This is a genomic window from uncultured Mucilaginibacter sp. (assembly GCF_913773635.1).
GTDB lineage: Bacteria > Bacteroidota > Bacteroidia > Sphingobacteriales > Sphingobacteriaceae > Mucilaginibacter.
Genome location: NZ_CAJYGQ010000011.1, coordinates 115,344 through 173,014 on the forward strand (window position 1 = coordinate 115,344; position 57,671 = coordinate 173,014).

The window sequence follows — 57,671 nt, forward strand, 5'->3', positions numbered from 1 at the left end:
TTTACCGTTAAATTCAATGCCGTTACGTGATATAAGGGCGGCATCTTTGCCGGTATAGCCCAGCGCACGATAACCATCTATCTTCATTTCGTACAGCCAGTTCTTGTCATCGAATATCTTTGGCTCAAGCTTAGCAAGCATGGGTTTATACCTGCGGGCAGTTACGTCCTTTTCTTCAGCATTATTGCCAGCCTCTTTAACCTCCTTTTTTTTAGCTGCAGGTTTTGCTTTGGGTAAGTTAATATCCAGCAATTTGTGCTTAGGCAGTTTTTTTATTTTACCATCCTTATTGTTTTTAAGTTCTTTAATGTTTTCGGGAATAAAATCTTCACTGCTGAATTTTTTTGTTACGGCATATTCATCCTTATGCTTTATAAGCAGCCATGAATTGTCATCGTCCTTATCGGCATTGTGTAACTTTACCAATGCAAATTCACCGTTTAACACTTTGCCTTTAAGCCTGAATTTTAAGTTACCCGCCTTCAATCCCTTATGTAACTCCTTCACATCATCGCTACGGTTTTCGGCTAATGACTCATATGTACCCTGGTCAAATGTTATTACTATACCCGCGCCGTACTCACCGTTAGGTATAATGCCTTCAAAATACTGATAGTCGTACGGATGATCTTCAACCATCATAGCCAGACGCTTATCACCGGGGTTTAGAGAAGGGCCTTTAGGCACTGCCCAGCTTTTGAGCACACCATCTAACTCAAGCCTGAAATCATAATGCAAGTGCGAGGCATGATGCCGCTGCACTACAAAACGCAGTTCTTTATTATCGCTTTTACCACCCTTAGGCTCTGATGTTTTTTTGAAGTTACGCTTGGCTTCATACTTTTCTAAACTCATGGCTTAGGCTCCTTTTTTGTTAAGACTTTGCATTAGCTGTTCGTATAAATCATCGCCTTTGGTTTTGGCAACTTTAAGCTTTTTGATGGTTGGCCGTTTGCCTTTAGCTTTGGCTTTAATAATTTTCAACAGTTCGTCGGTGTAATCATCTTTAAACTTCGATACGTTAAAATCTTCGGTATACTGTTTTATGAGGGCAAGGCCCATATCAAGTTCTTTTTTACTTACGTTAGCATCGGGCAGTTTAAGGTCGTCAGTTTTACGCAACTCCTGGGCAAAACGTATTTTACTTACTACCAAAGCATTTTCTACGGGGTGTATAATGCATAAGCTTTCAGTATTACGCAGCACAAAACGGCCAAAACCGGCTTTACCTGTTTTTTTTAAGGCTTGTAACAATAAATTGTAAGCTTTGCTGTTTTTTGCATCGGGTTCGGCGTAGTACGACGTTTCGTAATACATAGGGTTAATATCCTGCGCCTCTACAAAGCTTTCTATTTCAATAAGCTTTGTTTTTTCAGGACTGGCATCTTCAAAATCGCGCTGCTCAAGCACCACGTAATCATCATTTAATTTGTAAGCGCGTACAATTTTATCATAAGGCACCTCTTTGTGTGTATTTTCATTAACACGCAGGAAACGGATTTTGGCGTGGTCGCGCCCGTCGAGCATATCCAGGTCAAGCGAGCTGCTTTGCACGGCGGAGTACAGTTTTACCGGAATATTTACCAAACCGAAACCGATTGAACCTTTCCATATAGACCTCATCATAACAACAGCGTTTAGGTATATATAACCGTTAAACTGCTCAATGAGTTTTGGCATCAACAAACGAATGTTTAAGTTGATATACAACAATATATCGTTTCAACTGTAGTTATACTACTCTTTGCCTTTACCTGTATGAATGCTCAGTTACAACAAATACAAAGCGCATTGAAAGAGATGGTACTCACCTACATTGAAGCACAAAAGGTGAATATTGAATCATCATACGATGCCAGGGTTAACGCTGCCGAAACCAACATTAGGGTTATTGCCAATAAACGCCTGCCTTTTTCTGTATACGATTTAATGAAGCATTTGCACGTACTGGATGAAATTGAGTTTGAAAGCTCAGAGGCGTCGGTACAGTATGTGGTGCAAATAATTGCCAGTATAACCAACTTTACAACTATTTGGGAACGTTGCCTAAGCCGTTGGGGCACGCAGGCAGCAGCGCAGGTTGCCCTGCAAAACATATTTGAGCTTTGTGATAGCATGAAGAGCAACTATCAAACTGTTGCAGCCTTTGCTGCCGATTCATAGCTCACACCTACCCCTTCATTTTTACTTTTGCCTTACGGGTTAAGCCTGAGGTAACTGCATAATTAATGAACTGCTTTTTGTACCTTTGTAAACTTTTTTGCATTGGTTTAACAGTTACACTAAAGGCTAACGTATAACGCCTTGGTAAATATTAATCCTTCGCTTAAACAAGCAATCATTTGCAGCTTAAGGGCAAGCTATGCTACCCTGCAGTTGCAATAATGGCTTCTAAAAATGAGATAATACATCATGTTAGATAAATTAGAACTGATACGTGACCGCTGGCAAACAGTAGAGAACGAACTAAGCAGCCCGGATGCAATGGCTGATATGAAACGCTTTGCTCAGCTTAACAAGGAATACAAAGATCTTACCGCCGTTGTTGAGCAGTACAAAATTTACAAAAACATACTGAGCAACATTGATACAAACAAAGAAATTTTAGCTACCGAAAAAGACGAGGAGTTTCGTGAGATGGCTAAAATGGAGTTGGACGAGTTAATTACACAGCGCGAGGAAAAGGAAGAAGAAATACGCTTGATGCTGATTCCGAAAGATCCGGAAGATGCGCGCCCTGCTATTGTTGAGATACGTGGCGGCACCGGCGGTGATGAAGCGGCCCTTTTTGCCGGCGACCTTTACCGCATGTACATGCGTTATTGCGAACGCATGGGCTGGAGAACTGAGCTGGTTGACTGTACCGAAGGAACATCAGGCGGCTATAAGGAGATTGTGTTTAATGTAAACGCAGAGGATGCTTACGGTACGCTGAAGTATGAATCGGGCGTGCACCGTGTACAGCGTGTGCCCGATACTGAAACGCAGGGCCGTGTACATACATCGGCTGCAACAGTAGTTGTGCTACCAGAGGCTGACGAGTTTGATATTGACCTTAAGGTAAGCGATATACGTAAAGATTTATTCTGCGCGTCTGGTCCGGGTGGGCAATCGGTAAATACCACTTACTCGGCGGTACGTTTAACCCACATACCTACCGGTATTGTGGCGCAGTGCCAGGATCAGAAGTCGCAATTGAAAAACTACGATAAAGCTTTACAGGTACTTCGCTCACGTATTTACGAGGTTGAACTTCAAAAACACCTGGAAGAAACGTCGAAAAAACGCAAAACCATGGTATCAACCGGCGACCGCTCAGCCAAGGTTCGCACCTATAATTACCCACAGGGCCGTGTTACCGAGCACCGTATTGGATTAACTATTTACAACCTTCCAAACGTTATGAACGGTGATTTACAAGAGATTATGGAATCATTACAGTTTGCTGAAAACGCTGAAAAACTGAAAGAAGGAACGGTAGCATAATTTTTAAAAAAAGTTCTTGCACAAAGCAAATGTGATTTCTATATTTGCAGTCCCAAACGGGAGGAGTGGTAGTTCAGCTGGTTAGAATACATGCCTGTCACGCATGGGGTCGCGGGTTCGAGTCCCGTCCATTCCGCTAAAAGGGTGTCAAAGCCCACCGAAAGCGCTTAAATCAATGATTTAGGCGCTTTTTTTGTGCGACTAGGTATCGGCTACTCATCCTTTGTTATGCTTATGTATGACTTCTGGTTTTACTTAATAGATTGAATTCACGATGACCTTCTTTTTCTTATTGCTGATATTTAGAATCGGCGTCACTGCGCAGTGTATTTACGCAGGGAGAGAATATTTATAAAAAGGTTTAGGTAAAACTTGAGATAATCCCATTATCATTATTGTGCAGTCTGGAGAAATTAGGCCTACTAATTATTAAGTTTCATATTTTATTTTTTGGAAATTCTCAGAACCGTGTGAATTGTCGCTAAATAATAATAGAACATCCAACTATACCATATCGGTTTATCATAGTCAGTTTGTTGATCTTTGTTGTGATGGCGAATACCAAAGTTATTAGCTATTTTAAAAATATCATTTTCATCTTTTCTATTAAGATGATTTTTTATTGCTGGCCTTAAAAACTCTAAAACATCAGCCAATTCTCTTATGGCCTCTTTTCTATCTTCAAGTGTAGATCTGTGCCTTCTAAATTTCAGAATGGATAAGTTTATTTTGTCCTTAATATTTTCACTATCACTTGTAGGTATATCTGCTTCAAATAAGGTTGATAAACCATTGTCTGATAACATTAGTATTTCCCCGCTATCAGATACTTCAAAGCCGTTTAAATATTCTCTTAATATAGGATTCAAAAGTTCTCGAAAGTGTTTTTGCCCTTCTTGATCGTTAAATTTTTCGTAGTGGTAACCGCACTGATTCCAACTATGATAATAGCCATCTATACCCTTCGAGCAATGGTCGTGCAAAAATTCAATTACATCAAAAAGGTCATCTTCGTTATAATTAGAAAGGTTCTCATGTATTGGATACAGATTTTCTTTTCTTAAATTTATATAAATCATTGAATCAACATCTTCTCCCAATTCTCCCTCTATAAAGCCATCCATGCAGTCTATTCCAAAATATTTTTGAAAGTATCCGTCTTTTGACAATTTATTGTAGGTAATTAAAAAAAGCTTTTTTAAAACCTCAAGGTTCATCTTTTCGTTAGGTGCAATCTTTCCTGTCCTAACTGAATAATACTCTCTTTTTATCATACGTTTATTAATTAAATATGCGATTTAGCTCTAAACACATTGCATAGTGGGTATATAAAAACCCAAGGCTAATCCTCCGGCTTCTCCCTCGCATCCGCCATCCTTACAATTCTTGGTTCAAATTTGGCCAGTACCTCCACCAAATTTTCCTGCGCGGCCATTACGGTGTGGATGTCTTTGTAAGCCATGGGGGCTTCGTCCATATCGCTACCCATGAGGGTAATGCGCTTGTCAACCAGGTTGTCGGCTATCAAAGCTTTGTCCAGCCTTTTAAAGGCCGCGCTACGGCTCATGGCTCTTCCGGCACCGTGGCTGGCCGAATTAATACTCTCGGTATTACCTTTACCGCGTACTAAGAATCCGGGCGTACTCATGCTACCGGGGATAATACCCAACACACCCTCGCCGGCCGGCGTTGCGCCTTTACGGTGTACCATCACTTCGGTACCATCGGCCAGTTGCTCTTTCCAGGCAAAGTTGTGGTGGTTCTCTACCATAGCCATGGGTTTAACGCCTAAAGCACGGGCGATTTTATTGTGGATTTCGTGGTGGTTGGCGCTGGCATATTCGCCGGCCAGGTTCATGGCTATCCAGTACTCTTGTCCTTCATCTTTATCCAGGTCTAACCAGGCCAAATGCTTGGCTTCGGCAGGCAGCTTGGTTTTGGTCATGGCTATCTTGCTGTAATGGTCGGCCACGCTGCCACCAAAACCACGCGAGCCGGAGTGTGACAATAAAGCAAGGTATTTACCTGCCGGTATATCATCCATTGCGCCTTCGGCAATAGTCAGTTCGCCCCATTCCACAAAGTGGTTGCCGGTACCGCTGGTGCCTAACTGTGCATAAGCCTTATCTTTCAAGGAGCGAATAACCTTGGTTTCGTTCCAGGTTTTGCTATCAAACAATGAGCTGTCAAAGTAAGATTTGGTAGTACAGCCCATCCCGAAGTAAGTATTGTCCACCAATATGTTTTTCAGCTTGTCGGTTTCAGTATCAACCGCTTCGGCAGGTAAATCAAAAATGCTCAAACACATCCGGCAGGCAATATCAACACCCACCGCAAAGGGTATAATGGTATTGGCTGTGGTAGCCAAAACGCCGCCAATAGGCAAGCCGTAGCCCTGGTGTGCATCGGGCATCAGTGCGCCGGCAACTGCAATAGGCAATTGTACCGCAGTTTTCATCTGCGCCAGCGCACCTACTTCAATATGTTCTAATCCCCATACCGGGAAATCGGCAATCTCTTCTTTCAGCTTAAAGTTGGTGCGCTCCTGCTTTACAAATTTCCCTTCTTTACGCAGGGCTATTACGTCTTCGGCCAGGTTTTTAAACTTACCGCCTTTTTTTAGGGCATACGGCATAGGGTCATTAATCAGGGCTTCTAAATTGGCCAGTATTTCGGGCTTGGCCATTACGCCGTGTTTTAGCAAACCGTTAGCCACACGGCTAAAGTTTACCAGTATTTCTACATCATCAATGCCTAATGCTTTTAATTCGTTGTTGCTTATCTTATCCTTTTCCATATCTGTAGCAATGAGTGAATTTATAACTTGACGTCTCCGGGTCTAAAACCCTCTCCAAATTAAGAGAGGGGGCGTTTTAAATGCTTCTAACCTTTCAACAATACAAAGAGAAACAACAACTGCGCAGCGTATTTGCGCAGTAAAAATTAATTTATAATTTCATAAAAAATAATTCCAAAATCGAATCGCTAACATCCAAAATTAACAATGCCTGTTAACCGCAATGCCCTTATCCGTTATCGTACCATTGACCAGTGCCTTCAAAACCGAAAAAGAAGGTGGACGCTGGACGATTTAATTGAAGCATGCAGCGACGCCATTTATGAGTATCAGGGTATTGATACCGGCGTAAGCCGCCGTACCGTGCAGGCTGATATTGAAATGATGCGCAGCAACAAACTGGGTTACGAAGCGCCCATAGCGGTAATTGATAAGAAGTATTACACTTATACGGATAAAATCTACAGCATTACCAACAGCCCGCTAAATCAACAGGATATGCAGGTACTGAGCGAGGTTTCGGGTCTGTTAAAGCAGTTTAAAGGTTTTGGTCACTTTGCGGACGTTAACGAAATGGTGAGCAAACTGGAAGACAAAATTTACACCCAGAAAACGCACAGTGCCCCGGTTATTGATTTTGAAAAGAACGATAATTTAAAAGGCCTGGAGTGGATAGAGGTAATTAGAAAAGCCATTGTTACCAAACGAACGCTGTGTATTACCTATCAATCGTTCAAGGCTCGTGGTCCTAGTACTTTTTGCTTCAGCGGCTATTTGCTTAAAGAGTATCGTAACCGGTGGTTTGTGCTGGGCCAATCACATCAGCGCAATGCGCCTTTGCTTACCCTGGCTTTAGACCGTATTCAAACTATTGAAGAACACGCAGACGATTACCGCGAGAACACACAGTTAGATTTGAGCACTTATTACAACGATGTTATAGGCGTAACTAAAAGCCCTAATCAGCGTGATTGTGAGGTGGTTTTTTGGATAGATAAAGACAATGCCCTCTATATTATAACCAAGCCACTGCACCATACGCAAAAGCTGCTGAGCGAAGACCAAACCGGCAAAATATTCAGTATACGTGTCATCTTAAACTTTGAACTGGAGCGCGAACTGCTAGGCTTTGGTTCTAAGATACGGGTGTTAGGTCCGCGTATACTGGTTAAACAAATAAAGGAGCAGTTTTGGAAAGCTTTGGAAGGATATAAGCAGAATCAGCGTGACGAGGAGGCGGAAGGAACGGCAACTGAAATGCAACGGTAGCTCTCTTGTAAGCACTCACATTCTTATATATCAGTTTTTTAATACATTTTTAAATCATGTGTTACGTTTTATAACAAGTCTGCGTAGTGGTTTAAGTAACCTTTAATAAACTTAAAGCAAATATCATGCGGCATAATTTCATTTTTACCCTTGCTATAATTGCAGGCATTTTAGTTTCAGTTTCTTCATGTATTAAAGAAGTCGATGAGCCGGTAATAGGCTGCGAACCAAGCCCACAATTGGTTTTACCCTTAAACATAGTGGATGCTACAACATCAGAAGATCTGTTTTTTTCTGCTACGCCTCGGTATCAGGTTAAAGACCTTTACTTTTTCCGTAAAGCCGATGCTAATAGAAAGGATACCATCCGCCCCAACGTATATGGCAACGCGAATGTGAAAGCATTTTTAGTTCCACTAAAACTACAGACCACCGGCGATACGCTGATTATGAAAATTGGGACACAGGCAGACGATACCATCATTTACTCGGTAAAGAATGTAAGTGGTGACTGCCCTTATACCACCATAAACGGAGTGTTATATAATGGGTCGGAATTAGTAGCTAATGAGTCGCGATACTTCATTAAAAGGTAAATCGTATTCCGTGTAGGTGTAAAACATGTTTAACCATCAATTTCCCGACACAATGAGCATTTTTTAAAGTTAAGGTATGGTTGCTGTTAAAAAAAAGCAACATATCTACCAATTGACACGTCATACACCTCATTTAAAAATAGCAATACTGGGCGGCGGACCGAGTGCATTGTTCATTTACAAGCGACTAGTCGAATCAGGCAGAAGCAATATAGAAATTGACATTTTTGAAAAAGGCGGCCGCCTAGGTGCCGGCATGCCCTATAGTGCCGATGGCGCTAATGATGAACACATAACAAACGTATCAGGCAATGAAATACCTGATATTGTTACACCCGTTGCCGAATGGATATGCACTTTACCTAAAGACACGCTCGACAAATTCCGTATTGACCCAAAGCAGTTTAACGAGTACAAAACCTTACCTCGGTTATTGTTCGGGCAGTATCTGGGCGATCAGTTTAAGCTGCTGCAAAAACAAGCTAAAGAAGCTGGCATTGTTACCAACGTTCACTTTAACTGCACCGTAACCGACGTTGTGGATAACGCTGCGAATGAGAAAGTAACAGTTACCTTAAATGGCGAAAGTAGTGCCGAGTTTGATAGAGTAATTATTTGCACAGGGCATTTGTGGCCTAAAAAATATGAAGGTAAAATTGAGGGCTATTACGATTCGCCCTATCCCCCATCAAAATTGACCTTTAAGGCTAATCATCCGGTAGCGGTTCGCGGCTCATCATTAACTGCAATTGATGCCATACGCACATTAGGCCGATATAACGGAACCTTTGATAAAGATGAACGTGGCAAAGTTGTGTATAAGGTGAAAGCAAGCTCGCCCGATTTTAAAATTCAAATGCACTCGCGTAACGGTTTACTACCCGCATTACGCTTTCACCTGGAAGATTCTCACCTGGGTAAAGACACCATACTTACTGCAGATGAAATTGCGGCTGTAAGAGCAAAAAACGAGGGCTTCCTGCCGCTAGACTATGTTTTTGACAAAAACTTTAAAGCCGGCGTACAACAAAATGACCCGGCCTATTATGAAGAAATTAAAGACCTGTCTATTGAAGGGTTCGTAGCCAAGGTTATGGAGCTTCGGGAACGGGTTGATGCCTTTAAGTTGCTTGCAGCCGAATACACCGAAGCAGATAGGTCAATTAAACGTCGCGAATCTATTTACTGGAAAGAGATGCTCGGCGTTTTAAGCTTTGCAATGAACTATCCGGCCAAATACTTCGCGGCCGAAGATATGCTTCGCCTTAAACGTGAATTAATGCCTTTGATATCTGTTGTAATTGCCTATGTACCGCAAAGCTCCGCTGCAGAAATGCTTGCTATGCACCAGGCCGGGCACCTCGATATAGTGTCGGTTGGTGATGACAGTAAAGTTGAAGCTTTGGATACAGGTGGCATCATCTACCATTACACTGATGAACATGGAGAACATCATGAACAGTATCAAACATTTGTTGACTGTATAGGTCAGCCCCATTTGTCGTTTGATGAATTGCCGTTTAAAGGACTGGTAGATGGCAAAACCGTTAGCAGAGCCAAATTATACTTTAGAGATCAGCAGCAAGGAAAGCAAGAGCAGGAAAAACAAGGTGACCAGGTTGGCGTGGACAGGGATGGGCGGTATTACCTTACCGTTCCGGGTGTTACCATCAATGATAGCTTTCAGGCTGTTGACGAATACAACGCACTCAACGAGCGTATATACATAATGGCAGTGCCATTTATTGGCGGTTACAACCCTGATTATTCAGGTTTAGACTTTGGCGAGGCCGCATCGGTCGCAATTGTAAAAACACTATTGGCATAATTAATGTTAATGTTAACTAATAAAAAAACATACCTATGGAATCTACAGAAAAAACAATTGACGTATTACAAGATCTTATCGAAATTAATAATGACCGCGTAGCTGGTTTTGAAAAAGCTATTGCAGATATTAACGATGAGAACATTGATTTAAAAGCCATTTTTCAAGAGTACTCTGCACAAAGCCGTAAGTTTAGCCAGGAGCTGACTGCACTAACAGCAGCACGTGGTGGCGATGCAGAAACCGGTAACAGTGTAAGCGGTACATTACACCGTGCATGGATTGACGTAAAATCATTATTTGGCGGCAGCGACCGTGCAAGCATTCTTTCAGAAGCTGAACGTGGCGAAGACGCAATTAAAAAAGCGTACCAAACCGCGTTAACTGAAGGTCAGCTTTCGGGCGAAGCGTTACAAACAGTAACTGCACAATCGCAAGATATTAATGCTGCACATGATACCATCAGAGGATTAAGAGACGCCTCTAAATAATAATTGAATACTTAAAAAGCTGCGGTAAAACGCAGCTTTTTTTATATGGAAGAACCACTTAAACTTTTCATGGTGCTTTTAGGCTCCAAACCCTTAAAACGTACAGTTGAGCAGCACGACTATTTTTTCGGAATTGCCAGATCACTTCAGGAACTGGTGCCTCAAATGATTGAATTTTGGCCAGAGGCGGGAAGCAGCTTACACATTGATGGCTGGCGTGAAATTAATCATGTAGATGGCTACTCTGTTACAGTAAACGCCAAGTCTGACTTAAAAGCCCCCGAAAGTGGCAAGCGCCTCTTCTTTGTTAATTTAGGCGGCTATCAAAGCGGTAAGCTTGAAGAGCAGCACTACACACTGCTTACTGTACAGGAAGACCGCAAAGGCGCTATTAAAACATCAACCATGACCCCCTTTTTTAAAGAGGCCAGCATTGCAAGTGTAAAAAGTGCCAGTGCTCATATTGATGAAAAATATGGCATTGATGTAGATGATATTTATCGTGTAGATGATGTGCTTTCTGACGAAACCCGATCAAAATATGATATAGTACTCAGCAAGTGTGCAGATGGCCAACATGATCAAATACACTTAGGTTACTTTAAACTGGATAAATTATAAGCTACGATAACATACTTTACCGGTTTAAAGCATTGAATGCAGTAATACCTTACAAGTACACTGTTAGTGTATCAAAGACTTATCTAACATAAAACGTCGGGAAGCAGTATTCCACTTAATAAGTAAAGGAGCCTGATCGTTACCTACATTTCGCGATAGTCCTACTATTTGCTTTTTTGCATCTACAACCTCTAAATTATCATAAATAACAGTAATCACATTTCCTATAGCATCATCAATCTTCGATAAATCTATAACCTGGAAGATTTTGCCATTGCTCTTTTGGATAATTTTCAACTCACTCAGTACAGCCTTGTCAGCACTGTTGACCTTGTCATAACATGCTATAAAGTAAAACCGTGTAAGTGACTGCGCTTGTAGTATATCGACGCTAGAAAATGCTTGCTTGCGTTCTAAATCCAAAAGCTTAGATACGAACATTAAACTCACAGGCAATTTATTAAGGGTTGCCTTATTTTGCCATATTCCGGCGCACTGCTTTTCTGAAAATCCAAATTGTAACACGGCCGAATAGTTTTTGCCTGTTACCTCATAAAGCGTTACCTGCTTATTATGCTCATCAAAAATACCCTCCAGCTTAATTGGAGAATTGTATTTGTTATACTTGTAAATGCCAATAACGTTAAATTTCTTTTTAGCAGGCTTGCCAAAGTAACCTTTGCGCACCTGCATAGATAGCGTTACTGGAAATTTGCCAATGGTGCCTTCAAAATTATAGCACTCGTACCAACCGGCATAAGCATTTGTAGTGGCACAAAATGAAACTAAAATAGGATTGCTATACATTAAACCAAAAAACTCTTTTATAAGATTTACTAAACGGTAAAAGTTCAAGTTGAGGTTAATAATATACAATAGCTGATAAATTGATATTAAACTGCGATACTATAACTACCTTGTTAAACATAAAGTAAGAACACATGAGCGAGAAAAACATACTTGGATTTTCATATAAAGTGACAGGAGTTACGCTTGAAGCAATTGACGAAAACCTACAGATAACCCAAAGTTTTGCAACAAAAGCAGTAATAGATATTATTAACGAGAAACTAAAACTTCAGAACTTTAAGGTAGACGAGAATACTCTACGCGTGAAATATGTAAATGACCAGCTTTTTTTAGAAGGCTTTGCCACGGAAATAAAGGAACATAAATCAGTTGGCTTCCTTTCCGGCAGGTAAAATTACGCAGCTTTTACTTGGCGTAGTTATCAAACTTCTTTAATCTCCTTACACTCATTAACTTTTGTATATAAATTATTAATTCTAAAATCATCATTTTTCTTGCTTGCATGAGCATAATATATTTCTATATTTGCAATCCCAAACGGGAGGAGTGGTAGTTCAGCTGGTTAGAATACATGCCTGTCACGCATGGGGTCGCGGGTTCGAGTCCCGTCCATTCCGCAAAAGGGTGTCAAAGCCCACCGAAAGCGCTTAAATCAATGATTTAGGCGCTTTTTTTATTCCGTAAGCGCCCGTCTCATACCACAGATAATGAATTCTTTGATTACCTGTCTTGATCCTGTACTTTAGGTAAACGAAAACTCATAATCATTTGATTTAAATGTATTGTGCCAAGGAGGCTGTTTTCGACCTGCCAAAGCGATGGCTTCCATTATTGTTTCATACCTAGCCACAATTTTGGAAATCAAAGGATTGCCAAAAACAATAATACGTGACTATTTCAATCTTTAGCAGCACTAAATCATCTTTAAGCCTGAAGCTATAGCGATGGTTAACGAATACAATATAATTAACGGATGGGGTCTATCGGTAAATCAAGTATAAAGGTGGTGCCTTGCCCCTCCTGACTAATGGCCTTAATGGTTCCGCCATGCATAGATAATAATTGTTGCACCAGGTATAAGCCTACGCCGGTACCTTCTACCTGCTCATGAAAGCGCTTGTATTTATGAAACAAATCCGACATCCCTTTTTCCGGTATTCCCAGGCCATTATCAGAAACGCGTATTTCAATATCTTTTTCTTTTGAAGCGGCCATTATCTCAACCAGCGGTGCCCTGTCCGGGTGACGGAATTTCAATGCATTGGTGAGCAGATTTTGCATGATGCTGTGCAGGTGCATACGTTTATAACGGATCCAGCAATTATCCATATTCACGGTTATGCGGGCACCGGTATCGCGGATTGTATTCTGTAGTTCTGCCTCAATTTCCTTGACCAGTGCGCAAAGGTCAATGTCTTCCTCATAATTATCGGCCAGCTTTTGTGATTTTATAACCTCGCTCAGATGTTTGATGGTTTCGGACAGACGTTTGGCCGATTTGCGGGGAATGGCAAACAGGTGCTTTTCTTTCTCGTCAATTTTTGCCGCTAACTTACGCTCTAAAATTTCAATAGACCCCTGTAATGACATAATAGGTGTTTTAAGGTCGTGGCTGATAATGTGAATCAAGTTATCCAGTTCTTTGTTTTTGCGGGCCAATTCTTCATTGCTGTAGCGAAGCTGCTGGCTGCTGGCTTGAAGTTCCGCAGTTAGAAAGGTTGATTTTTCGTCAGATCGGTTAAGTTTTCTCAATATAAAAAAGGCAATTGGTAGGAGAGCGCTGCAAACCCAGTTACGAGTACTACAATGGCGAAGCCGGGAGAGACATCGGTTTTGGCCAACATCAGCGAAAGCAAGCCTGCAAAAACTGGTAAGATCAGGAAGAAGCTGAGAACTGCATAACGAGCTGTTACAGCTGCCGAATATTCAGAAAAGATTTCACGCAACCAGCCCTGATGTGCGGTACAGGATAAACAGCCTAAGGTTGCACTGAGCAGTCCAATGCTCGTGGGTAAAGCAATAGATGAATATTGCCCGAAGGTAAAGAGGCCATTAATGTTAAACAAAATACCTACGAAGGCAGCGTAGATGGCCAGCAAAGCAACGGTTAGTATCAATTGGCCCCAAACATATTTCTTAAACAGCGCAAACTCAAACCCCATTGTAGTAAGGAAGAACGCAAAAGCTGTGAACGCCGACATACGCCCGGGGTGTTCCTCCTTAGCATCGGTGAACGTATCTATAACCAGCAACTGGTCTATTTTAAAATCAATATTAAGAAGATGCTCAGCTAACGTTAATGTACTGAACAAAAGGACGAGTGAACACAGCACGCTGGCGGCTGTCCGCTTTTCTTCTGTCGCTAAAAAGAGCGACAGTCCAAGTATGGTAATGAACAGTGCTGTATTGAACTTCATAGAAGCTCCGTGAGATAGAAATGTATATAGGGCAGGCATCTGCAAATACCAGCCGACTAAACCGGAAAAGCCTGCCAAAATAGTAAGCAAGGCAAGCAAGAATGGTATTTTACGACGAGGTATCAAAGCGAAGTTACGTTTCAAGATAAATAGGGGCCAATATAAGCTTAACGTCAAAATACAACGTTTGATTCGATTAAACCTAATTAGCCTTTCAGATAACCATTTTATTTATCATTGAATGATCCGGCATAATCAATAATTACATTTCATAGTATAGCTATCAATCCACTCCCGATAGATACAATACTAACCCAATTTGATTACTCTCGCTATTATATCCTAAAATGCCAATTTTTGAGTAAGTATTCTGTTAAACCAGATTCAATCCATATTAGCTTTTGTCAATGGCAATAAATTAATACCATTTCGCTAGAAGACAAAAGGCCTGAACATTTTGTTAACAGGCATTTTGTTAATTCCCTCTAACAGACGTTTTACGTAAAATAGCACCGATTTTAGGTAGACTAATATGCTGAAGCCCCTTGTATAGATATATATATATATTTGCTACCTAGCACCTTAATGCATTAACATTACACTAATTATAAGGCGCTTAGTAAATCAGTTTCACGTGAAACTATAATGTGGCCAGACGGAAATTTATTTTATCCCTTCTGTAGTCATCACAACCCGCTTAATGGAACCGTCTTTGTTGTAGCGCAGCTGATCAATACAAACCGAACGGCTAAAGCTGTTACCATTACGCTCAAGTGTGCCGTTGTGATAGATAAAATACCATTTACCTTTAAACTTCACTATCGCCTGATGATTGGTACCGCTATTACCTGCCACCTCGTTTAATATTCCCTTGTACACATATGGACCGTTGACGTTCTTAGCCATGGCATAGGCTGTCTTTTCGGGTAAACCAGAGGCATATGACAGGTAATAGTTGTCCTTATATTTATGAACCCACGGGGCTTCTTCGAATTTGAATCCGGCAAAGTCTATCTTATTCACTTTACCATCAATTTCAACCATGTTGCTTTTGACCTTTGCATAATAGCAAACCCCATTTCCCCAAAAAAGCCATGCTTGTCCGTTATTATCAATAAACACGGCAGGGTCAATACAAGTCCAGTTGTGGGTTGAGGCAAAGCAATCGGCGTTTGTAAGTAAAGGTTTCCCTATAGCGTCTCTATATGGCCCTTGAGGCTTGTCGGCCACAGCCACGCCTATTCCCGATCCATCTGTACTTATATACCAATAATATTTTCCGTTACGCTTAACGGCCTGGCCGGCATAAGCTTTACCGGTTATATCCCAGGTAAAATCTGAAACCTTCAATGGTGTAGGATACTCCGTCCAATTTTTTAAATCGGTTGTTGAAAACACACACCAGTCCTTCATTTTGTAGCCCTTTTGATCACCATCATAATCATGACCAGTAAACAGCCATAAAGTATCGCCCTCAACAAATGCAGCTGGGTCGGCCGTAAACTTATGCTTTATAATGGGGTTACCTCCAGACTTGAACTTAAACACACTATCCTTACTTACCTGTGCTTGAAGGTTCAAAGTACAGCAAAAGCATAAAGTAAAAACGCACGTAAAAGCTGCAATGGTGCTGCGGTAATTCATATCATTATTCTTTATGAAGAAGCTGTGCCGGTACACCTGTCCATTTTTTACTAATGCGCTGTGCCTCCTGCGTTGTTATGCTCATTACCGTACCATGCCGCGGGTAAAAGTTTTTTGTAAACGTTTCGGGCGTTCTAGTAAAGTTGAATAAATCGGTACTGCGTTGGAATTCATAACGCAGGCGGCCATAAAGGTCATACATCAGTACGTAAGTATCTTGATTGTTTAGCTTAAAAATGCCCGATCCCTCTACCGAAGTACCTGTACCAGAGTAGGCATCAATATATTTAAAGTCTTCTACCCACGGACCGCGCAAGCTTTTGGCTGTAGCCTGCTGTATGCCATTTCTTGTTTCCTTGCCCTCGTTGTTTTTTGTATTTCCTTTATAAAAAAAGTGATATAAGCCATCTTTATAAATGATATCGCCGTCAATGGCGCCATACTTGGCTTTAAACATTAATCGCGGCTCATTTTCAAAGGCGGTGAAGTTTTTGTTGGCATAGGCACAGTAAAAATCAAGTGCAGGCTTGTCTTTAAGCTTAACCGTAAAGTAAATCAAATATTTATCCTCATCAGGATCATATATAGTTTGCGGCGCCCAAACCCATTGTACATTTGGAAACAGTTGCGGATAACTTTTTTCAAGGTTAATAATGCCGTGCGACCAATCAATCAAGTTCTTCGAGCGCAGCAATACAATACCTGGGTTATATCCCCAACCGTTTTTTACGGTAAACATGTCTGTTGCTACCATAAAAAAAGTCTTATTGTCTTCACCACGCAATATATGCGGGTCGCGCACGCCTCCGGTTGATGAAATATTTGCTGATGATAGTATAGGCTCGTTGTTATTCAAAGCCGTCCAATGTATGGCATCACTGCTTACACCAAATCTAATCTGTTCTTGAGCTTGCTTTGGTCCGGCACCTTCAAAATAGCTGAAAAGGTAACCATTGAATATAGGATCTTGCGGGGCGATTTTTACCGTGAACTGCTTAGTTCGCTTTTCTGCTCCGGCTGTTAAGGTTGCCGTCATCCTTACTTTTACAGATTCATTCCTGGCCGGTCGTTTCATCAGCTTACCATCATGGCTCACATACGTTAAGTTGTTAGACTGCCAATTAATTACTGAGCCATTGATTCCAACGGAATCAAGCGGAAGGTTCCATTTTAAATTTTTTGTATAACCCTGCGGAATGCGCAATTGCCTGGCATCTTGCTCTACCCTATCTTCATTGCTAAGCTTTGCATCACCTGTATTTTGCGCTACACTATAACCGGCAGCTAATACTCCAATTGCAGCAACGTATAAAAAAGCTATGATGTTCATATTTGCTTTGGCTACAATTTACTTTTTGAGGGCTTTAACACTGGTGTGTGTTGGTGTAACAGGCTTTATACTACCATCAGCATTAAATTCCATTTTATCTATACACACTTCCCTGTTATAACCTGCATCTTCACCCATATTAATACCATTTGGATACTCAAAACGGTGATATACAATGTACCATTCATCTTTACCCGGAACTTGTAATACCGAATTATGCCCAGTACCATAAATTCCTGTAGTAGTATCTTTTTGAATTACAATATTATTTTGTGGTATAGTTAACGGACCTAACGGAGATGTTGCCGTAGCATAACGCACACGGTAATTAGGACTGCGCGTATCATCCTCAGACCACATAAAATAATAGGTGCCTTTTCGGTAGAAAACGTATGTTCCCTCTCTGAAAGTTCTGTCGGGCTTTAGCATGGTAAGCGTTCCGGGAACAAGAGACGTCATATCATCTGCCAGTTGTGCTGCAGCCATAAAGCCATTGCCCCAATAAAGATAACTTTTTCCACTTTGCGGATCAGTAAACACATCCGGATCAATAGTCTGACCTCTGTTAACACCCTCGGGCCGGCTATCAATTAATGGCTTGCCTAAGTCAACAAATGGCCCGGTTGGAACATCAGCAACAGCTACACCAATTTTTTGCGCTGCCGTGAAGTAAAAAAAGTATTTATATTTTCCGTTTATCTTCTTCTCTTCAATACAGGGTGCCCAGGCATTACGGTTTGCCCACTGCACATCTTTTCCCAGCTCCAGTATTGTACCTTCATCCTTCCAGTCACGCAGGTTTTTCGAAGAAAAGGTTTTAAAATAGGTACCACTCCATCCTTTAAAACCATCACTTGTAGGGTACAGGTAATACTTTTTAGTTTGGTGTGAGTACATAATATCAGGATCGGCGTAATGACCGGGCAAAACCGGGTTACCGTTTTTTGCACTTTGTGCCGATGCCAGCTGCACTACAAGCAGGGTACCCAATGATAACAAGGGCGTTAAAATTTTAAACATAAATACGAGGTCTAATTTGGTTTTAGGCAACTATGAATGTATGCCGGTATCAGTAAAACCGGTTTACTAATATTAAATGTAAAAATAACATTTAATAACAAAGCTTATAATCTTAATTTAAAGATATAGTTACCTGCCTGCCGTTATAGTTTACAACTTTACTTACGCTATTTGCCTGCATACCAACATTTAAACCGGCCTTCACCAGGCACACGTTAAATTTGCGTGATACAAGCATACCCGGATACTTACCTTTTTGCGCAGATATGGTAAGCTCCTTTTTTACATCGTTCCAGCTAATGTCAATAGTGCTGTAACTGCCTTTTTCGTAGTTATAATTGTCTTTTTCGTCTTCGTAAAGGGTAAAGCGGCCATTTGCTCCGGGATAAATACGCAGGTCGAGGTTATCCCACTTTTTTTCGCCTGAATATTGCACCGCAGGGCCCCATGGTAATATTGAGCCAGCTTTAACATACATAGGTATGATGTCTTTAGGCACCTCTTTGTTTATTGTTTGCCCACCTGTGAGTTGTTCTCCGGTCCAAAAGTCAGTCCACATAGTTGAGGCCGGAAGATATACCGGCCAGCTGCTTACCTCAGGCTTGGTAACAGGAGCTACCATCACCGAGCGACCGAATAGATATTGGTTACCAATTTCGTGCGTTTTAGCATCTGCTGCAAAATCCATAATGAGCGGGCGCATAAAAGTGCCATCATTGTGCGATACGTCCCACGAGGTACTATAAATGTAGGGTAGCAAACGGTAGCGCATATTGATCATCTTTTCTTGCCCATCGAAACACCAATCGCCCCGTTTGCCGAAATTGTATATCTCGCGCGGTACCTCGGTGCCATGTGAACGCATCATTGGGCAAAAGGTACCAAACTGCATCCATCTCAAATATAACTCCTGATACTTTGGATTTTTAGCGCCGCCCTCCTTATTCCATCGGCCGGCAAAGAAACCTCCAATATCACTATTCCAATTGGGTATGCCCATAAGCGTGTAGTTCAGCGCTGCAGGTATTTGCTTTTCCAGCATTTCCCAGGTCGATCCAACATCGCCGCTCCAGGTATTTGAACCATAGCGCTGCTGCCCCACAAAGCCCGACCGTGTAAGCAATACAACCCGTTTATTTTTTGATGCAGCTTTTTGACGCGTTGCAATACCGCCGTTATGCATAAGTGAGAAAGCATTTTTTACACTGCGGTATGATCCAAGATGAGTAGGTACATCAAAGTCGGCATCTTTAACGTTGATATGGTCCGGCTCGGTCGAATCCAGCCACCAACCGTCATTACCTATGTAACTGAATATTCTTTCATTTAGATATTTCCAGTAAATATTAAGCGCTTCGGGGTTAAATACATCATATGGTTTTGCACCGCTTTTAGGTGGCCAGGTATCAAAGTTCAGGATCATTTTTTTTGAATCCAGTTCCTTACGTTGATCTGTTTTAGGGCCAAAGCCGGGCCATGTAACAATCACTAACCGGGCATTGAGCTTATGTATATCATCAACCCATTTTTTGGGGTTTGGAAAACGAATCGTATCAAACCGCTGCGAGTTCCATGCACTGTCGGTTCCTTTAAACTCGGGCCAGTAACGCCAATCCTGTATAATTACATCAATAGGAACTTTGAGCGAACGGTATTTTTGCAACACTTCAAGGCTTTCTTCCTGTTTGGTATAGCGCTCCTTACTTTGAAAAAAACCGTACGCCCAAAGCGGTAACATTGGTGCTTTGCCCGATAGGCTTCGTATTTGCTTAATTACGCCATCGGCATTTTTACCGTACATAAAATAATAATCGGCACAGTGCCCTAGGCTTTGAAAAGATAAATTACCCGGCGAATCGGCATACTCAGAAATAGAATAGTTATCCCAATACACACCATAACCTTTTACCGACATGAAGTAGGGAGAATAAGTAAACGTATTCTCATTCTTCATCACATATTTGCTGTTGCGCCGGTTAAACTTGTTATCCATGACCTGCCCTACACCATAAACAGGCTCATCTGCGTCAAGTACAAACGATGCTTTTACATTGTAAGATGGTGTGCCTGCGTCATCTTTAGGAGTAAAAGTGGTGGTACTATCTTTAAGAAGCTGCTTGCCGCTTAAGTCATAAAAAACTACGCTGCCATTGGTTTCGTTCACAACTACTTTTAACGCTAACGAGCGCAATACGAGGTTACTTCCTTCCCTTTGTTGTGTTACGTTTGTTTTATCGGGCGTTTTAATAATAACCAAGCTGCTTTTTTTGTAGGGTTTATTATCAGGCGTTTTAACTACCCGAACAATTGATGGAGAGTAAAACTGAATTTCGACATCAGTGCTGTTGAATTTAAAGCTGGCTCCCTGCTTATTACTGTTAACCTGCGCATGTGTTGTTGAAAATGATAGTAGCAACATGGCTACATAAACCCATTTCAAGTTGATCATATAATTTGGCTTTTTGGTACAGCAAATTTAAATTCTGCAAATAACAACCCTTGATACATACGATGAAATATTTATTAATCTGATTGAAATTATCCATCACGAGGGTTTTGAAGCTTAAAAGATGCTATGTATTGCAGTGGCTTAACACCATATCCTTCCTGAAAGCATTTGGTAAAATAGCTGACCCTACTAAAGCCTGCCCCACCGGCTACGCTTTACAATTCAACAACCACGGAAAATGCCCTATCCCTTTTCAAAATGGTTTAATTGTATTGCTGCCTGAATTCAACCGGTGAAAGATTGGTTTTTGATTTAAACAGCTTGCTAAATGATTGCGAATGTTCAAACCCAAGTGAATAAGCCACTTCGCTCACAGAAAGCCTGGTTGTTGATAGCTTTTCTTTTGCTTTTTCAATAAGTGTGTGATGAATATGCTGTTGTGCATTTTGCCCGGTTAAAGACCTGAGCATGTCACTCAGGTAACTGGGCGTTAAGCTGAGTCTATCTGCTAAATACTGTACTGTGGGGATGCCCTTACCAAGTGTATCTTCACTGGAAAAGTAATCATTCAACAATTCCTCAAGCTGCTGTAGCAATGTACTACTAACAGGTTTACGGGTAATAAACTGGCGTTTATAAAAACGATCGGCATAGTTGAGCAATAACTCAATTTGAGCCATGATCACATTTTGGCTCAGGTGGTCAATACGGCTGTTTAACTCCGTTTCCAGCATATGAAATATAGTCTGAATAGTCTCGCGCTCCTGTTCTGACAAGTGAAGTGCCTCGTTAGTGGAGTAAGAGAAAAAGCCGTACTGTTTAATGTTTTTTGCTAATGGGTATCCCAAAAAGAAATCCGGATGAATAAGCAAGGTATATTGCGAGCACACGCCGTTTTCGTTCTCATTTTGGCCAATGATTTGTCCGGGGGCAGCAAACAGCATTCCGCCTTCATCAAAATCATATTGGCTTTGCCCATACTTTAATTTACCGCTGAGCTTGGGTTTGCTCGATATTTTATAAAAGCTAAGAACATGTGATTGCGGCAGTCCCACCTGACCGTGCACACCGTTAATGAGGCTAATAAGCGGGTGCTTAGGCGCCGGTAAGCCAAACACACGATGTGCATCACTCAATGACTCAAATCTGTACGGATGATTGTCCTGCTTTTTCATAACTAGTACTAATAACGTAAGATAACCGATATTAAAAATATCGGTTATCTGAAAAATTTATCAAAATATCTTTGCCTATTCAGTATAAATTTATTCGATGTTACCTTGTGCAGCATCAGCTACGTCTGCCCATGCTTCCCAGGTAGCTAAGCGCGCGGCATAAACATCGCGCATGAGTGGTAATGCCTGGTTACCCAAAAATATGCGTAATGGCGGGTTCTCATCATCAATTACTTTAAATATTGCTTCAGGTGTTGCATTCGGATCTCCCCTTTTGAAGTTTCTCAGGGTTTCAAAAAAGTTGTCTTTGTAGTCCTTGTAAATATCCATCCCTTCGGCAAATTTTAAAGACTCGGGTGTACCAAACTCAGTTGCGTAAGCACCGGGTTCAATAATGGTTACTTTAATACCGTAATCTTTAATCTCTAAGGCCAAACTTTCGTGTATAGCCTCAAAAGCCCATTTTGATGATGCATAGTAACCTATAACCGGCAAGGTAAAATGGCCAAGATTACTAGATGTACCCAAAATGTGCCCATGCCCTTGTTCACGTAAAATAGGTAAAGCGGCCTTTATCACATTAAGCGGACCAATTACATTGGTTTCATATAATGCCCTTACATCGTCGGTGCTTGATTCCTCAATGGTACCAACCAACGAGTAGCCTGCGTTATTCAATACAATATCCAGCTTGCCAAAATGTGCATACGCTTGTTCTACAGCTTCCTTAGCCTCATTGGCATTGGTAACATCCAGTTTAAGTATTAACACATTCTCGCCAAACTCCTCTTTAAGCGCAGCAATACTTTCGGGTTTACGTGCGGTGGCAGCAACTTTGTCGCCACGTTTAAGTGCAGCTTCGGTCCAGATACGGCCAAACCCTCTTGATGCACCTGTTATAAACCATACTTTGCTATCTTTTTGTTGTTCCATGATACAATGTTGTTTTTTGATAAAGCAAAGTTGGCCAAATGAAGGCAGGTACTTGTAGCCTAATTGAGGGACTTTGTAGCCAAAATGAGAATGATGTGAACGCTTAGCAAGTTAGCTTAAGCATTCACATCATAAAGCACTTTACATTAATTAAGTTATGCCTGAATATACATTTTGCAGGAGATATTATTTCCAACCCAGAGCCGGTGCTACATGTTCTAAAATGGACGACAATAAATGTATGTTGTAATCAACGCCCAAGGTGTTTGGAATGGTTAGCAGCAGTGTGTCTGCTTCCTGTATGGCTTCATCCGTGGCCAGTTCTTTAATAAGCTTATCAGGTTCGGCGGCGTAGCTACGGCCAAATACGGCTCTTTGATTGGCTTCAATATAACCAAAGCTGTCTGATGCCTTACCCTGCTGTCCAAAATAAGCTCTGTCCATATCATTCACCAGCGCAAAAATTGACCGGCTGACCGAAACACGAGGCTCGTGCTGATGCCCTGCCGTTTTCCACGCCTCTTTGTACAACCTTATTTGCTCAGCTTGCTGAATATGGAAAGGCTTGCCGTTTTCATCAAACTTTAAGGTTGAGCTTTGCAGATGCATACCATTCTCTGCCGCCCACACCGCGGTAGCATTTGATGCGGCTCCCCACCAAATGCGGTTTCGTAAACCCGGCGAGTGCGGTTCAAGACGCAACAGGCCCGGCGGATTTGGAAACATGGGCTGAGGATTAGGCTGTGCAAAGCCAACTCCTGATAGTTTATCTAAAAAAGACAATGCTTTTTGGCGACCCATATCAGCGTCTGTTTCACCCTCGGCAGGTTCATAACCAAAGTAACGCCAGCCCTCAATTACCTGCTCGGGCGAGCCACGGCTAATTCCCAACTGCAATCGTCCGTTGGAAATTAAATCGGCTGCACCTGCATCTTCCGCCATATACATGGGGTTTTCGTAGCGCATATCAATTACACCGGTACCAATCTCTATTTTATTGGTTTTTGCACCAATGGCCGCTAGCAACGGAAATGGTGATGCTAATTGACGGGCAAAATGATGTACACGAAAATATGCGCCATCTAAACCAATCTGTTCGGCAGCGACCGCCAGATCAATGGATTGAAGCAGGGTATCTCCTGCTGTGCGGGTTTCATATGACGGATGATTTGCCCAATGCCCGAATGATAAAAATCCTATGCTCTTCATCAATAATACTTGTTTAAACAAATATACATAACGTAATATCATTCATACGTCATCACTTATGAGGCCATTACACCATAGTACAAAGCAACAAAGCCACTGCAATAATGCAGTGGCTTTGAGTTTACGCGATTAAGCTAATATTATTTAGCTTTTTTGTAAAGCTCAGCTACGTGGTTCCAGTTAATAACATTCCAGATAGCAGCTAAATAATCCGGACGCTTGTTTTGGTACTTTAAGTAATAAGCATGCTCCCAAACGTCAATACCTAAAATTGGCGTACCTTTTACGGTAATTTCAGGAAGATCCATTAACGGGTTATCCTGGTTAGGAGTTGAAGTTACGGCAAGCTTTTTATCAGCAGTAACAACTAACCAAGCCCAGCCCGAACCAAAACGGGTTGCACCAGCTTCGTTCATTTTGGTTTTCAATTCATCAAATGAACCAAAAGTGCTTTTAATAGCGTCAGCAAGTTCGCCGGTAGGTTCGCCACCACCGTTAGGTGAAAGCAAGGTCCAGAATAAAGTATGATTATAATGACCGCCGCCATTGTTGCGTACTGCAGCCGGAAACTTAGAAATATGTTTTACAATTTCTTCGATATTGCTGTTTGCCTCAGGGTTACCTTCTAAAGCTTTGTTTAAGTTAGTTACATAAGCCTGGTGGTGTTTACCATGGTGAATTTCCATAGTAGCTTTATCAATGTGCGGTTCCAGTGCGTCGGTTGCGTATGGTAACGCCGGTAATTCAAATGACATAGTGACTATTTTTTTAAGGTTAAAAAAAGATGTATCCTCGCAAATATAAAGGGTTCAACCTCATATTTGTTCAGATTATTGTTAAGTTTTGTTTCGTTTGCTCCTGAAAAACTCACGCACTAGTTCGGCGCATTCATTTTCTTTTATGCCACCCGTAATGATGGTTTTTGGATGAGTAACCTTTTGGTTAAGCCTGCCAAATCCAAGCCTGGCATCATAGGCACCGAAAACAATTTTACCTACCTGAAACCAATATGAGGCACCGGCACACATTACACATGGCTCCATAGTAACATAAAGGGTGCAGTCTTTCAAATACTTTCCGCCTAAATGATTTGCAGCAGCTGTTAATGCCTGCATTTCGGCATGGGCACTAACATCGTTAAGTCGCTCGGTAAGGTTATGACCCCTACCAATAATTTTGCCCTGGCAGGTAACAATAGCGCCAATTGGTATCTCATCTTCGCTATAGGCCAGCCTTGCTTCCCGCAAGGCTTCACCCATAAAAAATTCATCAGGCGATACGCTGCCTTCGTTATCAAAACTAATAAAACGCATTATATAAGTTTGCTTCCGTTAGGTACAGGTTTTTCAACTGTGGTTAATACGATGTCACCATTTTCGTCGGCAAAGCCGGTAACCAAAAACTGCGACATAAAATTTGCAATTTGTTTTTCAGGGAAGTTTATAACACCAACTATTTGCCTGCCAATTAATTCTTCTTTAGTGTAATGTTTTGTGATTTGAGCGCTCGACCATTTCTCGCCCAGATCGCCAAAATCCACTCGTATCTGATATGCGGGTTTACGCGCTTTTGGAAAATCTCTGACTTCTAAAATTGTTCCGGCTCTCAAATCTACTTTTTCAAAATCGTTCCAAGAGATTGTTTCCATGAAGGCAAATATACATTTGTAGTATTAATTACTTCTGTGATGATAATTAAATTAGATCCATAGCATATTCTTCAACGTGTTTTGCAGGTTAAATACTTAGCTATTAGCTTAAAATACTTTACGTACCTTTGCGTTTAACTCATGGCAAACAAAGCAGTATTAGCAGGAGCAAGTGGTTTAACTGGTGAATACTTGCTTAAAAATATTTTAAGCCAGCCTCACTATGATGAAGTGATGGTAATAGTACGTAAGCAGTTACCTATTGAGCATAAAAAGTTAGTACAGCTTATTATTGATTTTGATAAGCTTGACGAAGTTGCTCAATCAATTAATGGCAATGTCTTCTTTTGCTGTTTAGGCACCACTAAAGCCAAAACACCAGTTATAAAAGAGTACCGCAAAATTGAGCACGACTACCCTGTTCAGTTAGCTCAAATTGCATCTAGAAATGGCTTTAATCAATTCCATTATATGTCATCAGTTGGTGCAAACAAGAATGCAGGTAATGCGTACTTGAAATTTAAAGGTCAAACTGAGAATGATATTCAAAAATTAGCTTTTAAAATTATACATATATACAGGCCTTCGGTACTATTAGGTAAACGGAAAGAGTTTAGATTACTTGAAAAGATAGCTGGTTTAGCTATGAAGTTAATTAATCCATTACTAAAGGGCAATTTACAAAGGTACAAGAGCATATCTGCGATAGCCGTAGCAGATGCTATGTATAAGCAATCATTAAAAACAGATGAAGGAACTTTTATCTATCCTTCACATCATATAAAACAATTAGCGTGAGCACGTATCTATCAGCAGAAAATTTAGGTCATTCTTTTCATGACCATTGGCTGTTCCGTAATCTTACTTTAGGCATCAACCGCGGACGACGTGTTGCCTTAGTAGGTGTTAACGGAGCAGGTAAATCTACACTACTTAAATTACTATCAGGTAAAATAAATCCTACAGAAGGTAAGGTGGTATCACAACGTGATCTTCGTCCAGGATACCTGGAGCAAGATCCGATTTTTGAAAAAGGTCACACTATCAGTGATTACATTTTTCATAAGGATAATGTGCAACAGCAGCTTATTTTACGTTACGAGCAGTTACTGGAAGAAGAGCCTGATAACCTAAAAGCTATTGAAAAAATTACCGAGGAATTAAGTGCAGTGAATGCCTGGGAATACGAATATCAAATCAAAAACATCTTAGGACGTTTAGATATTCACCATTTGGGGCAAAGAATTGATACGCTATCGGGCGGTCAAAAAAAACGTTTGGCTTTAGCTAAGCTATTAATTGAAGATCCGGATATTTATGTTTTAGATGAGCCTACCAACCACCTTGACATTGATACCATTGAGTGGTTAGAAAAACTATTAACAGAAGGTGCCAAAACCATACTAATGGTAACACACGATAGGTACTTTTTGGATAATGTTTGTAACGAGATTATAGAAATAGACCGCGGTAAGATATTTACCTATAACGGCAACTATCAATACTTCTTAGAAAAGAAAGCCGAACGTGAAGCCAACCTTGAAGTGCAGTTTCAAAAGAATACTAATTTGCTAAAGAAAGAATTGGAGTGGATGCGAAGACAGCCTCAAGCGCGTGGAACAAAATCGCAGTCACGTATCAACGCTTTTTATGAGTTAGAGGAAAAGACTAAGAATGCCGGACCTAACGCTAAGGTTGAGTTGAGCATGAAAACATCTCGCCAGGGCAACAAGATTATGGAGGTTAACCAAATTGGCAAAACTTTCCAAGGACGTAAAGTAATTGATAACTTCAGCTATGTGTTTAAGAAAGGCGACCGTATAGGTATTGCCGGCAAAAATGGAAGTGGTAAATCAACCTTATTAAATATTTTCACAGGGCAGCTACAACCTGATACGGGCAACATCGACAAAGGAGAAACCACGGTAATTGGTTATTTTAACCAGGCAGGTATGAACTTCAAAGAGGATGAACGCGTAATTGATGTAGTTAAAAATGTGGCCGAATATATTACCATGGCCGACGGCAAGCAAATTTCGGCATCGCAATTATTAACGCTGTTTTTATTCCCTCCTGCACGGCAGCACGGGTTTATAAGGTTGCTGAGTGGTGGCGAAAAAAAGCGTTTGCACCTGCTCAACATCCTGATGAAAAACCCTAACTTTTTAATACTGGATGAGCCTACCAACGATTTGGATATTGACACGTTAAATGTACTGGAGGAGTTTTTGACCACTTATGGAGGCATACTTTTAATGGTATCTCATGATAGGTATTTGTTGGATAAATTAACAGATCAGCTTTTTGTAGTAAGTGGTACAGGCGCTGTTGATTTGTACAACGGCAACTATTCTTCATTCCGCCTTGAGCAGGAAGAGGCAAAGCAAGCGCAGAAACAAAAGCCAGTTGTACAAGCTCCTACCCCAGTTGCACAAGCTCCAAAAAAGAGCAAACTATCTTTTAAGGAACAAAAAGAATTAGAGACAGCTGAAGCTGATATTGCGAAAATTGAAATACAGATTAAAGAACTCAGCGAGCAGCTAAATACTATTACGGATCATCAGAAAATAGTTGATATTTCTAACAACATTAAAAAGCTTAACAATGATTTGGATGAAAAAACCATGCGTTGGATGGAGCTAACTGAGCTAAAAGAAAATTAATAATGAATACGTCAGACATTATAGCTTCTGTTGGTGTGATAATCCTATTAATCGGATTTGCACTTAATCTTTTTAAGAAAATCACATCAGAAAGCAAAGCTTATGCTTTAATGAATTTTGTTGGGGCTGGCTTATGCGGCTATTCATCGTACTTGATTAGCTTTTATCCGTTTGTAATTTTAGAGTGCATTTGGGCGTTTGTAGCATTAGTATCATTATTTAAAGTTCCACGTGGAACGTAATATTACCAGTTGTAATTTTGTAACTGTTCCACGTGGAACATTGGAGGTTTAGATGTTTAAAAAATATGATGTAATAGTAGCTGGTGCTGGTCATGCTGGTTGTGAGGCCGCTGCTGCCGCTGCAAATATGGGTTCGTCGGTATTGCTAATAACCATGAATATGGGCACTATCGCACAAATGAGTTGTAACCCTGCAATGGGAGGTGTGGCTAAAGGACAAATAGTACGTGAGGTTGATGCGTTGGGAGGATTATCAGGTATTATAGCCGACAAAACAACTATACAATTTCGTATGCTTAACTTGTCGAAGGGACCCGCAATGTGGAGCCCCCGCGCGCAGAATGATCGGATGCGTTTCGCAGAAGAATGGCGTTTAGCATTGGAGGCTATACCAAATTTAGATATATGGCAGGACACTGTTACTTCGCTTATTGTAAAAAATGAAACAGTTACAGGTATAAAAACATCCTTAGGAGTAGAGATAGAATGTGACGCTGTAGTACTTACTAATGGCACCTTTTTAAATGGTGTAATCCACATAGGCGAAAAGCGTTTCGGTGGCGGCAGAACAGGCGAAAAATCAGCTACTGGCTTAACAGAGCAACTTGTTGAATTAGGATTTGAGGCCGGCCGAATGAAGACAGGTACGCCACCACGTATTGACGGACGCACCCTGAATTATTCGGTAATGGAAGAGCAATGGGGCGACGAAAACCCAGGCAGATTTTCATTTACAGATGTTGAACGACCAACTGAAAAACGTTGTTGCTGGATAACCTATACAAACGCCGCTGTACACGAAACATTGAAAGAAGGTTTTGAAAAATCTCCAATGTTTACCGGGCGTATCAAAGGATTAGGTCCCCGCTATTGTCCATCAATAGAAGATAAAATTAACAGGTTTGCAGAGCGCGAACGTCACCAGATATTTGTAGAACCCGAAGGATTCAATACCGTGGAAATTTATGTAAACGGGTTTTCTACATCATTACCAGAAGATGTACAGTACCGTGCACTTACACAAATTCCAGGTTTTGAAAATGCAAAAATGTTCCGACCTGGCTATGCAATTGAGTATGACTACTTCCCTCCTACCCAACTTAGTTTAACACTTGAAACAAAAAAAATAAGCAACTTATTTTTAGCAGGTCAGATAAATGGTACTACCGGTTATGAGGAAGCAGCATCACAAGGACTAATTGCCGGTATAAACGCGCATCAAAAAGTTCATGACAAACATGAACTCATTATGAAAAGATCCGATTCTTACATAGGCGTTTTGATTGATGACTTAGTTACAAAAGGTACTGAAGAACCATACCGCATGTTTACTTCACGTGCTGAACATAGGTTATTGCTGAGACAGGATAATGCTGATATTCGCTTATCACCAGTTGGTAACGAATTAGGATTAATTAGTGATGAGCGTTTGGATAAGGTAAATCAAAAGATCAAAAACTCTGATGATATTGTGAAGTACGCTAAAACCAAATCAGTTGAGGCCGCGTCATTAAACTCTTTACTTGAAGAATTAGGTACTACTCCCCTGTCACAGAATGTAAAGCTGGTATCATTAATTGGCCGACCACAGGTTGGATTTAAAGATTTGCGAAAAGCTGATAGCTCATTAAATGAATTACTTTCAGCATACGATAAAGAAACAATTGAACAAGCTGAAATAAAAATCAAATACGAGAGTTATTTTGATAAAGAGTTGGAAATTGTCGATCGCATGAGAAAAATGGAGGATAAAGAAATTAATCCTGATTTCAATTACCAACAACTGCAATCTTTATCGAAAGAAGCACGCGAAAAGCTGATGCGTATAAAGCCAAGAACATTGGGACAGGCATCGAGAATTTCGGGAGTATCTCCTTCAGATATTTCAGTACTAATGGTTCATATATCACGATGAGGTAAACTGGAGCAAAAAAATTGAAAATTGCACTAAAAAATGGCTTTAATAAATAGGTATTAAAGCCATTATCTTTTATTTTTAATATAAGAGTATCAAAATAGCTAAAAATCGCTTATAACGCTTAAAAATGCCTAATTACAGCATCTTCAAAATTTCTTCTTATTATTTAATAGTTTTTTTGCTTTTATTATTGATTGGTTGCGCAAGTATACAAAGACCACAAGGTGGTCCCCGAGATCGTACGCCTCCAAAAATTTTGAAGGCTACACCCGAAAATAAAACCAGGAGATTTTCTGCTAAACAAATTCAAATTGATTTTGACGAATACTTTAAACTTAACAACCCTTATACCGAAGTAAGCATAAGTCCGGCATTTGAGAAACAGCCGGAGTATGTTACCAAAGGGCAGAGTTTAATTATTAAGCTAAATGATTCTTTGCTTAAAAATACTACTTACGTTTTTAACTTCGGTAAATCCATTGCCGATGTAAATGAGTCAAACGAATTAAAAAATTTCACTTACGTGTTTTCTACCGGTGATCAGATAGATTCACTTAGTATTAGCGGAAAGGTAAATAATACACTTACTTCTCAACCTGAAAAAGAAACAACAGTTATGATTTTCCCGGCAGCAAAGGATACTGCAATGTTTGGGAAAAAGAAGCCATCCTATTTTACTACTACCGACTCATCGGGAAATTTCTCATTGAATAACCTGCATGAAGGTGAGTACACCATTTATGCATTGAAGGAACAATCTGGCGACAAAATTTATAACAGCGATAATGAGCTCATTGCTTTTTTTAATAAACCCATAATTTTAAAAAGTGATGTATCAAATATCCAGTTAAATTTATTTAAACAAGCACCTGAAAAGTTTAGGGTAACCACTAAGCGCTTTGATAATGATGGTAAGGTCTCCCTCATATTCAATAAGCCATTGAATAAGCCATCGCTTAAAGTAAATTTTCCTGCAGGCCTAGACGCACAAAAGATAGTTGATTTTACTAAAACACGTGATAGTGCATTAGTATTTTTCCGCAATATGGACTTTGATAGCTTAAGTTTAGCCATAGCCGATGACGGAAAATTTATAGATACCATTGCACTAAGAAAAGGCAGAAATGAGGCTTTTAAAAGAAACGTTACCCTAGGTTATAACATCAACATTGACAACAAGTTAAGGCCAGGATCGGACTTGATTTTAACTGCAAATTTACCCTTAGAGTCTTTTGATTTCAGCAAGATTAAATTGCGCGAAGATTCAAATACAGTAAATAATTTATCGATAGTTAAAGACCCTACAAATCAACGCAAATTGATTGTTAAATACCGTTGGAAACAAAACACGCGTTATGAACTTCAATTTGCCGACGAAGCCTTAACTAACATATATGGTGATAAAAACAAAGAATTTAACAAACGCTTCAACATTGATAAGCCTGAAAACTACGGTACCCTTACCTTAAAAGTTACCGTACCTGATACCAGCAAAAGCTACATTGTGGAGATACAAAATGAAAAGAAAGCTACGCTTCAAACTGATGTTATCACCAAAAATACATCCATTTTATATCGTAACTTCTTTACCGGCAAATACACTATAAAGGTTACTTACGATGCCAATAAGAACAAAAAGGCAGACAGTGGTAATGTTAAATTAAAACAGTATCCCGAAAAAACATGGTTTAGCGATAAGGAGCTTACCCTTAGGCCAAACTGGGAAATGGAAGAACCTTTAATAATACCTAAAGAAGAAGCAGATCCAAAACCTACTCAGTAAACCAACTGGAATATAGGTTATAATTATGCGGTAATTTTTGTAGTAAAGCCAATTGCTCCTCGGTAAGTGGCTTTATTTTTTTTGCAGGGGTACCTGCGTACAGGTAACCCGATTCACAAATGGTACGCTCGAGCACAACGGCGCCAGCAGCAATTATCACGTTTGATTGCACAACAGCATCATCCATAACAATTGCACCCATACCTACCAATACATAATCATCTAATTTACAGCCGTGTATAATAGCATTATGCCCAACCGATACATAATTACCGATGGTAGTTGATGCCTTCAAATAAGTTGCATGAACACAAACACCATCCTGAATATTGCTATGATGGCCAACAGTAACGCTATTCACATCACCCCTGATTACGGCATTAAACCATACCGAACATTTATCGCCTATAGTAACATCGCCGACTATTGTAGCATTTGGTGCAACAAAGCAATCTTCGGCTATAATGGGAAACTTATCTTTTACGGGAAGAATTAAAGGCATGATATCGTTTAAATATATTTATCAGTCTATTATAAGTTTTATTTAGAACACCGTATCCTCTAAAACCTCCATATGCTCCGGATAATCGGTAGTATAATGCAGTCCCCTACTCTCCTTACGAGCCATAGCCGATTTTACAACCAGGTATGATACTTGTATCAAATTACGCAGTTCACAAAGTTTTACTGATAACTTTGTCTTCTTGTAGAACTCCTCCGTTTCGTCGTGTAAAAACTTCAAACGGCGCATGGCACGGTCTAACCTGAAATCGGAACGAACAATGCCCACATAGTCGTTCATTAGCTTTTGCATCTCGCGTACGTTGTGCGTAACTAATATATCTTCATTCGATAACTGAACGCCCTTTTCATCCCAGTCTGGTATATTATCAGGTATCTGGTTAGTTTCAAAATCTATAATGGCGTTTTCGTAAATACGGTGAGCAAATACCAAAGCTTCTAATAAAGAATTGGATGCCAATCTGTTCGCACCATGTAATCCTGTTGATGCACATTCACCGCAGGAGTATAACCGCTGGATAGATGACTTACCCACATGGTCAACAAGCACCCCACCACACATATAATGACAAGCCGGCGTTACAGGTATCATGTCTTTGGTCATATCAATACCTATATCTAAACACTTGGCATATATATTAGGGAAATGCGCTAAAATATCTGCCTTCTTTTTGTGGCGTACATCTAAATAAACATAATCTTCGCCTGATTTTTTGATTTCAGCATCTATAGCACGCGCAACAATATCACGTGGTGCAAGTGACTTACGTGAATCATACTCGTGCATAAACTCTTCACCATTTGTACGCTTTAATACACCGCCAAACCCACGCACTGCCTCTGATATTAAAAATGAGGGATATTCACCCGGATTGTACAGTGCAGTAGGATGAAATTGTATAAACTCCATATTACGTACCTTGCCTTTAGCACGGTATACCATAGCAACACCATCACCGGTAGCAATAACCGGGTTAGTGGTTGTAGCATATATATGCCCTGCCCCGCCAGATGCCATTACAGTTACTTTGGCTTTAATAGTTTCAACCTCCTTGGTCTCTGTATTGAAGGCGTAAATACCATAGCAGGTTATGTCTTTACTTTGCTTATCCACAAATTGGCCCAGGTGATGTTGAGTAATTAAATCAACGGCGAAATGGTGGGTTAAAATTTCAATATTTGGGTTTTGGTGAATTTGCTGTAACAAGGCACGCTCCATTTCAAACCCGGTAATATCCTTATAATGGAGTACGCGGTATTCAGAATGGCCACCTTCTTTGGCTAAATCATAATCGCCGGATTTTGTACGATCAAAATTTGTACCGTAATCAATAATCTCACGTATGCGCTCCGGACCTTCTTCAACCACTATGCGCACTACCTCTTCATCACAAAGCCCGTCGCCGGCTATCAACGTATCTTCAATATGCTTTTCAAACGAATCTTCTTTTTTATCCACAACTACGGCAACACCACCTTGTGCATATTTTGTGTTCGATTCATCTTCGCTGGCTTTGGTAACTATCAGTACCTTACCATGTTTGGCAGCTTTAAGTGCAAAACTTAATCCGGCTATGCCCGAACCAACTACCAGGAAATCCACATTTCTAATCATAAATAGTGTCTACAATGTGTAAAAGTAATACTTGTGTGGATAAGGCCGTTAAAAGATGTTAATTTTGCGTAAGTAAATAGCTAATAAGTTTTGTCGATGTGAACAAACGGGGCAAAAACTTTATTTATCCCCAATAGAGGCATACACTTTGCATGACAAACACTCAAGAAACCAACATTGTTAAAACTGCCTTTTAATTAACATAACAGTTTATTAACATAGATGTGGATTAAAATGTAATCTTGAAAATCAATCAATTAAGTTTTTAGCACTGTGGATAACCTGTGGAAACAAGTGTAATAAGTTATATCAGCAATTAAATTCACCATCACTTCCCCACATTACTAACACACTAATAAACAATAAGAGATTTATATAAATTAAAATATATTGTATTTATTGTACTGTGAACAATGGACATTTTAGAAGAAATTAACATAAAAGGTTTTGTTGAAGAGGAAATAGATCCAACGCTTGATCTCTACGCCGAAATCGAAAAACTAAAAAAAGAAAAGAACGCTGTTATACTTGCCCACTACTATCAGGAAGGCGAGATACAGGATATAGCCGATTATATTGGCGATAGTTTAGGCCTTTCACAACAGGCAGCTAAAACTGATGCCGACATCATTGTTTTTGCAGGCGTACATTTTATGGCCGAAACTGCAAAGATTCTATCGCCCGAGAAAAAGGTATTGTTACCCGATATTAAAGCCGGATGTTCTTTGGCTGATAGTTGTCCACCGCATTTGTTTAAAAAGTTTAAGGAAAACTATCCTGATCACCTGGTGATAACTTATGTGAATTGTACTGCGGAGTTGAAGGCACTCAGTGATATTGTTTGCACGTCAAGTAATGCCGTACAAATTGTTGAAAGCTTGCCGGCCGATCAGAAGATCATTTTTGGTCCTGATCGTAACCTGGGCGCTTATGTAGCCAAAAAAACAGGCAGAGATTTAGTTTTGTGGAATGGCGCCTGTATGGTACATGAGATTTTCAGCCGCGAAAAGATAACTAAGCTTAAAGAGCGGCACCCTGAAGCCAAAATTCTGGCTCACCCGGAGTGTGAGGAACACATATTGCAGCTGGCCGATTACATTGGTTCAACAACCGGTATATTGAAATATGCAACCAGCAGCCCGGCAAAAGAATTTATTGTGGCTACTGAAGCAGGTATACTTCACCAAATGGAGAAAGATAACCCGGAGAAGACGTTTATACCCGCTCCACCGAACAATACCTGCGCATGCAATGATTGTCCTCACATGAAACGAAACACGCTGGAGAAGCTTTATTTGTGCCTTAAAAACGAGATGCCTGAGATAACACTTCCTGCAGATATTATTGAAAAAGCAGTGAAGCCAATTGAACGGATGTTGGATATATCTGCACAGTTAGGTTTGTAAGCAGCATACTTATTCACAAAATACGTAAAGACCGGTTATACGACCGGTCTTTTTGCGTTAATAATGCTCGTAAATTGAATGATTGTTTTAATTGATAATCGTTATTCACATAAATGTTAATAAATCTCTTAGTTACTAATTCTGATCAAGTTATTACAGTTTAAAGCTGGTGACTGTAAATGATTCCATCCCTCCTGTTGATTGATTATGTCGAAAACTCAGTGATAAGTGTGATTAGGGATATGCCCGACGAATAAAATACATAATCAGTAAGCTTTTTGTATTTTTGCAGTTATGGACATGTTTGACAACGCCGGTAAAACCGATATTGAAAAGTTAGGCGAATTTGGATTAATTGACCATTTAACTCAAAACATACAGCTTAAGCATAAAAGCACGGTTAAAGGTGTTGGTGATGATGCTGCAGTATTGAATTATGCCGATAAAAAGGTTTTGTTATCAACTGATATGCTTTTAGAAGGCATTCATTTTGATTTGGCATACACTCCGCTTAAACATTTAGGTTACAAAGCTATACAAGTTAACCTAAGCGATATTTGCGCCATGAATGCCCGGCCTACACAGGTTACCGTATCATTAGGCCTATCAAGCAAGTATACCCTGGAGGCTATTGAAGAACTTTACAGTGGCATATACCTGGCTTGCCAGCAGTATAATGTTGATATTATAGGCGGTGATACCACATCAAGCAAGCAGGGCTTAGTAATTAGTATAACTGTTTTAGGCGAAGCTGATGAAGCCGACATAACTTATCGCAACGGCGCAGAAGAAGGAGATTTGCTTTGCGTATCAGGCGATTTGGGCGGAGCCTATGTTGGTTTGCAGTTGTTAGAACGTGAAAAACTGGTTTACTTAGAAAACCCAAAAATTCAACCCGATTTAGAGGGTAAAGATTATATTATTGAGCGCCAGCTTAAACCCGAAGCACGGCATGATATTGTGCAATTGTTAAAAGATTTGAAGGTAAAGCCAACCTCAATGATTGATGTGTCAGACGGTTTAGCTTCCGAAATTTTACACCTTTGTAAGCAAAGCAATAAGGGTTGCCAGCTGTATGAAGAAAAAATTCCGGTTGACCCGATGACGTATGATACCGCACGTGAATTTAACCTTGATCCTACGGTTTGTGCTTTAAGCGGTGGTGAAGATTACGAACTGCTTTTCACCGTAAAGCAGGCTGACTATGATAAAATTAAGCATGATGTTGATGTAAGTATAATTGGTTACATTACTGAAGCATCGGCAGGTTGCCAGCTTATCTCTAAAGGCGGACAAGTGCATGAACTTAAAGCTCAGGGATGGAACGCTTTTAAAAAATAATCGTGTTATACATTCAAAAAAAAAGCCTGTGCAGGTTATTAACTTGCGCAGGCTTTTTCATTAATTCTTAACTTAAATACCCGGCTGTTGCTATATCCTCAAGCAGGCCCGGCCCTTGCGGTTTCCAGTTTAGTGCTTCACGGGTTTTGATACTGTCTGAGGGACAATTGATGGAAGCAAAGTGTGAAAACCATCCAAAATGCGCTGCAATATCATCACCGTTTTTATTTACCAAGGGTAAATTTAAACCATTGGCAATAACTGTTGCAATTTCTTTAAAAGGAATACCTTCTTCGCCAACAGCATGAAATACTTTAAGCTGCGGTTGTTTTTCCACAATAAGACGATAAACCGATGCAGCATCAGTACGGCTTACAGCCGGCCAACGATTGTTGCCATCACCTACGTAGGCCGATTCGCCTTTATCCCGCGCCATGTTAATAACCATGGGTACAAAGCCATAATCGCCGGCACCATGTACACTTGGCGGTAGCCGCACAATGTATACATTCACGCCTTTAGTGGCAACCTGCGCTGCTGCTTCCTCAGATGCCGCACGAGGGATTACATCTGAGCCGGCCGGAAGCGCGTCATCTTCGGTTACTAAACGATTATAGTTTAAAAGCCCTACTCCGGAGGTAATTACCAGTGGTTTATTAGTACCAGCAAGTAAATCACCCATTGTTTGAATCACAATTTTGTCGGCCTCACAACTTGCTTTGTATTGCAAAAAATCATGATTGAATGCAGTGTGTATAACCGCATCACAAACAGATATGCCTTGTTTTAAATGATCGGGGTTATTAACATCTCCTATCAACACTTCGGCACCCGCAGCCTTTACCTGTTCGGCACCTTTATCAGACCTTACAAGCCCTAAAACCTGGTGACCATGCTGTATTAAATCGTTGACAATGGCAGAGCCTACGAAACCTGAAGCTCCAGTTACAAATATTTTCATAGTAATATGTTTTATTAGCACAAAGGTGTAAGGCAAAGGCCTTGATAAACAAGGTCATTTGACCATAATTTAAATTACCGGGTTAATTGTGCGTGGCGTATGCGGGTAAGTGTTTTAAGTGATATGCCCAAATAAGCCGCAATCATGCGTAATGGTAAACGGGCAAGTAAATTTGGAAAACGCTGGATAAAATCTTCATACCTTTCTTCGGCAGAGGCGCTTAAAGTTGTTAACATACGTTGGCTGCTGTAGTATGTATTATTAGCAATTAGTTGCTCAGCCAATTCCTTTAAAGCAGGTACATTAACCAATAAGTGCTGAAAATCAGTTTTGCTCCACATAAGCACCTGGCTGGGTTCAATGGCCGATATGTTAATAACTGATGGTTCCTGCTTATCATAACTCTCCACATCCAGTGTCCAGCTGTTTTCAGGCGAAAACCTGAGGATATGTTCACTACCATCTGCCGATGCGCCGTAATTTCGCAATAAGCCAGATACTACAAACGTTTTGTGCTTACAAATATCACCGGCATCAAGCACGCTTTCATTTCGCTTTAAAACACGCAAAGTTGCCATACTGCTTACCAGTGCTATATCATTAGCCGTAAGGTTAGTATGGGTTTGAAGATAAGTTTCAAATTGGGGATGCATTACTCAAATTTATAAATAATATAACCTTGAAATCTAACAGCTAACAACATAAATGCTACTCATCTTCAAATAATGAGGTAAACTTCCCGTCAATTTGCTTGTTGGCTTTGGCGCCCAGCTTTTTAATTTTTTCGGCAGTAATAGTTAAGTTTCCACGGCCCTCACTAAGTTTGTTAAGGGCGCGCTCATACACATCCTGGGTTTGTTTAATATTGCGGCCTATACCATCCATATCAGTTAAAAAGCCAACAAATTTATCATACATTTCACCGCTTAGGCGCGCAATTTCCATTACGTTACGGTTTTGGCGCTCCTGCTTCCACATACTGGCAATAGTGCGCAGGGTAGCTAATAAGGTTGACGGACTAACAATTACCACCCGCTTATCCCAGGCATCGTTAAACAAATCAGCATCAAGCTGTATTGCAAAGCTGAAGGATGATTCAATAGGCACAAAAAGCAATACAAAATCGGGCGAGTTTATTCTCTGCAGGTCATGATAGTTCTTGGCCGATAAGCCATGTATGTGCTGCCTAATGGACTCTACGTGGGCTTTGGCATACAGTTTACGCTCGTCTTCCGTTTCAGCGTTCACAAGCCGCTCATAAGCTACCAGCGATACTTTAGAGTCAATCACCAGGTGTTTATCATCGGGCAGGTCAATAATGGCATCGGGCATAAAGCGGCTACCCTCTTGGTCTTGATGAGCAGCCTGCAGGCGATACTCGCGGTCTTTAATCAGTCCTGAACGCTCCAGTACTTTTTCGAGGATGAACTCGCCCCAGTTACCCTGCTTTTTATTATCTCCTTTGAGCGCTTTGGTAAGATTTTGCGCTTCGTTACTAATTTGCCTATTAAGGTCCATAAGCTGTGTAATAACCCCTTTTAAAGTATTACGGTCGGCAGCTTCCATGTTATAAACCTTTTCTACCTTATCTTCAAAAGCCTTCAGGTTTTCCTTGAGCGGGTTCAAAATATGATCTAACTGATGCCTGTTAACATCGGTAAACTCCCGTGATTTTTCTTTGAGAAGTTTTTCGGCTACGTTTTCAAATTCGCGCTGAAAATGCAAACGGGTTTGTTCCATTTCAGCTTTTTGCTCACGAAGTTTTTCCTGCTGCGCCTGGTAATATGAGCGGTTACTCTCAAGTGCCTGGTTGGCTTGAGCTAATGCCAAACGTTCGGCCTGTAATTGCGTAGTAAGCTTTTGATTTTCTTCCTTAAGTAGCTGAGCAATATTATTTTTCTCGGCTAGTATATTATTGATGCGTTCTTCGGCTACGCTGATTTTTATACGTAGATGATCATTATCAGCTTTTAGTTGGTTTAAATCACTATCAGAGAATTTGGCAGGCCTGCCTTTACTGATAACCCACAAAAGTGCAGCCAGCAAAAAAACTATAACTCCACCTAGTACCAATACTTCCATCTGATAATAATTTTAGCAAATGAAAGCAGTATTTATTAAAAATGCTAATTAAATTTATTGGCTACATACGGCGGCTGGTATCTATTGCCGGTGCCCCCTGGCTGCTGCCGGTTGTGCCTGTATCAGTTGAGCCTGTACCTGTAGCGTTACCCGCAGGATTGCCCGGAGATACTACGCCCACGCTATCAGCCGGGCCAGAACTACCATGGTTCATGCCGGAATCGGCCACATCACCACCGGTTTTACTGGTGGAGGCATTGCAGGCTGATAAAACCATAGCCGAAATTAACATGAGTAAACAGGCGGCTTTTTTCATAACGAGTTGTAAGTTATTTTAAAAAGCAACAGCCGCTATTGCAAATAGTTTAAAATAACTATTCTGCCTTTTCAACACGTAACCCTACATCGTTAATTGAACGTAAAGGATTATCGCGCATGTTTTGTTCAATTTCAAAATGGTAAACACCTTTTGCCGGGAAACGGTAATTAGTATTAAACGGAATTTGATAGCTGTACATACTGCCCGATCCCTTGCCTAACCATTCACCTGTTGGACTGGCCAGCTTAAGTTCAAACCGCGTAGGTGTCGTTTTTTTCAAACCTGGCCCGCTTTGGTAAAGCAGCATAAATATGTTAGAGTATTTATAATTGGCTGTTACCCGCAGGTTGAAATACAAATTGTACGCTACCGCCGGATCATCAATCTGTACATCAAACTTTATCTTATTACCATAGCTCCAGTTATGGTTAGCTACAGATTTGTTTTCGTCCATTACCCTGCCCGGATCGGTGCAGCCGCTTACTGTAGTTATTAACAAATAACCCAGTAATGAGTAACTTAATAACTTAACTAATTTCATGCCTGCGGGGCTTGTGGTTGCTGATTATTGTCGGGTTTATTACCGCCACCACCACGGTTTCGGTTTGGACGGTGCCTGCGGTTATTGCGTTTGTTAGGGTTTTCTGCCGCTTCAGCATTTGCTTCACCTTCAGATGTAACCGGCGACGGCTTTACAGCATCAGGGGCTGGTTTAGCCTGCTGTTGCCTGTTTGGATTCACCCTTTGCTGATTATTATTTTGCCGTTGCTGATTATTGCCGCCGCCCTGGTTTTGTTGAGCTTTGCGTTGCTCTGCATTTTGTTGTGGCTTACGCTGCTCCGCATTCTGTTGCGGTTGTTGTAGTTGGTTGCCGGTACCACCCTGAGCCGGTTTCTTCTTCTTTTTATTACGATTGCGATTTTGCTGGCCACGCTCGTCCAAACGGGTAAGGCTGTCTTGCCCTACTACGTTTTCATAATCAAGCACTTTAGCCGGTGCTGCTTTCTCTTCAACCTCCTCTAAGAAGTACTCAGGAGTAATGTTTTCCTTATTTAGTTTTTGAATTTCTTTAACACGTGAAATTGGCAAAGCTATCCAGTTTTCGGCACCGGGTAAGCTAAACCACATCATACGTTTAAAAATATCAGTTTTCTGCAGGCGGGCTTCCCCCTGTTCGGTACGCAAATAGTTTACATTATCAGGAATATGCTTAAGCGCATCCATATAGCTATCGAGCTCGTAATTGAGGCAGCATTTAAGCTTACCGCACTGTCCGGCCAGTTTAAGCGTATTTAGTGAAAGATTTTGATAACGCGCCGCAGATGTTGAAACTGTTTTAAAATCAGTTAACCAGGTTGAACAACATAACTCACGCCCGCAAGATCCAATACCGCCTAAACGGCTGGCTTCCTGTCGCATACCTATCTGTCGCATTTCAATGCGAATACGGAAGGCCTCAGCCATTTTCTTAATCAGTTCACGAAAATCAACGCGTCCTTCGGCAGTATAATAAAACGTAGCTTTGGTTTTATCGCCCTGGTAATCAACATCACTTATTTTCATTGATAAGTTAAGGTTTAATGCCAGTGTACGGGCCTTGTGCATGGTTTCCCACTCAAGGTCTTTGGCCAGTTTCCACTTATCAACATCAGCAGTTGATGCACGGCGATAGATTTTTTTAGTAACATCGGCCTCTTTAACATGGCGTTTGTGCATTTGCATGCGCACCAGTTCGCCCGTTAATGATACGTGGCCAATATCATAGCCACCGGTTGCTGTTTCAACCGCAACCAGTTCACCGGCTTCAAGGTATATATTATCAGCGTTTAGGTAAAAATCCTTACGCGAGCCTTTAAATTTAATCTCAACTATTTGGAAAGCTTTAAAGTTTGATGGCATATCCATATCTGACAGCCAATCATATACATCCAGCTTACTGCAGCCATTGGTCATGCATGATCCATTACTTTTGCAGCCAGCCGGCGTACATCCGCCTCCGGTTGAGCAACTTCCACATCCCATATCAGGTTATATATTGATTCCCTTGCGGGATAATTTTAAAATGTAATATTTTTATAATCTGCAAAGATACATCTAAAAACAAAATTTTAGGATTTGCATTTCGTTCCACGGCGTAATGCGCCTTCTCGAGCACGTTGGTTATAGCCTCGGTCATCTCAATGGTCATTACGGCCGACATTTTTTGTGCCGTTTCTTTTTCGGCAGCAGGCAAATGTACCAGCTCACCGGCGCCGCTTAATATAAGGCAGCACTCGCGTATATAATTAATGCCGTAGCGTATAAAGTTTTTTTGTGGTTCACGGCCTGCCTTGGCTATCTTCTCAACAAACTTCATCATTTCCAAACCTTTGTTGCTATAACATTTGCGCAACCAGTCTAAAAAATCCTGATGAAAACTGTTTGTTTCCTGGGTAAGCATGGTTAAGGCCTCGGTTAAGTTGCCACTGCTTAGGTAAGCCGCTTCTTCGGCGGTTTTGCCCGGTATACCTTTTTCATTAACCAAATAATCGCGTACATCGGTATAACCCAGCGTTGGTATTTTAACTAGTTGCGTACGCGATAATATGGTGTTTAATATCTGATCCTGGTTTTGTGCAACCAGTAGAAATACGGTATTAGGTTGTGGTTCTTCAATAATTTTAAGCAGCGTATTCCCTTCTTTATCCAAATATTCGGGCAGCCATAAAATCAAAATTTTATAAACGGATTCAAATGGCTTTAAACTCAGTTTTTTGATAATTTGATGGCACTCGGCAATGTTAATGTTTGCCTGTTTGTTTTCCGCTTCGAGGTATCCGCGCCATAAATCAAGACTTAGGTACGGATGTGTTAAAAGTGCTTCGCGCCATTGCTCAATAAAGCTGAGGGCGGTGTCGTTTTTATCTGAAGCAAAAAAGGGATATGAAAAGTGCAGGTCGGGGTGAACCAGTTTTTCGTACTTACGGCATGAGGCACATACACCGCACGAATCATGAGGCTGCTTGTCTTCACACGAGAGATATTGAGCATAAGCAACCGCCAACGCCAAACTACCCGAACCCTCGGGGCCCAAAAACAACTGGGCATGACTAACCCTGTTCTCCTGAACGGTGTTTAATAAACGTTGCTTTACAGCTTGCTGCCCTACTATCTCTTTAAACTGCATTGGTGCAAGATAGGGAATTTTTCCATTGCAGGACATGGCAACACCGGAGGCCGGATATTTTGTGATAATTAAATTAACTTTGTTCAATAGTTTATTAATAACAGCCCTTTGGCCACACACCTCCTGTAATATGCCCAGAATAATGGCTTTTGATTACGGTACCAAACGCATAGGCGTTGCCGTTACCGATCCGCTGCAAATGATAGCCACGGGGCTTGATACCATACACCCAAATCAAATTGTTGATTATTTAAAAAGGTACCTGCAAACCGAGCAGGTTGAACTTTTTATAGTAGGCGAACCTAAGCAAATGGACAATACACCATCACAATCTGCCATGCATGTTAAGGGTTTTGTTAATTTGTTGAAAAAGACTTTTCCTGATACGCCTGTTGAAATGATGGACGAACGCTTTACCTCAAAAATGGCATCGGCGGCTATACTGGCGGGCGGTGTAAAAAAATCAGGCAGGCAGGATAAGGGTTTGGTTGATACCGTGTCGGCCGTTATACTATTGCAATCGTGGATGGAGCGGAAGTCGTTTGGATTTTAAACCTTGCCCATGTACCCCTGGCTTACCGAAATTGTTGCTGCTATATTGTTGGGTGCTTTACCCCTGTTGTTTACATACAAGCCAACCAAAGCAGATAACTATTTAAGCTTTGCCGACCTCAAACATAAGTACCAGAAGTGGGAATGGTTTGGCCTTATACCCTTAATCATTTTTTTGCCGCTTATGATATGGGCCATTGGTCAGTTACTGCAATACCTTATGCAATGGGAAGCTGATGATAACCCCCGCATAAAGTATCAGCTGTTTATTGATCATGACTTATGGTATATTCCGGCGCTTTTTATGGCTGTAAGCCTTATTTATTTTCCAATTAGGATTGTTTACAGCATTATTTTAACCAGTGTGGAATATACCGAATATACTTTGTTTACCAACCTGAAACATGGTTATGACGGTATGAAGGTGTTTAGGCAAATGGCGTGGGTGGCTGGTGTAATAGCCTTGGTGATGATTTTTTTCATGAGCGACTATTACATCAAAATATGGAATTATAAAATAGAGGTTAACAAGTTCAAGGGTACAGGTGTAAAGGAATACAACTTTAAACAGGTAAAGAAAATAACCTATGTAGAATACACCCGATCGGGCGAGGAAGGTAACGTGCTAACTCAGGATCCCCCATTATCATATTTTATTTACCGATGGTAACGTATGGGATACTGGAAAAGGTTTGCATTATAATAGACACCAGCCGGAGATTATGGATTTTTTAAGTAAGCGCTCCAATGTGCATATTGATACGCTTGCAACTGAGTAGCAGTTAATAACTAAAAAGGAGAGCTTTAAAGCTCTCCTTTTTGATTGTAATTTAGTGATGTGCTGATAGTGAAAGATCAATTGAAGTACCAGGATCGCCGGGGATATAAACGTTTTGAAATACAAAATCGCTGTTATCAGTGTTTTTATCCCAGTAGTAAGGTGCCTGATTCTCATTATTAGCATCAGTGAAACTGCACACTGCATCAAAGTAATAATTGTTAGCATAGCTTTGATTGTGTACAGTTACAGTGTAAGTGCCTTGCGGTATACCCGACCATGAGTAGTCATAAGACGAACCATAATTAAAACCGTAAGGATCGGTATTCAATGTGTAGGTATTGGTACCATCATCAAACGTTACCGTCCAATGAATAAAAGACGTGCCTTGCGGTAAGTAAATGTTGAAATATATCCTGGTGTAATTAAATGCCTTATTAGCTTCGGCCAGCTTATGATGCTTGGTCAAATATGCAATAGAAAACGGCGTTCCCCAGTGTTGCTTTTGCTGCTTGTTATGAGCAGCCATTGAGTTACTGAATGCGATGGTAACCAGTAACAAGCTTACTGTAAACACATAAACAAGTTTTTTCATGATAATAATTTCTAATTATTAATAATTTATCAGTTGTGTGAATTAATTATGAGCCGCCAGGTAAATGTTAATGAAGGAGTTAGTACCTCCGGACACATAAATATTTTGGAATACAAAATCAGAGTAGTCTGTATGCTTATCCCAAATGTAAGGCGACTGCGGTTGTCCGTTAGCATCAACATAATCTAGTATAGCATCAAAAATGTATGTATTAGCATAACCGTTGCTATGTATGGTAACTGTGTACGTTCCCTGCGGAATATCTGACCATGAATCTTCGTAATAAGGAGGGTTATAGTAACCATAAGGATCAGTTTGAAGTTCATACGTATTCGTTCCATCATCAAAAGTTATTGTCCAATACGTTAAATAAGTATTTGGCGGAAGGTAGGCCGTAAAATATATTTTGGTGTTGTCAAAGGCCTTGTTGGCTTCAATCAGCTTGTGATTCTTAGCCAAATAATTTATAGAGTACGGCGTTCCCCAGTGTTGCTTTTGCTGCTTGTTATGAGCAGCCATAGAGTCGCTGAAGGCAATTGCAATCAGTAACAAGCTTACTGTAAACACATAAACAAGTTTTTTCATAATAATAATTTCTGTTGTGAATGATTTGTTACCTGTGTAAATTATTGATGAGCTGAGAGGCTCATTCCTATTGATGTATTCGGATCGCCGGGTACATAAACGTTTTGAAATACAAAGTCTGAGTAGTCGGTGTTTTTATCCCAGAAGTAAGGTGACTGTGATTGGCTGTTAGCATCAACAAAGTCTAAAACAGCATCAAATAAGTAACCGTTGCCATATCCATTGTTATGTATGGTAACAGTGTAGGTACCTTGCGGAATACCCGACCATGAATCTTCATAATATGGCGGATTGTAATGAGCGTAAGGGTCGGTGTTAAAGGTGTAGGTATTTATGCCATTATCAAATGTTACCGTCCAATAAGTGAAATAAGTGTTTGGCGGAAGGTAAATATTGAAATAAACAGTTGTATAATTAAACGCCTTGTTAGCTTCAATTAATTTGTGATGTTTAGCCAAATAAGCTATCGAGTATGGCGTTCCCCAATGTTCATTTTGTTTTTTGCCGGTTGACGCCCATGATGTGTTAACAGCTATAACCATAAACAATATGCTTAGGGTTAGCAGGTAATTAAGTTTTTTCATAATAAATACAGGTTTAAAAATTTGTGATTAAGAATGGAATGGCTAGTAATACATTTCAAAATGGGGATGTCCGCGGGTGTTGAACTCCACGCAAAAGACACGGCTTTGCCATGGAAGTGGCGCTCCTGATGCTGATGTTTTCATGAAGATAGGTTAGTAGGTAATTGGTTTATTTACATCAAAGCTACTTAAGGCAGGAGTTAATATATTGACAGTTATTATCAATATTATATAGTATGTTGTCATAAAGGTTAAATAATTAACTAAACTGATATCTAGGTTTTCCCTCTTTGGTGTTGCTTTAAAAAACACCGACATTTGCCTAATGGAAATACTTAACCATGATTTGCAGGCTTACCTTGAAACTCATTGCGACCCTGAACCCGAGGCGCTGAAAAAAATAAACCGCGAAACGTATTTAAAGCAGTTAAAGCCAAACATGCTGAGCGGGCATTATCAGGGCCGGTTGCTAAGCATGTTAAGCAAACTGGTACAGCCAAAGCTTATTTTAGAGATAGGAACTTTTACGGGTTATGCCACTATTTGCCTGGCCGAAGGGCTTGCGGAGGGTGGTAAAGTACACACCATTGAAGTGAACCGTGAACAAGAAGAAACGCTTAGAAACAATTTCGAACTAGCTGACGTACAAGACTGTATACAACTTTACATTGGGGATGCCAGGGATGTGTTATTTGGATTATCAGAAAATATTTACGACCTTGCATTCATCGACGCGGATAAAAAAAGCAATTTAGCTTACTTCGAGTTGATCATTGACAAAATACGACCGGGAGGTTTAATAATAATTGATAACGTTTTGTGGAAAGGAAAAGTGTACGGAGACGCTAAAGACAACGACACCGAACTTTTCAGAAAACTAAATGACACCATTGCTGTTAGTACACAGGTTGAAAAACTGATACTCCCTGTGCGCGACGGCGTGCTTGTCATCAGAAAAAAGTAAATTATGAAGAAAATCTTACTGATTGCCTGTTTGTTATCTTCGGCTTTTGCGGCCTCGGCACAGAACACTTCAAAATCCTATGTGGATAAGTTCAAAGATAATGCCATTCGCATAATGCACGAGAGCGGTGTGCCGGCAAGCATCATTTTAGCTATAGCTATGCATGAAAGCGCCAGCGGAAACAGCAAACTTGCCCGTACTCAAAACAATCACTTCGGAGTAAAAGGCAGAAGCCCTGTATCTTATACAGGTCGTAAGAAAACCAAATCGGCCTACAAACAATACGACTCAGCAACAGACTCTTTCCAGGATTTTGCCCGCATCATGACCGAGCGTAAGCAATTCAGCCATCTTTCGCAATCACTTTCACATTATGATTACAAAAGCTGGGTTAAAGGAATACAACGCAGCGGTTATGCCAGCAGTAAAAGGTGGGGTTCGCAGGTTTTAGGCTTAATTAAAAGGTATGATTTGCATGCCTATGATGAGCAGCCCGATTCTGTAAAGGCCGCCGAACCTAAAAGACAATAAAAATATCATTAAAGTTTAATACCCGTCATTGCGAGGTATGAGGCAGTCACTGAACTATGCTTGTCAAAGGCATCCTTCGTACAGAGATTGTTTTATATGTTGCAATGACTTTTTTATATAACAGCATTTTAATTTCCCGTGGTTAAAAACATAGCTTACTTATTTATAATTACCTTATTGTTATCGGCTTGTTCATCGCGTCGTAAAACGGTTTACACTCCTCCCCGTACTCCTGGCAATACTACTGTAAATAAACCTGCACCCGAGGTAAAGCGCAACCCCGAGTACAAAAAGAATAATGAGCGGGTACAAAAAGAAAATCAGCCTGTAGCGGGTACAACTGCGGTTACAAGCTATACCGTAGCAACTTACATTGAACGTTTTAAAGCTATTGCTATAAAAGAAATGAATCTTTATGGTATACCGGCCAGTATAACCCTTGCGCAAGGGTTACAGGAGTCGGGCTTTGGTAATGGTGAGTTAGCCCGTTATGCCAACAACCACTTTGGTATTAAATGCACAAGTGACTGGACAGGTCGCAGCTATTATAAAGATGATGATAAAGTTGACGACTGTTTTAGGGTATACAGCAACCCGGAAGAGTCGTACCGTGATCATTCAGAGTTCTTAAAACGCAAACGTTACGCTATGCTTTTCGAGTTAGATAAAAATGACTACGTTGGCTGGGCATACGGTTTGAAACAATGCGGTTACGCTACTAACCCTAAATATCCTGAACTACTTATCAATACTATAAAGAAGTACGGACTTGATCAGTATGACCGCCCGGAAGGAGAAGTGCAAAAAATACGTCGTGAAGACCGGGTACTGGCCGAAATAAATCAAAATAGTACAAATCCTCAAAAAGATACCATTGTGAAGGCGCAGCCCGTTGTAAAAGTTCACACCGTAAGCACCGGCGACACTTTGTATAACATATCAAAACGCTATGCACTCACTGTTGAAGAGCTGAAGGCGCTTAATAATATGAACGATAATAATATTAAGATTGGGCAGCAACTGATTATAGCAAAGTAACAACTGGTTTAACAGAGCTGTTAAAAAACGTTAAATTTATCAAACTCAGTACGTTTGTTTTGTTTATAATTTAAACCTTTGTTCCCCGTTAAATTCTGAGTTATTGATGAGATATTGGCTATTGTTGCTTTTTTGTTTTACAGCACCGGCCTTGTTTGCGCAAGACAAACAGGTTGCGGGTCTTGTGTTTGACAAGGATAGCAAGGAGCGTATAGCCAAAGTCAACATCCGTAACCTACGTAACGGCCAGTCGGTATATAATACCCTTAAGGCTGATTTTAAAATAAGCGCCCGCCCTGGTGATGCCCTGGTAATAAGTAAGCAAAATTACTTTAACGATACCGTGCGAGTACCTGCCACCGGTGATATGGCGGTATACCTTAAAGCCAAAAGCATTATGCTTAAAGAGGTAAACGTACGCGATACCATACTCACCGCCGACCAAAAGTTACAGGAAACCCGCAAAGCATATTCTAAAATTTATGGCTCATTAGCACATAAGGATATTTTAAGCATTGGGCCTAACGGTGCCGGAATAGGTATTGATGCTATCTGGAACATGTTAAGCCGCAGCGGACGTAATGCCACACATTTGCGCGAACTTATTGAGCAGGATTACAAGTTAAACGTAATAGACCAACGTTTTAGTAAAAAACTGGTACAACAGGTAACCGGTTTGCAAGATCCTCAACTATCTAGCTTTATGGCCCGCTATCGGCCCAGTTACTATATGGTAACCACCGCCAGTGATTACGAATTTATTAACCAAATTAAATCAAACCTTAAACGCTTTCAGCGTAACCCTAACGCGCCGGGTTATGTGCCGCTCACGCCATGAAGTTTCCGGTTATTGTTGTAAGCAGCCTTAAAGTTGATGGAATGGCCCTGTTTCCGTTTATACTGGTACGTACACAAGTATTAAAGAATGATGTAGTGTTAATAAGGCACGAAACCATACATTTAATGCAGGCAGCCGAGCTGCTGGTTATACCATTTTACTTACTTTACTTGTTAAATTATCTTGTTAACAGGTTAAAATACAACAACCGTTATACTGCTTATGAGCAAATTGTTTTTGAACGCGAAGCTTACCGTTTTGAGCGTGATGCCCAATATTTAAGTAAGCGAAAACTTTGGGCATGGGTAAGCTGTTTTAAATGATACTTCAAGAAATTCAATTCAAATTTTTATCCGTTGCGCATTTTTCGTTTAATTTGTTGTAATATGTTGAGAACTGCACTCACGTTTATGTCTGCCTTTGTGTTTATGTGCGCCACGGCTTTTGCCCAGCAAACCGATAGCTTGCGCCGTGCCGACAGCCTGCAACGCATTGCGCTTAATTTACAGCGAACGACCGACAGCCTTCGCCGTGCCGACAGTTTGCGCCGCGATAGCATTAAGATAGATACCAATCTTATTAACAGGTATCGTATTAGTCCGCGCCGTAATGCTGTACCCCGCCAGTTGAGGCCAATCATTGTAACTCCCGAGTACATGCCCGTTAGTATGATGGATTATAAAATAAGCTATTGGCACAAAACGGCTATTATAGGTATCAATTTCAATCAATCAAGCTTTAGCAATAACTGGACGGGTGGTGGTGTAAACTCTTTTGCTATAAACGGTAATATTGATTACAAGCTGGAGTACAATAAGCAGCCATTTGTGTTTACTACCCAGTTGGTATTGCTTTACGGCAGATCGAAAAACAAGGAGCAGCTACCCCGCAAAACCAACGACCGTATTTTTTGGGATAATAAACTGGCCACACAATTATCTAAATCGTGGTTCTTCTTCGGGTCATTAAGTTTTGAATCGCAATTTGATAAGGGTTTCAGGTACGACGCAAATAAGCCTCCTGTACTTATATCGCAGTTTATGGCTCCAGGTTATATAACCGAATCATTCGGTTTTGAGTACAAGCCTAACAACTGGTTTGATTTACGTATTGGTACCGGTACCGCGCGTCAAACTTTTGTACTTAATGATGGCATTGAGTACTCCGGAAATCCGCCAAAGGCATACAACGTACAACTTGGAAGATCAGTTTATAACGAGCTTGCATTCCAGGCAGTTGCCTTGTTTGATAAAGAAGTTATGCAAAATTTGCGTTTAACATCACGTTATCAAATATTTGTGCCTTACGGTCGTGGTGCACAAAATATTGATCATCGCCTGGATTTAACAATTGCTGCAAAAGTTAACCGCCTGGTTGCAGTTACAGTAACAGGCGTTGCTATTTACGACAGAGATGCCTTTGTAAACCGTACCGATACCCAGCCCGGCATACAGGCCAGCGAAAACCTTGCCTTAGGTATTATTTACCGGTTCCCGTAAGGTGTTTTACATTGAATGGACTCCTAATTTAATAGCGCATCAGGTTTGTAAAGCCATTTGCGCAAATAAACGCTAACTCCAAAGACTGCGCAACAATATATTAGAGGTTATTAAATATATTGTAAATAGGGCATAAGTTTTAAACGGTAACTATGCCGTTTAAAACTGAGTTAATGGATTATTGCGGCTTTACTACTACCTCATCTGCAACCGGCCTGCGGTTAAAACCAGGCGATTTGGTGACCACAAATACCGGCTTATTACGCTTATCAGCACTTTTCACCATTTTATAATCACCGGTTTGCATGTAGCTCATTACTTGTTTAAGCTCTAAAATCTTGCCTTTTTCATCCTTATATATAGGTGGTTCGGTGGTTCTGCCGCTACCATCAACAGTTACCGTTGTTGGTATTCGCTTTATGGTTTGCGCCACTGTTGCAGTTGTGGTAAATGTAATTAAGATCAAGCTAAGTGTTAAGTAGGTTTTCATTGACTGTTTTTTAGCAAGGTACAATAAAAGTTAAAAATAACTAAATATTTAGTTATTATTTTAACCTCGCTTTCTGTTGGTTAATTGTGGCTTTGTATACAACCTACGGCAAAAAACAATACCTTTGTAAGCTCAAAATAAAGCAGTATTTATCAGCATGTTTGAAAATCTTTCCGATAAGTTAGACAGGGCGTTTAAGGTTCTGAAAGGCCAGGGAACTATTACCGAGATTAACGTGGCCGAAACCATGAAGGAAATTAGAAAAGCCTTATTGGATGCCGACGTAAACTATAAAACCGCCAAAGCCTTTACAGATGATGTAAGGCAAAAGGCATTAGGTGAGAACGTGCTCACTACCATATCGCCGGGGCAATTGCTCACCAAAATCATGAATGATGAGCTTACGGCGCTTATGGGTGGTACCACTGCCGAATTAACTTTTCCGGCAACGCCTACTATTATTTTAATTGCAGGTTTAAACGGTGCCGGTAAAACAACCTTTACAGGTAAGCTGGCCAACTTCCTTAAAACGCAGAAAAATAAAAAGCCTTTACTGGTTGCTGATGATGTTTACCGCCCTGCTGCAATAACGCAATTACAGGTTTTAGGTGAGCAGATAGGTGTTCCGGTTTATGCTAACCTCGAAAGTAAAGACCCTGTAGCCATAGCCCTTGAGGGTATTGCTCAGGCTAAGCAAAACGGCAATAACGTAGTTATAATTGATACCGCCGGCAGGTTGGCTATTGATGAGGCTATGATGCAGGAAATTGAGCAGGTAAAAGCTGCCGTCAATCCACACGAGATACTGTTTGTGGTTGATGCCATGACCGGTCAGGATGCTGTGAACACTGCTAAGGTGTTTAACGACCGCTTAGACTTTACCGGCGCTGTATTAACCAAGTTGGATGGTGATACCCGTGGTGGTGCTGCACTATCTATTAAATCGGTTGTAAACAAGCCGATTAAATTCATTGGTACGGGCGAAAAAATGGAGGCTTTAGACGTTTTCCACCCCGACCGTATGGCCTCGCGTATTTTGGGCATGGGCGACGTGGTATCACTCGTGGAACGTGCGCAACAGCAGTTTGATGAAAAACAAGCTGCCGAACTGCAAAAGAAGATTCGTAAAAATAAGTTTGATTTTAACGACTTCTACAGCCAGATACAGCAGATCAAGAAAATGGGTAACATGAAAGATTTGATGGGTATGATACCTGGCGTGGGCAAAATGATGAAAGACGTTGAGATTGGTGATAATGCCTTTAAATCAATTGAGGCCATCATTCAGTCCATGACTCCGCATGAAAAAGCTAACCCTGATGCTATTAATCAAAGCCGCCGTGCACGTATAGCAAAAGGTTCGGGTACTGATTTGCAGGAAGTAAACCGCTTAATAAAGCAGTTTGAAGATATGCGGAAAATAATGAAGCAAGTAAGCAACCCCGCAGCCATGGCCAACATGATGCGCCGGATGCCGAAGATGTAATAGAATAAACAGAAAAGCCGCTTTTAAAGCGGCTTTTCTGTTTGTTGGAATATTTACGGATTACCTGCACCGCCTGATGCACCGTAGATTTGCCCTGTAGCATAGCTTGCGGTTCCATCAGCTAACTGAACATATATAGAGGCTAACTCACCCGGCTGACCCGGACGGCCTAGTGGTGTTTGTCCGCCAAACATTTTGAGTTTTTCCATAGTGGCGCCACCGCTCACTTGCAGAGGTGTCCATATAGGGCCTGGTGCTACGCCATTTACACGTATACCCTTTTCGGCCAGTTGCTTGGCTAATGATTTCACCGAACTCATATTAGCTGCCTTAGTTTGCGCGTAATCATATAATTCGGCCGAAGGATCATAAGCCTGCTCGGATGTAGTAAAAATGATTGCAGAGCCTGGTTTAAGGTGCGGTACGGCTGCTTTAGTGGTCCAAAACGGCGCGTAAATATTAGTTTTCATAGTAGCATCAAAATCATCTGAAGATACCTCTAAAATGCTTTTGCGTGTTTGCTGACGGGCGGCATTATTTACCAGTATGTCCAGTCCGCCTAAACCTTGTACAGCTTGCTCAACTAATCTTTTGCAAAAGTCTTCGCTTTTTAAATCGCCCGGTATGGCTACTGCTTTACGGCCTGCAGCCTTTATTAAAGCAACTACTTCTTTAGCGTCTTCCTCCTCATTAGGCAAGTAATTGATAGCTACGTCGGCGCCCTCGCGTGCATAAGCAATGGCTGCTGCGCGGCCCATACCCGAGTCGCCCCCGGTAATAAGTGCTTTACGCCCCATAAGCCTGCCCGAACCTTTGTACCACTTTTCACCATGATCTGGCCGTGGTTCCATTTTGCTGGCTAAGCCAGGCCAAGGCTGTGATTGTTCTTTAAATGGAGGCTTCGGAAAGCGTGTAGTGGGATCTTCCAGAGGTGCTATTGTTAAATTATCAGCCTGCGGCTGCGATGTTTGAGTTGACCCGAATACCGGCGACACTGCCGCGGCGGCTATTCCGGCTCCCAAGCCGCCAACTATTTGCCGGCGGGTAAGTTTATCTGATTGGTTCATACTGATGTACCTGTTTGTAAGGTATAACCAACCGTTAAATATGGTGTTTTATAATTTGTTAAATTATTTTCCGTTTAGGCAAAATCATTTTGAATATGCTTTTGTGTTTTTTGATGCTCACTAAAAATCAGACATACAATCAGTGGGGGTATTATTCAGGATAAAAGCGGGAGATTTTATAATAAAAAAACGCCCCGGATATCATCCGGGGCGTTTCATTTAAACATTCATTTAAACTATAACTGGCTGGTTATTTCAGTTGATAAAGGCTTTACGTTTGAACGGTAGCGGTGAATAAGTTTGCCGTTCTCATCAATTAAAAACTTTTCAAAGTTCCATTTAATATCTCCGGTAAAATCAGGGTTCTCCTGTGTGGTAAGATACTGGAACAGAGGCGCAATATCTAACCCTTTAACGCTCACTTTTTCGCTTAAAGGGAAAGTTACACCAAAGTTTTTCTCGCAAAATGCTTTAATATCACCATTTGAGCCTGGCTCCTGTCCATTGAAGTTATTGGCAGGAAAGCCAACAACCACTAATTTATCTTTATACTGATCAGCAAGTTTTTGTAATTCAGTATATTGTGGTGTATAACCGCATTTTGATGCTGTATTTACAATCAATAGTTTTTTGCCTTTATATTTCTTTAAATCAAATGCTTTACCGTCAATATTCTTTAGTTTAAAATCATAAACGGTAGATGGTGCTGTAAAAAGCAGGGCAAGCATTAATGCTAAAATCTTCATGTTAAATGTTAGTTTTTGTTAAATAAAGGTAGCTAAACAAAAGGCAATCAAAAAGCTTTTTTTGCCAGATATTCGTTTTCTTTATCAGTCATCAACTGCTTATCGGCAGGCTTCTTATCCAGGTATCCGAGCAAATGCAATGCACCATGAATAATAACTCTATGTAGCTCATTGTCAGCCTCGACATTAAACTTAACAGCGTTTTCCTGCGTGCGGTCAACAGATACAAATATGTCACCAGTTATAATGCCCTCCTGTTCAGAGTTGTCAAAGGTTACTATATCTGTGTAAGTATCGTGATTTAGGTACTGACGATTTATCTGCAAAAGATATTCATCAGAGCATAAAATATAATTAAGCTCCCCTAATTTGTAGCCTTCGCTAATTATGGTATCCTTTATCCAGCGTTTAAGCTGTAGCTTATTTTTTAGTTTATAAGCGGTATCTTCTAAAAAAAAGTTAATAGCAGCCATTTACAATTTAAAGTGCAGCTCTACCTCATTCCCTTTTGCATTAAATATGCACTGATCGGCCAAATGCTTCAATATAAACACTCCCCTACCGGTAAGTTTCTCCAGGTTTTCCTCGGCGGTAGGATCAGGCAAATCGTTAAAGTCAAAACCTTCACCTTCATCGGTAATAGTCCATATAGCACGTTTACTATCAACGTCGGCATTAACAATTACCTTTTTATCGGCATTGAGTTTATTACCATGTACAATAGCGTTTATTGCTGCCTCGTTAAGGCAGGTCATCATGTTGGCAAAAGTATCCTCGCTAACTTTAAATTTATCTGCGATCTCCTCAATCAGGGCCTCAAGCTGTGTTATGCTCTCGTACGTTGACGGAAGTTGCAGTGTAAACAGCTCCCCTGTTTGAACACCGTCTGATTGAATATTATTTTGCATTGAGTTGGTCAAAGTAACGTTTAATTTTTTGTTTGTAATAAAAATTTAAAGCAGGCGGCACAGTTTGTATTTGCTCAGTTTGCTTTGCTTTTAAGCGCTCATATTCCTGCAAAGCTTTTATATAACCCGGGGGTGTATCTTTTCCAACCCTGCTTTCCCGCTGCTTATCCTGTTCCCGTTCCTGCTCTGCTTTTTCAGCATCAAGCAGGCGGTTTTGAATTTGCCGCTGCCTTATTAACGATTCCTCCGTGATTTTCTTGTTTACGAGATCGCTTTCAGTTTGTTCCATTTCTTTCGAAATTTTGTCGAGGTTGCCAAGTTTACCTGTTCCGTCTTTATTTTGCTGCCTGTTAAGCTCTTGCAGTTGTTGCCTAATTAATTGCTGCTGCCGCGCCATGCGTGCCATTTGCTCGCTTATGCTGCTGCGTTGCTGCTGGCTTTGCCCTTTGGCGCTCTCACCCTGGTTACCCTGCTGCTGCATTTGTTCGCGCATTTTTTGCATGTTTTTATTGAGTTGCTGCTGCATTTGACTCAGTTGCTGCAATGATTGCTGCTTTCCGCTTTTACCGCCTTTGCTGCTTGCATTTTGCAAATTGTCTAATGCTTCGCTAAGCAGCAGTGCAAGGTTGTTCATGGCAGTCATTGCATATTGCTGGCTGCGGTTTGCTTCGGGTGTACGCCTATCACCTAACAGCTCGAGCGCTTTATCAATATTTGTGTTAATTGCAGTTACTTCCTGGTTAACGGTTGATTGTATTTGTGGTATACGGCGACTTAAGGCATACAAAGTGTCCTCTGCTGTTTTTAAATTATCCTTAATATTCTTCTGTTTTTGAGCCATGCCAACGTACATCGGGTCGTTTCCACTCATTACTTTAAAAGCCTGCATTACCTTTTCCTGTTCAAAAGAGCTGGTAACTAACACTTTTAACAATTCGCGCAGCTGTTGAGCATTAGCCATATTCTCTTCCTGTTCACCCTCCTGCTGATCTTGCTGCATTTTTTGTGCCATTTGCTGCATTTGCTGTGCTGCCTGCTGTTGTGACCTGGCGGCTTTCGACTTATCGTTTTTTTGCAATTGCTGCCGGCTGTTGTCCATTTCGCGGTTTATTTCCTCCTGCTTTTTTTCATCGGGGTTGAAATTATTTTTTTGCTCCAGCTGCTCATTCGATTTTTTAAGATCGTTTAATGACTTTTGCACGGCATCAAAATTTTTCTTCAATTCCTCCTGCTCTTTGAGCAATTGCTGCATATTAGCACCAGGCTGTT

General features: G+C 40.8%; 59 protein-coding genes and 2 tRNA genes (2 of these 61 cut by a window edge). 26 read left to right on the forward strand and 35 right to left on the reverse strand.

Translation table 11 applies throughout. From position 1 onward, the window contains the following. A protein-coding gene (gene ligD / locus QZ407_RS13905; RefSeq protein ID WP_295772127.1) for a DNA ligase D crosses the window boundary here: on the reverse strand, positions 1–855 show its start. 1,698 nt of this gene lie to the left of the window's left edge; the window shows 855 of its 2,553 coding nt (coding positions 1–855); it begins with the start codon at positions 853–855; its stop codon lies off the left edge, out of view. A 3-nt stretch (positions 856–858) separates the two neighbouring features. Beyond that, positions 859–1,623 (reverse strand): Ku protein, encoded by a 765-nt coding sequence (locus QZ407_RS13910; protein WP_295772388.1) that lies wholly within the window; start codon positions 1,621–1,623, stop codon positions 859–861. Between the two features lie 135 nt (positions 1,624–1,758). Between QZ407_RS13910 and QZ407_RS13915 the strand changes: the two genes are divergently transcribed. The 3 genes from QZ407_RS13915 to QZ407_RS13925 all read left to right on the forward strand — a co-directional run bounded on the left by QZ407_RS13915 (position 1,759) and on the right by QZ407_RS13925 (position 3,622). Beyond that, a complete protein-coding gene (locus QZ407_RS13915) occupies positions 1,759–2,163 on the forward strand; it encodes a hypothetical protein (protein WP_295772129.1) in 405 nt (134 codons plus the stop codon). A gap of 249 nt (positions 2,164–2,412) precedes the next feature. Beyond that, entirely contained in the window at positions 2,413–3,486 is a 1,074-nt protein-coding gene (prfA, locus tag QZ407_RS13920; RefSeq protein WP_295772131.1) for a peptide chain release factor 1, read from the forward strand. Positions 3,487–3,548: 62 nt separating this feature from the next. Then, positions 3,549–3,622: transfer RNA gene (locus tag QZ407_RS13925), tRNA-Asp, on the forward strand. Between the two features lie 307 nt (positions 3,623–3,929). Here the strand turns inward: QZ407_RS13925 and QZ407_RS13930 are convergent. Further along, positions 3,930–4,760 (reverse strand): hypothetical protein, encoded by an 831-nt coding sequence (locus QZ407_RS13930; protein WP_295772133.1) that lies wholly within the window; start codon positions 4,758–4,760, stop codon positions 3,930–3,932. Positions 4,761–4,828: 68 nt separating this feature from the next. Next, a complete protein-coding gene (locus QZ407_RS13935; RefSeq protein WP_295772135.1) occupies positions 4,829–6,283 on the reverse strand; it encodes an RtcB family protein in 1,455 nt (484 codons plus the stop codon). 207 nt (positions 6,284–6,490) lie between these two features. Here QZ407_RS13935 and QZ407_RS13940 point away from each other — a divergent pair, with 207 nt between their 5' ends. From QZ407_RS13940 to QZ407_RS13960, 5 genes are all read left to right on the forward strand, one after another. Next, positions 6,491–7,552 (forward strand): WYL domain-containing protein, encoded by a 1,062-nt coding sequence (locus QZ407_RS13940; RefSeq protein ID WP_295772136.1) that lies wholly within the window; start codon positions 6,491–6,493, stop codon positions 7,550–7,552. 125 nt (positions 7,553–7,677) lie between these two features. Beyond that, positions 7,678–8,148, forward strand: coding sequence for a hypothetical protein (locus tag QZ407_RS13945; RefSeq protein ID WP_295772138.1), 471 nt, complete (start codon positions 7,678–7,680; stop codon positions 8,146–8,148). Between the two features lie 112 nt (positions 8,149–8,260). Continuing rightward, positions 8,261–9,976 (forward strand): FAD/NAD(P)-binding protein, encoded by a 1,716-nt coding sequence (locus tag QZ407_RS13950; RefSeq protein ID WP_295772140.1) that lies wholly within the window; start codon positions 8,261–8,263, stop codon positions 9,974–9,976. 35 nt (positions 9,977–10,011) lie between these two features. Beyond that, positions 10,012–10,467 (forward strand): PA2169 family four-helix-bundle protein, encoded by a 456-nt coding sequence (locus QZ407_RS13955; RefSeq protein WP_295772142.1) that lies wholly within the window; start codon positions 10,012–10,014, stop codon positions 10,465–10,467. Positions 10,468–10,512: 45 nt separating this feature from the next. Further along, entirely contained in the window at positions 10,513–11,088 is a 576-nt protein-coding gene (locus tag QZ407_RS13960) for a DUF1543 domain-containing protein (RefSeq protein ID WP_295772144.1), read from the forward strand. A 63-nt stretch (positions 11,089–11,151) separates the two neighbouring features. Here QZ407_RS13960 and QZ407_RS13965 read toward each other — a convergent pair whose 3' ends face one another. After that, positions 11,152–11,943: a hypothetical protein gene (locus QZ407_RS13965; RefSeq protein WP_295772146.1), complete on the reverse strand. Its 792-nt coding sequence runs from the start codon at positions 11,941–11,943 to the stop codon at positions 11,152–11,154. An 86-nt stretch (positions 11,944–12,029) separates the two neighbouring features. Between QZ407_RS13965 and QZ407_RS13970 the strand changes: the two genes are divergently transcribed. After that, complete coding sequence (locus QZ407_RS13970) at positions 12,030–12,290, forward strand: hypothetical protein (RefSeq protein WP_295772148.1); 261 nt, start codon at positions 12,030–12,032, stop codon at positions 12,288–12,290. A 151-nt stretch (positions 12,291–12,441) separates the two neighbouring features. Then, positions 12,442–12,515 (forward strand) — tRNA-Asp (locus tag QZ407_RS13975). A 349-nt stretch (positions 12,516–12,864) separates the two neighbouring features. Here QZ407_RS13975 and QZ407_RS13980 read toward each other — a convergent pair. From QZ407_RS13980 to QZ407_RS14035, 12 genes are all read right to left on the reverse strand, one after another. Further along, complete coding sequence (locus QZ407_RS13980) at positions 12,865–13,650, reverse strand: HAMP domain-containing sensor histidine kinase (protein ID WP_295772150.1); 786 nt, start codon at positions 13,648–13,650, stop codon at positions 12,865–12,867. Beyond that, entirely contained in the window at positions 13,647–14,459 is an 813-nt protein-coding gene (locus tag QZ407_RS13985) for a hypothetical protein (protein WP_295772152.1), read from the reverse strand. The genes QZ407_RS13980 and QZ407_RS13985 overlap by 4 nt, the downstream gene beginning before the upstream one ends. A 519-nt stretch (positions 14,460–14,978) precedes the next feature. Further along, positions 14,979–15,896 (reverse strand): glycoside hydrolase family 43 protein, encoded by a 918-nt coding sequence (locus QZ407_RS13990; RefSeq protein WP_295772154.1) that lies wholly within the window; start codon positions 15,894–15,896, stop codon positions 14,979–14,981. A gap of 67 nt (positions 15,897–15,963) precedes the next feature. After that, the gene (locus QZ407_RS13995) at positions 15,964–17,289 is read right to left on the reverse strand and encodes a glycoside hydrolase family 43 protein (RefSeq protein WP_295772157.1); all 1,326 of its coding nucleotides are present in this window, start codon (positions 17,287–17,289) and stop codon (positions 15,964–15,966) included. Positions 17,290–17,307: 18 nt separating this feature from the next. Next, complete coding sequence (locus tag QZ407_RS14000) at positions 17,308–18,309, reverse strand: family 43 glycosylhydrolase (protein ID WP_295772159.1); 1,002 nt, start codon at positions 18,307–18,309, stop codon at positions 17,308–17,310. A 112-nt stretch (positions 18,310–18,421) separates the two neighbouring features. Then, entirely contained in the window at positions 18,422–20,758 is a 2,337-nt protein-coding gene (locus QZ407_RS14005) for a TIM-barrel domain-containing protein (protein WP_295772161.1), read from the reverse strand. A 263-nt stretch (positions 20,759–21,021) separates the two neighbouring features. Next, the gene (locus QZ407_RS14010) at positions 21,022–21,933 is read right to left on the reverse strand and encodes a helix-turn-helix transcriptional regulator (protein ID WP_295772163.1); all 912 of its coding nucleotides are present in this window, start codon (positions 21,931–21,933) and stop codon (positions 21,022–21,024) included. Positions 21,934–22,023: 90 nt separating this feature from the next. Further along, on the reverse strand, positions 22,024–22,866 hold the full coding sequence (locus QZ407_RS14015; protein ID WP_295772165.1) for an SDR family NAD(P)-dependent oxidoreductase: 843 nt from the start codon (positions 22,864–22,866) through the stop codon (positions 22,024–22,026). A 186-nt stretch (positions 22,867–23,052) separates the two neighbouring features. Beyond that, positions 23,053–24,075: an LLM class flavin-dependent oxidoreductase gene (locus QZ407_RS14020; protein WP_295772168.1), complete on the reverse strand. Its 1,023-nt coding sequence runs from the start codon at positions 24,073–24,075 to the stop codon at positions 23,053–23,055. A gap of 140 nt (positions 24,076–24,215) precedes the next feature. Then, positions 24,216–24,830 (reverse strand): superoxide dismutase, encoded by a 615-nt coding sequence (locus QZ407_RS14025; protein WP_295772170.1) that lies wholly within the window; start codon positions 24,828–24,830, stop codon positions 24,216–24,218. An 81-nt stretch (positions 24,831–24,911) separates the two neighbouring features. Continuing rightward, a complete protein-coding gene (locus QZ407_RS14030; protein WP_157540328.1) occupies positions 24,912–25,388 on the reverse strand; it encodes a nucleoside deaminase in 477 nt (158 codons plus the stop codon). After that, positions 25,388–25,723 carry a tRNA-binding protein gene (locus QZ407_RS14035; RefSeq protein WP_295772173.1) on the reverse strand — a complete coding sequence of 112 codons (336 nt, stop codon included), beginning with the start codon at positions 25,721–25,723 and terminating at the stop codon, positions 25,388–25,390. The genes QZ407_RS14030 and QZ407_RS14035 overlap by 1 nt, the downstream gene beginning before the upstream one ends. A 141-nt stretch (positions 25,724–25,864) precedes the next feature. Between QZ407_RS14035 and QZ407_RS14040 the strand changes: the two genes are divergently transcribed. From QZ407_RS14040 to QZ407_RS14060, 5 genes are all read left to right on the forward strand, one after another. Beyond that, complete coding sequence (locus tag QZ407_RS14040; protein ID WP_295772176.1) at positions 25,865–26,521, forward strand: NAD(P)H-binding protein; 657 nt, start codon at positions 25,865–25,867, stop codon at positions 26,519–26,521. Continuing rightward, positions 26,518–28,386 (forward strand): ABC-F family ATP-binding cassette domain-containing protein, encoded by a 1,869-nt coding sequence (locus tag QZ407_RS14045; RefSeq protein WP_295772178.1) that lies wholly within the window; start codon positions 26,518–26,520, stop codon positions 28,384–28,386. The genes QZ407_RS14040 and QZ407_RS14045 overlap by 4 nt, the downstream gene beginning before the upstream one ends. Positions 28,387–28,388: 2 nt before the next feature. Continuing rightward, positions 28,389–28,628 carry a hypothetical protein gene (locus tag QZ407_RS14050; protein ID WP_295772180.1) on the forward strand — a complete coding sequence of 80 codons (240 nt, stop codon included), beginning with the start codon at positions 28,389–28,391 and terminating at the stop codon, positions 28,626–28,628. Between the two features lie 52 nt (positions 28,629–28,680). Beyond that, complete coding sequence (gene mnmG, locus QZ407_RS14055) at positions 28,681–30,543, forward strand: tRNA uridine-5-carboxymethylaminomethyl(34) synthesis enzyme MnmG (protein WP_295772182.1); 1,863 nt, start codon at positions 28,681–28,683, stop codon at positions 30,541–30,543. Positions 30,544–30,724: 181 nt separating this feature from the next. Next, a complete protein-coding gene (locus tag QZ407_RS14060; protein ID WP_295772184.1) occupies positions 30,725–32,329 on the forward strand; it encodes an Ig-like domain-containing protein in 1,605 nt (534 codons plus the stop codon). On the opposite strand, the gene QZ407_RS14065 is transcribed toward QZ407_RS14060, so the two are convergent. Both QZ407_RS14065 and nadB read right to left on the reverse strand, forming a co-directional pair. Beyond that, complete coding sequence (locus QZ407_RS14065) at positions 32,319–32,831, reverse strand: gamma carbonic anhydrase family protein (protein WP_295772186.1); 513 nt, start codon at positions 32,829–32,831, stop codon at positions 32,319–32,321. The two genes, QZ407_RS14060 and QZ407_RS14065, sit on opposite strands and share 11 nt — an antisense overlap. Before the next feature lie 42 nt (positions 32,832–32,873). Next, positions 32,874–34,463 carry an L-aspartate oxidase gene (gene nadB, locus QZ407_RS14070; protein WP_295772390.1) on the reverse strand — a complete coding sequence of 530 codons (1,590 nt, stop codon included), beginning with the start codon at positions 34,461–34,463 and terminating at the stop codon, positions 32,874–32,876. Positions 34,464–34,879: 416 nt separating this feature from the next. Between nadB and nadA the strand changes: the two genes are divergently transcribed. Then, positions 34,880–35,872, forward strand: coding sequence for a quinolinate synthase NadA (gene nadA, locus QZ407_RS14075; protein WP_295772188.1), 993 nt, complete (start codon positions 34,880–34,882; stop codon positions 35,870–35,872). A 300-nt stretch (positions 35,873–36,172) separates the two neighbouring features. Beyond that, on the forward strand, positions 36,173–37,213 hold the full coding sequence (gene thiL, locus QZ407_RS14080; RefSeq protein ID WP_295772391.1) for a thiamine-phosphate kinase: 1,041 nt from the start codon (positions 36,173–36,175) through the stop codon (positions 37,211–37,213). Between the two features lie 67 nt (positions 37,214–37,280). Here thiL and QZ407_RS14085 read toward each other — a convergent pair whose 3' ends face one another. The 7 genes from QZ407_RS14085 to QZ407_RS14115 all read right to left on the reverse strand — a co-directional run bounded on the left by QZ407_RS14085 (position 37,281) and on the right by QZ407_RS14115 (position 43,741). Further along, positions 37,281–38,174: an SDR family oxidoreductase gene (locus QZ407_RS14085; protein ID WP_295772190.1), complete on the reverse strand. Its 894-nt coding sequence runs from the start codon at positions 38,172–38,174 to the stop codon at positions 37,281–37,283. Positions 38,175–38,248: 74 nt separating this feature from the next. Next, positions 38,249–38,827 carry a Crp/Fnr family transcriptional regulator gene (locus QZ407_RS14090; protein ID WP_295772192.1) on the reverse strand — a complete coding sequence of 193 codons (579 nt, stop codon included), beginning with the start codon at positions 38,825–38,827 and terminating at the stop codon, positions 38,249–38,251. Between the two features lie 55 nt (positions 38,828–38,882). After that, entirely contained in the window at positions 38,883–40,256 is a 1,374-nt protein-coding gene (gene rmuC, locus QZ407_RS14095; RefSeq protein WP_295772195.1) for a DNA recombination protein RmuC, read from the reverse strand. Positions 40,257–40,317: 61 nt separating this feature from the next. Then, complete coding sequence (locus tag QZ407_RS14100; protein WP_295772197.1) at positions 40,318–40,572, reverse strand: hypothetical protein; 255 nt, start codon at positions 40,570–40,572, stop codon at positions 40,318–40,320. 58 nt (positions 40,573–40,630) lie between these two features. Then, positions 40,631–41,116 (reverse strand): gliding motility lipoprotein GldH, encoded by a 486-nt coding sequence (locus QZ407_RS14105; RefSeq protein WP_295772199.1) that lies wholly within the window; start codon positions 41,114–41,116, stop codon positions 40,631–40,633. Next, a complete protein-coding gene (gene ricT / locus QZ407_RS14110; protein ID WP_295772201.1) occupies positions 41,113–42,597 on the reverse strand; it encodes a regulatory iron-sulfur-containing complex subunit RicT in 1,485 nt (494 codons plus the stop codon). Before ricT ends, QZ407_RS14105 begins: the two co-directional genes overlap by 4 nt. A 1-nt stretch (position 42,598) precedes the next feature. After that, positions 42,599–43,741: a hypothetical protein gene (locus tag QZ407_RS14115; RefSeq protein WP_295772203.1), complete on the reverse strand. Its 1,143-nt coding sequence runs from the start codon at positions 43,739–43,741 to the stop codon at positions 42,599–42,601. A gap of 130 nt (positions 43,742–43,871) precedes the next feature. Here QZ407_RS14115 and ruvX point away from each other — a divergent pair, with 130 nt between their 5' ends. Next, positions 43,872–44,294 (forward strand): Holliday junction resolvase RuvX, encoded by a 423-nt coding sequence (ruvX, locus tag QZ407_RS14120; RefSeq protein WP_157540343.1) that lies wholly within the window; start codon positions 43,872–43,874, stop codon positions 44,292–44,294. A 9-nt stretch (positions 44,295–44,303) separates the two neighbouring features. Continuing rightward, a complete protein-coding gene (locus QZ407_RS14125; RefSeq protein WP_295772205.1) occupies positions 44,304–44,963 on the forward strand; it encodes a hypothetical protein in 660 nt (219 codons plus the stop codon). 160 nt (positions 44,964–45,123) lie between these two features. Here the strand turns inward: QZ407_RS14125 and QZ407_RS14130 are convergent, their stop codons facing one another. From QZ407_RS14130 to QZ407_RS14140, 3 genes are read right to left on the reverse strand one after another with little or no spacing between them, the layout of a single operon-like run. Then, positions 45,124–45,666 carry a hypothetical protein gene (locus tag QZ407_RS14130; RefSeq protein ID WP_295772206.1) on the reverse strand — a complete coding sequence of 181 codons (543 nt, stop codon included), beginning with the start codon at positions 45,664–45,666 and terminating at the stop codon, positions 45,124–45,126. 42 nt (positions 45,667–45,708) lie between these two features. Then, entirely contained in the window at positions 45,709–46,251 is a 543-nt protein-coding gene (locus tag QZ407_RS14135) for a hypothetical protein (protein ID WP_295772207.1), read from the reverse strand. Positions 46,252–46,292: 41 nt separating this feature from the next. Next, entirely contained in the window at positions 46,293–46,835 is a 543-nt protein-coding gene (locus tag QZ407_RS14140; protein ID WP_295772208.1) for a hypothetical protein, read from the reverse strand. Between the two features lie 325 nt (positions 46,836–47,160). Here QZ407_RS14140 and QZ407_RS14145 point away from each other — a divergent pair, with 325 nt between their 5' ends. The 6 genes from QZ407_RS14145 (at position 47,161) to QZ407_RS14170 (ending at position 51,705) form a co-directional block, all read left to right on the forward strand. Next, on the forward strand, positions 47,161–47,799 hold the full coding sequence (locus QZ407_RS14145; protein WP_295772210.1) for an O-methyltransferase: 639 nt from the start codon (positions 47,161–47,163) through the stop codon (positions 47,797–47,799). A gap of 3 nt (positions 47,800–47,802) precedes the next feature. Continuing rightward, the gene (locus QZ407_RS14150; RefSeq protein WP_295772212.1) at positions 47,803–48,330 is read left to right on the forward strand and encodes a glucosaminidase domain-containing protein; all 528 of its coding nucleotides are present in this window, start codon (positions 47,803–47,805) and stop codon (positions 48,328–48,330) included. 138 nt (positions 48,331–48,468) lie between these two features. After that, a complete protein-coding gene (locus QZ407_RS14155) occupies positions 48,469–49,368 on the forward strand; it encodes a glucosaminidase domain-containing protein (protein ID WP_295772215.1) in 900 nt (299 codons plus the stop codon). A gap of 151 nt (positions 49,369–49,519) precedes the next feature. Then, positions 49,520–50,206 carry a hypothetical protein gene (locus QZ407_RS14160; RefSeq protein ID WP_295772217.1) on the forward strand — a complete coding sequence of 229 codons (687 nt, stop codon included), beginning with the start codon at positions 49,520–49,522 and terminating at the stop codon, positions 50,204–50,206. Next, a complete protein-coding gene (locus QZ407_RS14165) occupies positions 50,203–50,529 on the forward strand; it encodes a hypothetical protein (protein WP_295772220.1) in 327 nt (108 codons plus the stop codon). The genes QZ407_RS14160 and QZ407_RS14165 overlap by 4 nt, the downstream gene beginning before the upstream one ends. 87 nt (positions 50,530–50,616) lie before the next feature. Beyond that, the gene (locus QZ407_RS14170) at positions 50,617–51,705 is read left to right on the forward strand and encodes a DUF3078 domain-containing protein (protein ID WP_295772222.1); all 1,089 of its coding nucleotides are present in this window, start codon (positions 50,617–50,619) and stop codon (positions 51,703–51,705) included. Positions 51,706–51,883: 178 nt separating this feature from the next. Here the strand turns inward: QZ407_RS14170 and QZ407_RS14175 are convergent, their stop codons facing one another. Next, positions 51,884–52,195, reverse strand: a complete 312-nt coding sequence (locus QZ407_RS14175; protein ID WP_295772224.1) for a hypothetical protein — start codon at positions 52,193–52,195, stop codon at positions 51,884–51,886. Positions 52,196–52,352: 157 nt separating this feature from the next. Here QZ407_RS14175 and ffh point away from each other — a divergent pair, with 157 nt between their 5' ends. Then, positions 52,353–53,681 (forward strand): signal recognition particle protein, encoded by a 1,329-nt coding sequence (ffh, locus tag QZ407_RS14180; protein WP_295772225.1) that lies wholly within the window; start codon positions 52,353–52,355, stop codon positions 53,679–53,681. 53 nt (positions 53,682–53,734) lie between these two features. Here ffh and QZ407_RS14185 read toward each other — a convergent pair whose 3' ends face one another. The 5 genes from QZ407_RS14185 to QZ407_RS14205 all read right to left on the reverse strand — a co-directional run. Continuing rightward, complete coding sequence (locus tag QZ407_RS14185; protein WP_295772228.1) at positions 53,735–54,748, reverse strand: SDR family oxidoreductase; 1,014 nt, start codon at positions 54,746–54,748, stop codon at positions 53,735–53,737. A 236-nt stretch (positions 54,749–54,984) separates the two neighbouring features. After that, a complete protein-coding gene (locus tag QZ407_RS14190; RefSeq protein ID WP_157540355.1) occupies positions 54,985–55,494 on the reverse strand; it encodes a glutathione peroxidase in 510 nt (169 codons plus the stop codon). A 47-nt stretch (positions 55,495–55,541) separates the two neighbouring features. After that, positions 55,542–55,967 (reverse strand): rRNA maturation RNase YbeY, encoded by a 426-nt coding sequence (gene ybeY, locus QZ407_RS14195; protein ID WP_295772230.1) that lies wholly within the window; start codon positions 55,965–55,967, stop codon positions 55,542–55,544. Continuing rightward, a complete protein-coding gene (locus QZ407_RS14200) occupies positions 55,968–56,402 on the reverse strand; it encodes an ATP-binding protein (RefSeq protein ID WP_198171427.1) in 435 nt (144 codons plus the stop codon). Next, positions 56,392–57,671: the 3' portion of a DUF4175 family protein gene (locus tag QZ407_RS14205; protein WP_295772233.1), read on the reverse strand. It continues 2,053 nt past the right edge of the window; only the last 1,280 of its 3,333 coding nucleotides appear in the window; its start codon lies off the right edge, out of view; it ends in the stop codon at positions 56,392–56,394. The genes QZ407_RS14200 and QZ407_RS14205 overlap by 11 nt, the downstream gene beginning before the upstream one ends.

Coding starts and splice junctions, on each gene's coding strand:
- QZ407_RS13910 (WP_295772388.1), bottom strand. CDS start 1,623: ATGAGGTCTATATGGAAAGGTTCAATCGGTTTCGGTTTGGTAAATATT.
- QZ407_RS13915 (WP_295772129.1), top strand. CDS start 1,759: ATGAATGCTCAGTTACAACAAATACAAAGCGCATTGAAAGAGATGGTA.
- prfA (WP_295772131.1), top strand. CDS start 2,413: ATGTTAGATAAATTAGAACTGATACGTGACCGCTGGCAAACAGTAGAG.
- QZ407_RS13930 (WP_295772133.1), bottom strand. CDS start 4,760: ATGATAAAAAGAGAGTATTATTCAGTTAGGACAGGAAAGATTGCACCT.
- QZ407_RS13935 (WP_295772135.1), bottom strand. CDS start 6,283: ATGGAAAAGGATAAGATAAGCAACAACGAATTAAAAGCATTAGGCATT.
- QZ407_RS13940 (WP_295772136.1), top strand. CDS start 6,491: ATGCCTGTTAACCGCAATGCCCTTATCCGTTATCGTACCATTGACCAG.
- QZ407_RS13945 (WP_295772138.1), top strand. CDS start 7,678: ATGCGGCATAATTTCATTTTTACCCTTGCTATAATTGCAGGCATTTTA.
- QZ407_RS13955 (WP_295772142.1), top strand. CDS start 10,012: ATGGAATCTACAGAAAAAACAATTGACGTATTACAAGATCTTATCGAA.
- QZ407_RS13960 (WP_295772144.1), top strand. CDS start 10,513: ATGGAAGAACCACTTAAACTTTTCATGGTGCTTTTAGGCTCCAAACCC.
- QZ407_RS13970 (WP_295772148.1), top strand. CDS start 12,030: ATGAGCGAGAAAAACATACTTGGATTTTCATATAAAGTGACAGGAGTT.
- QZ407_RS13995 (WP_295772157.1), bottom strand. CDS start 17,289: ATGAACATCATAGCTTTTTTATACGTTGCTGCAATTGGAGTATTAGCT.
- QZ407_RS14000 (WP_295772159.1), bottom strand. CDS start 18,309: ATGTTTAAAATTTTAACGCCCTTGTTATCATTGGGTACCCTGCTTGTA.
- QZ407_RS14005 (WP_295772161.1), bottom strand. CDS start 20,758: ATGATCAACTTGAAATGGGTTTATGTAGCCATGTTGCTACTATCATTT.
- QZ407_RS14010 (WP_295772163.1), bottom strand. CDS start 21,933: ATGAAAAAGCAGGACAATCATCCGTACAGATTTGAGTCATTGAGTGAT.
- QZ407_RS14015 (WP_295772165.1), bottom strand. CDS start 22,866: ATGGAACAACAAAAAGATAGCAAAGTATGGTTTATAACAGGTGCATCA.
- QZ407_RS14020 (WP_295772168.1), bottom strand. CDS start 24,075: ATGAAGAGCATAGGATTTTTATCATTCGGGCATTGGGCAAATCATCCG.
- QZ407_RS14025 (WP_295772170.1), bottom strand. CDS start 24,830: ATGTCATTTGAATTACCGGCGTTACCATACGCAACCGACGCACTGGAA.
- QZ407_RS14030 (WP_157540328.1), bottom strand. CDS start 25,388: ATGCGTTTTATTAGTTTTGATAACGAAGGCAGCGTATCGCCTGATGAA.
- QZ407_RS14035 (WP_295772173.1), bottom strand. CDS start 25,723: ATGGAAACAATCTCTTGGAACGATTTTGAAAAAGTAGATTTGAGAGCC.
- QZ407_RS14040 (WP_295772176.1), top strand. CDS start 25,865: ATGGCAAACAAAGCAGTATTAGCAGGAGCAAGTGGTTTAACTGGTGAA.
- QZ407_RS14050 (WP_295772180.1), top strand. CDS start 28,389: ATGAATACGTCAGACATTATAGCTTCTGTTGGTGTGATAATCCTATTA.
- mnmG (WP_295772182.1), top strand. CDS start 28,681: ATGTTTAAAAAATATGATGTAATAGTAGCTGGTGCTGGTCATGCTGGT.
- QZ407_RS14065 (WP_295772186.1), bottom strand. CDS start 32,831: ATGCCTTTAATTCTTCCCGTAAAAGATAAGTTTCCCATTATAGCCGAA.
- nadA (WP_295772188.1), top strand. CDS start 34,880: ATGGACATTTTAGAAGAAATTAACATAAAAGGTTTTGTTGAAGAGGAA.
- thiL (WP_295772391.1), top strand. CDS start 36,173: ATGTTTGACAACGCCGGTAAAACCGATATTGAAAAGTTAGGCGAATTT.
- QZ407_RS14085 (WP_295772190.1), bottom strand. CDS start 38,174: ATGAAAATATTTGTAACTGGAGCTTCAGGTTTCGTAGGCTCTGCCATT.
- QZ407_RS14090 (WP_295772192.1), bottom strand. CDS start 38,827: ATGCATCCCCAATTTGAAACTTATCTTCAAACCCATACTAACCTTACG.
- rmuC (WP_295772195.1), bottom strand. CDS start 40,256: ATGGAAGTATTGGTACTAGGTGGAGTTATAGTTTTTTTGCTGGCTGCA.
- QZ407_RS14100 (WP_295772197.1), bottom strand. CDS start 40,572: ATGAAAAAAGCCGCCTGTTTACTCATGTTAATTTCGGCTATGGTTTTA.
- QZ407_RS14105 (WP_295772199.1), bottom strand. CDS start 41,116: ATGAAATTAGTTAAGTTATTAAGTTACTCATTACTGGGTTATTTGTTA.
- ricT (WP_295772201.1), bottom strand. CDS start 42,597: ATGGGATGTGGAAGTTGCTCAACCGGAGGCGGATGTACGCCGGCTGGC.
- QZ407_RS14115 (WP_295772203.1), bottom strand. CDS start 43,741: ATGCAGTTTAAAGAGATAGTAGGGCAGCAAGCTGTAAAGCAACGTTTA.
- ruvX (WP_157540343.1), top strand. CDS start 43,872: ATGCCCAGAATAATGGCTTTTGATTACGGTACCAAACGCATAGGCGTT.
- QZ407_RS14125 (WP_295772205.1), top strand. CDS start 44,304: ATGTACCCCTGGCTTACCGAAATTGTTGCTGCTATATTGTTGGGTGCT.
- QZ407_RS14130 (WP_295772206.1), bottom strand. CDS start 45,666: ATGAAAAAACTTGTTTATGTGTTTACAGTAAGCTTGTTACTGGTTACC.
- QZ407_RS14135 (WP_295772207.1), bottom strand. CDS start 46,251: ATGAAAAAACTTGTTTATGTGTTTACAGTAAGCTTGTTACTGATTGCA.
- QZ407_RS14140 (WP_295772208.1), bottom strand. CDS start 46,835: ATGAAAAAACTTAATTACCTGCTAACCCTAAGCATATTGTTTATGGTT.
- QZ407_RS14145 (WP_295772210.1), top strand. CDS start 47,161: ATGGAAATACTTAACCATGATTTGCAGGCTTACCTTGAAACTCATTGC.
- QZ407_RS14150 (WP_295772212.1), top strand. CDS start 47,803: ATGAAGAAAATCTTACTGATTGCCTGTTTGTTATCTTCGGCTTTTGCG.
- QZ407_RS14165 (WP_295772220.1), top strand. CDS start 50,203: ATGAAGTTTCCGGTTATTGTTGTAAGCAGCCTTAAAGTTGATGGAATG.
- QZ407_RS14170 (WP_295772222.1), top strand. CDS start 50,617: ATGTCTGCCTTTGTGTTTATGTGCGCCACGGCTTTTGCCCAGCAAACC.
- QZ407_RS14175 (WP_295772224.1), bottom strand. CDS start 52,195: ATGAAAACCTACTTAACACTTAGCTTGATCTTAATTACATTTACCACA.
- ffh (WP_295772225.1), top strand. CDS start 52,353: ATGTTTGAAAATCTTTCCGATAAGTTAGACAGGGCGTTTAAGGTTCTG.
- QZ407_RS14185 (WP_295772228.1), bottom strand. CDS start 54,748: ATGAACCAATCAGATAAACTTACCCGCCGGCAAATAGTTGGCGGCTTG.
- QZ407_RS14190 (WP_157540355.1), bottom strand. CDS start 55,494: ATGAAGATTTTAGCATTAATGCTTGCCCTGCTTTTTACAGCACCATCT.
- ybeY (WP_295772230.1), bottom strand. CDS start 55,967: ATGGCTGCTATTAACTTTTTTTTAGAAGATACCGCTTATAAACTAAAA.
- QZ407_RS14200 (WP_198171427.1), bottom strand. CDS start 56,402: ATGCAAAATAATATTCAATCAGACGGTGTTCAAACAGGGGAGCTGTTT.